Genomic DNA, 56,668 nt, shown 5'->3' with positions numbered 1-56,668 from the left:
GGCCAGTGCCGCACCCAGGCCGCCCTCGGAGAGGTCGTGGGCGGCGTCGATCATGCCGTCACGCGACATGTTGATCAGCAGCTCGCCAAGCAGGCGCTCCTGGGCCAGGTCCACCTGCGGAGGCACCCCGCCGAGGTGGCCGCGCAGGTTGGCGAACTCGGAGCCGTCGAGCTCGTCGCGGGTCACGCCCAGCAGGTACACGGCCTGGCCGTCGGCGTCGCGCTGGAACCCCGAGGGGGTGCGGCGGGCGACGTCGTCGAACTGACCCAGGGTGGCGACCACCGGGGTGGGGTGTATGGCGGTGGCACCGGTCTGGTTGTACAGGGACACGTTGCCGCCGGTCACCGGGATGCTCAGCTCGAGGCAGGCATCGGAGAGCCCGCGCACGGCCTCGGCGAACTGCCACATCACGTCCGGATCCTCCGGCGAGCCGAAGTTCAGGCAGTCGGAGACGGCCTTCGGCACCGCGCCGGCGGTAGCGAGGTTGCGGTAGGACTCCGCCAGCGCCTGCTGCGCGCCCACGTAGGGGTTAAGGTAGGAGTAGCGGTTGTTGCAGTCCGTGGAGACGGCGATGCCCATGCCGGTTTCCTCGTCAACGCGGATCACGCCGGCGTCGTCGGGAGCCGCCAGGGCGGTGTTGCCGCGCACGTAGGAGTCGTACTGGGAGGTGACCCAGGACTTGTCGGCGAGGTTCGGCTGGCTCATCAGCTCCAGCAGGGACTCGCGCAGCTCGCTGCCGGTGCTGGGCAGCGACTGGGCCGCCTCGGAGGAGCGGAACGTGTCGGCTTCCAGGGCGTCCTGGGTGGCAGGACGGGCGTAGGGGCGCTCGTACACGGGGCCGTCGTGGGCCACGGTGCGGGGGTCGACGTCGACGATGGTCTCACCGTTCCAATCGATGATCAGCCGACCGGTGTCGGTGACCTCACCCAGCCAGGAGAACTCGACGTTCCACTTGGCCATCACGGCTTCGAACGCCTCGACGTTCTCGGGGGTGACCACGGCCATCATGCGCTCCTGGGACTCCGACATCAGGATCTCGCCCGGGGTCAGGGTGGGGTCGCGCAGCAGCACATCGGTGAGCTCGACGTGCATGCCGCCCTCGCCGTTGGAGGCCAGCTCGGAGGTGGCGCAGGAGATGCCGGCGGCACCGAGGTCCTGGATGCCCTCCACCAGGGAGCCCTTGAACAGCTCGAGGCAGCACTCGATGAGCACCTTCTCGGAGAAGGGGTCGCCCACCTGCACGGCGGGACGCTTGGAGGGCTTGGTGTCGTCGAAGGACTCCGAGGCCAGCACGGAGGCGCCGCCGATGCCGTCGCCGCCGGTGCGTGCGCCGAAGAGCACCACCTTGTTGCCGACACCCGAGGCGTTGGCCAGGCGCAGGTCCTCGTGGCGCAGCACGCCCACGGCCAGGGCGTTGACCAGCGGGTTGCCCTGGTAAGTGGAGTCGAACACCATCTCGCCGCCGATGTTCGGCAGGCCCAGCGAGTTGCCGTAGCCGCCGATGCCAGCCACCGCGCCGTGCATGACGCGGGCGGTGTCGGGGTGGTCGATGTCGCCAAAGCGCAGCGGGTCCATCACCGCGACGGGGCGGGCGCCCATGGAGATGATGTCACGCACGATGCCGCCGATGCCGGTGGCCGCACCCTGGTAGGGCTCCACGTAGGACGGCGAGTTGTGCGACTCGATCTTGAAGGTCACGGCCCAGCCGTCGCCGAGGTCGGTCACGCCGGCGTTCTCGCCGATGCCGACCATCAGGTCCTTCTTCATCTCCTCGGTGAGCTTGTCGCCGAACTGGCGCAGGTGCACCTTGGAAGACTTGTAGGAGCAGTGCTCCGACCACATCACCGAGTACATGGCCAACTCGGCGGCGGTGGGACGACGGTCGAGGATCCGCTTGATCTCCTCGAACTCGTTCTCCTTCAGGCCCAGCTCGGCCCAGGGCAGCTCGGTCTCAGGGGTCGAGGCTGCGTTGACGACGGTGTCGATGTTGAACTCGGTGGTCACAGGGCTCCTCCGGAAGTCTGGGCGACGGCGGACAGCACCGAGGTAAACACGGTCAGCCCGTCGGTGCCGGTGCGCAGGCCGGCAGCAGAATCGGGGCCGAAACCGGCTTCCACGGCGTGCTCGGGGTGGGGCATGAGGCCGACGATGTTGCCGGCGCCGTTGGTGATGCCGGCGATGTCATTGCGGGAGCCGTTCGGGTTCCAGCCGATGTAGCGGAACACGACGCGGCCTTCGCCTTCTAGCTCATCCAGGGTGTTCGTGTCGGCCACGTACTGGCCATCCTGGTTCTTCAGCACGACGGTGATCTCCTGGTCCTGGGCGAAGCCGGAGGTCCAGGCGGTGTTGATGTTTTCCACGCGCAGCGGCTGATCGCGGGCGATGAAGCGCAGGTGGTCGTTTTTGATCATCGAGCCGGGCAGCAGGTGCGACTCGGTGAGGATCTGGAAGCCGTTGCAAATGCCCAGCACGGGCAGTGCGACCTTGGAACCGTCACCGGTGTCGCCACCGGCGGCATTGATAATCGCTTCCATAATGGGGGCGAAGCGGGCGATTGCTCCGGCGCGCAGGTAGTCGCCGTAGGAGAATCCGCCGGGAATGACGACGGCGTCCACGCCGGCCAGGCTGCGTGCGGCGTCAGTGTCGGCGTGCCACAGGGACACAGGCTCGCCACCGGCCAAGCGCACCGCTCGCGCGGCGTCGCCGTCGTCGAGGGTTCCGGGGAAGGTGACGATGCCGATTTTCGCACCCGACAGCGGTGTTTCAGCCGCAGAGTAGTCGCCGATCAGGGGCAGCTCGTTCGCTGTGGTGGACATCAGGCCTCTCCAGCATCGTCGGAGAGCACCGCTACGTTCACCACGTCTTCGATCACCGGGTTGGAGAGCATCTCCTCGGCGACGGTGCGGGCTTCGGCGAGAACCTGCTCGGTGACCTCACCGGACACGGTGAGCTCGAAGCGCTTGCCCTGGCGAACGGACTCAAACGAGGTGAATCCGAGGCGGGGGAGGTTGGCGGCGATGGCCTTGCCCTGAGGGTCCAGGATCTCTGGCTTGGGCATGACATCAACGACGATGGTGGGCATTCGATGCTCCTGTACACGGTGGTGCTGACGTGATCTGCGCGCGGTGTGCCATCGGTGCCGTCTCACGCTCAGCGAACCCGTTCCAAGATCTGTTCTGGTGTGGTCAGAGCCGAGAATGAGGTGAGCTGCCGAGTGCTCCGCGTGCTTGCGCCACCAGTCTAGCCCGCTTTGGAAGGCGCTGTGACTGCGCGTCACTGTCGGTCGCGATGCCGGTCACTGGTCTTCCGTTTCTTCGTCCGGGAAGAAGAGGTCCTCGATGCGGCAATCGAAGGTCTCGGCCAACCGAAAGGCCAGCGGCAGCGATGGGTCGAAGCGCCCCTTTTCCAGGGAAATCACGGTCTGGCGCGAGACGCCGAGCCGATCCGCCAGGGCCTGCTGCGACCAGCCGGTGCGGGCACGGAACTCGCGGATGTCATTGCGCATCAGGATTCCTTGGCGCGGATGACAAGGTAGCTGCCCGCCGCGGACAGCATCATCAGAGCGCAGACACTGAGTAGCAGCACATCCGAAGGCACGCTCCAGTGCGCCACGGCGATCACTCCGGAGCCGAGGCCCACGACGGCGAAACAAATACCAAAAGCTGCCGCCAGGGATCGTTGCAGCCACAAGCCTTCGACGGACTCCTCCGGGCGAGGGGTCGCTCCGCGCAGGGTGGAGCGGTCGACCAAGGCCACCCACCATCCGACGCTGGCCGGTCCGAGGGTGGCCAGGGTAACCACCGTGAAGAGAAGCAGCGGTGAGCGCGTGCCAGCGGGATCCAGCCAAACAGCGACGACGGCTATGAGCATTGAGGTGACGAGGCCGGCGAGCAGGCTGGTGAGGATCAGTGTTGCCGGGCCGCCGCCGAAGCGGCTGAGCCCGAAGAGATGCCTCGTGGAGGTGTCGGTGTGAGACATGATCTCGTCTCGCTTTCTCTTGGGGAACCGTGGTCACCTCAGCATGACTGTAAAACATGCTTGACGTCAAGTGTCATTTACTTTCGATCTGCCGTGGTCGACGGGCGCTTGAGATTTAGATGTGGCGTCCGTCATCATAGGTGGACTCGTGGGTATTGCCCAAGGTGTCCGCACAACGGAGAGGCCGCTGTCATGAAATTGCGTTGGTACAGCATCGTCATTGACTGCCACGACGTCGCCGCGCAAGCGCGTTGGTGGGCCGACGTTCTGGACTGGCGGTTGATCTTCGAGGCAGGCGACGAGGCGGTCATCATCCCGAAAGACATGCCAGCGGACCTAGATATGGAAGAACCTGTCCCAGTGCACCGCTGGCATCACGTGCCGCCGGGACTAGTATTCGTGCCGGTGCCGGAGGGCAAGACCGTGAAGAATCGGCTGCACATCGACCTGGCGCCGCACCTGCAAGATGATCGAGACGCGCAGATTCAGCGGCTCATCGATGCTGGCGCGCGGCGGGTTGACGTCGGTCAAGATGCGTCCGAGGTGACGTGGACGGTGCTGGCCGACCCGGAGGGCAATGAGTTCTGCGTGCTCTCGTCACGTGACCGGTAGCGATCGTGCTGGAGCGTGGCTTAGAAGTCGTCGATGATCAGCTTCTTCATGCCCAGCATTTTTTCAAAGGCGTTGGGGCGCTCCATCAGCTCGCCCATGTTTTTCGGGTTGATCTGCCAGGAGACGCCGAACCGGTCCTTGCACCACCCGCACGCTTCGGCCTCGGGATGAGCCGACAGTTCCGCCCAAAGGTGGTCGATCTCGGCCTGGTCTTCGCATTCAACGAGGAGCGAGACGCCCTCGGTGAAGGTGAAATCCTGATCAACGCCGGAGTCGGATGCTACGAACCACTGGCCGTCCAGGGTGAAGTCGCTGAACATCAGCGACCGGGCGGTGGCTGGGCCCGTGTCTTCGCCGTAGGGCACCTGGATGCCGACTTCTGAGTTCGGGAAAAGAGCAGTCCAGAAGTCAACGGCATCTTTAGCTCGGTTCTGGTTCTCGCCTCCGAAGAGGAGCGCCGGCATGATGAACGGACGGGGCTCGCCCTCCTGGTCGGAGAGAATGAGCTGCCAGGAGACCCCGTAGCGGTCCTCGACCCAGCCATAGTGGGCGCTGAACGGGTACTCCTGCAATGGCATTAATGCTGTTCCGCCGTCGATGAGACCGGCCCAGATCTGATCCAGGTCGGCGCGTGCGGCGTCCACGTCGCCGTCGTAATCCAGCGGGTCGAAATTGACCATGAAAGACAGCGCCGGATTCGGGCGGAATTCGTCGCCCGCATTCACTGCCATAAAACGGTGCCCGCGCAGGGTGAAATCGTGATTGAGTAACTCTCCTGCCAGGGGCTCCTGAAAATCAAGCAGGCCCTCGGTGGGGTAATGGGTGGTGGTCAGGATGGTGGAATCGGCCCCGAAGAGGTCAATGTAGAGGTGGACTGCTTCGTCGGCGTTGCCGTTGAACCAGAGGTGCGGCGTGATCTTCCCCACATTATTCATGCCCACATTCTTGCATTTACAGGCCTTCAGAGGAATGGTCAAGGCAAAACATTCCCGCCAAAGTGGCGCGGGTGTGATGGGGGCCCTACTGTGAAGTGCGTCATTCAACTCAGGAGGTTTCCATGTCTGGTTCTTCGGGCGCTGCAGACGCGGGTGCGTCTCGGTCATCGAAGGGTGTGCCTGCTGCTGGCACGCACATTCACAACCCCAGCATCGTTGGCTTTACCGATGCTGAAATCAACGAAGCCGCCGTCAAGCCCAAATGGAATTCGCTGGGCCCGGGCATCGTCGCCGCGGCCACGGGTGTTGGTGCCGCCGACCTTGTCGCCACGCTGACCGCCGGTTCCCGCTATGGCTACATGCTGCTGTGGGCTGTCGTCGTTGGCGTCATCATGAAGATCGTGCTGGTCGAAGGTGTGGGACGCTACTACCTCTCCACCGGTAAGACCATCTTCCAGGGCTGGCGCACACTGGGCTCCTGGACCAGCTGGTACTTCGGTCCGTACATCCTGATCTGGGGCTTCGTTTACGGCGCCACCGCGATGAGCTCGACGGCGCTGCCGCTGGCCGCCATGTTCCCAGCGGTGGACGCCAAGATCTTCGCGATCGCCGCCGGACTCATCGGGCTGGGCCTGGTCTGGCTGAACAAGTATCACCTCATCGAGAAGCTGATGACGGTGCTCATCGGCGTCATGTTCGTCACCGTACTGCTGTCTGCCGCACTGACGCTGCCGAACCTTGGCGATCTGGTGACGGGCTTCATTCCGCGCATTCCTACCGAAGATGGCGCGATGTTCTACGTGCTGGCCCTGGCTGGTGGCGTGGGCGGCACTATCACCCTGGGTGCCTACGGCTACTGGCTGCGTGAAAAGGGCTGGAATCAGCCCAAGTGGATGAAGGTGATGCGTTTCGACAACGCCACCAGCTACGTGCTGACCGGCATTTTCGTCATCGCCACCATGATCATGGGCGTGGAACTGCTCCACTCGGCTGGCATTGCGATCTCCGCCGGTGACCGCGGCCTGCTCGACGTCTCCACCGTGTTGGCGGATCGCTATGGCGAGGTCTGGTCCACCGTCTTCCTCATCGGCTTCTTCGCCGCATCATTCTCCTCGCTACTGGGCGTGTGGCACGGCGTGTCCCTGATGTTCGGTGACTTCTGGGCCAACTTCCGCCGTCCCGCCGACGAGCTGGATCAGGACGACGCCCCGTCGCTGAAGTCCAAGCAGTCCCGGTTCTTCCTGCTGTGGCTGACTATCCCGCCGATGGCGCTGCTGTTCCTGGATCGGCCGATCTTCCTGATCCTGCTCTACGGCACGCTGGGCGCGCTGTTCATGCCGTTCCTGGCGGTCACGCTGCTGTTCTTGAACAACCAGAAGAAGTTCGTGCCGAAGCAGTTCCGCAACGGCTGGATCCGCAACATTCTGCTCGCACTCACCGCAGCGATCTTCGTGGCCCTGGGCCTCAACGAACTGATCAACGCGCTGTCGCCGCTCTGGTCCGGGGCATAGCTGGGGCCTCACCCAAGAACGCACCAACGCATCGGGCTCGAACGGAAGAATCCGTTCGAGCCCGATGCGTCTGCGGTGGAACGCCGAGATTACTTCTTCAGCGCCTGCGACCATTTCACGGCGGCACCCATCTTGAGCACGGAGCGCTCGTAGATCAGCGACGCCAGCATGATGGCCAGCACCGCAGTCACCGCAACGATGCCCACCGCCACGATGTTCTCCCACATGGCCGAGCTATCGAGGTAGACGCGCATCGGCACCGCCACCGGGGCGGAGAACGGAATGTAGCTCATCACGGCCAGCACGGTCTCGTTGTTCGAGAAGGCGATGATCAGGAAATAGGGCAACATGATCAGCATCATGATGGGGCTCGACGCAGCCGACAGATCTTCCTGACGGGAGACCAGCGAGGCGGCAGCGCCGTAGAGGGCGGCCAACGAGATGAATGCCAGCGTGAACAGCACCACGAACCAGATGATGGGTGCGGTCAAACCCTCGAGGTTGAGCTGCTGGCCGTTGAGCATCAGCCCAATGATGGCTGCTGCAGCGTAGAGGGTCACCTGAGCAAAGGCCAACACGGAGCAGGCCAGAACCTTGCCGGAGAGGATGGCGCGTGCTGGCACGGTGGCCAGCAGGATCTCCACGATGCGGGACTGCTTCTCCTCGACCACCGACTGGGCGATGGTCATGCCGAAGGTGATGGCCGGGAAGAAGAAGACCAGGCCGAAACCGATGCCGATGAAGTACACGATCATCGGATTCGGGGCGTCCGGATCCAGGATTTCGACCTCGGGGGAGACGGAGAGCATGTTCATGACGCCGCTGGGTGCCTCGCGGTCGGCGATGACCTGTAGCCCGGTGGGGTTGGCTTCATCCGGGACGACGGCGTAGTCGACCTCGCCGTCGGCCACTGCTTCACGCGCTTCGTCCACGCCGGAGAAGGAGACCGTCTCGAAGTCCTCCCCGAGGGCGGTGATGGTGGATTCCGACTCGGCGGTGACGGCGACCTGATCGGTGGAGGAGAACATGTCGCCCAGGCGCGGACCGAGCACGGAGCCCAGCAGGATCACGGCCAGCATGATCAGGGTCGGGGTGACGAACCCCTTGGACTTCAATCGGCTGGTGATCTCGCGCTTGGCAATCACCAGGACCGCGGTCCAGAACGGGGTGCGTCCGCGCACGGGTGCCGAACCGGTACCGTGCGGGGTGGTGGAACGGGGCGTCGACGTCTGCAGGGTGCTCATCGGATCGTCTCCTTGAAGATGTCATGAAGGGTGTGGTTCACGGTGCCGAAATACTCGACCGTGCCGCGTTGCTGCGCCTGGGCGAGCACCTGGTTGGCGTGCTCGAGAGAATCGGCGGAGAAGCGGGCCCAGCCGCCATCGAATTCCAAGACGTCGACGCCGGTTTCGCGGATCCAGCCGGCATCAGCTGCAGACCGGATTTCCCATTCCGGTGTGGCGGAAGCCCGCAGAATTTCCTCGCGGGTTCCGGCGGCGCGCACCTCACCGGCGGCGACGATGACGAGTTCATCGCAGAGCCGCTCGACCAGGTCCAGTTGGTGGGAGGAGAAGAGCACGGGGGCACCCGCATCGGCGGTGTCACGCAGCACCTCCACGGTGGTTTCCACCGCGAGCGGGTCCAGCCCGGAAAAGGGCTCATCCAGCACCAGCGCCACCGGGTCGTGGATGAGGGCTGCCGCGATCTGGGCGCGCTGCTGGTTGCCCAGAGAGAGCTCCTCGAGCTTGTCGTTGGCGCGCAGGTCCAGGTTCAGCCGCTCCAGCAGGGCGGCACCGCGGCGCTTCGCCTCGGCGGCCGGCATGCCGTGCAACTGCGCGAGGTATACCAGCTGCTCCAGGACCTTCATCTTGGGGTAGAGTCCGCGCTCCTCGGGCATGTAGCCGATGGCTGCCCGGTAGTCGGCGGTGATGGGTGCTCCGTTGACCTCGATGGACCCGGAATCGGGGGTGAGCACACCGAGGATGGTGCGCATGGTGGTGGTTTTGCCGGCGCCGTTGCCGCCGACGAATCCCGTCATCAGGCCCGGCTTGATGTCGAAGGTGATGTTCTTCAGGACGTGATGGTCTCCGAAGCTCTTGTGGATCGACCGTAGTGAAATCATGATTTCAGCCTAGGCAGGCCCGGACGATCTGACTTCCACCCTGCGGGGGAGACGGGTGGCGGATATTCTCGCCGATCAGCTCCCGTTGACGACGCCGTGCTCGTAGGCCCAGATCACCGCGTGGAGGCGGTCTTTGACCCCGAGTTTCATCAGGATGTTGGACACGTGGGTCTTCACGGTGGCTGGGGCGACGAAGAGTTCCTCGGCGATCTCGGAGTTGGATTTGCCTTGCGCCACCAGCACCAGGGTGTCGCGCTCGCGCTCCGTGAAGCGAGAGAGATCCGGGGCGGAGTCTGCTGTTGCCGCCGACGCGCCCGGCGTCGGCCGTGAGAAGGAGTCCGCAGCGCCGTCGTCGCGACCCAAGAACCGGGAGAGCACTCGCCCGGTCACTTCAGGAGCGAGAAGCGAGTCTCCGGCGGCGAGCTTCTGCACCGCACTGATCAGCTCCTCGGGGCCCGCGGTTTTGAGCATGAACCCGCTAGCCCCGGCTTCCAGGGTCTGGAACAGAAACTCGTCGTGATCAAAGGTAGTCAGGATCAGGATGGCGGCGCGCGTGTCTTCGGCCGTGAGCCGCCGGGTGGTCTCGATGCCGTCGAGCACCGGCATCTGCACGTCGAGGCAGATCACGTCCGGGTCGAGTCGCTCCACGGCTTCGAGCGCTTCCAGCCCGTTGGAGGCTTCACCGACCACTTCGATGCCGGGCTCGGTGTCGAGAATGGTGGCGAACCCGGTGCGGATCAGCGGCTGGTCATCCACGAGCAGTACCCTGATGTTCTCGGTGTCGGTCACGCGCTCTCCTGTGCCTTGTAGGGAACCCGGGCGCGGACCAGCCAGCCGCCGCGGGATTTCGGTCCGATATGGATGGTGGCGCCGATGGCGTTGATCCGTTCGCGCATGCCCTGCAGCCCGGTGCCGGTGCCGGGGCGCTGCAGCGGCTGAGCGCGCCCGTCGTCCGAAACCTCCAGCTCCACCGCATCGGTGCCGTAACGCAGACGCAAGTGCACGCTCGCCGTGGCGCCGGCGTGTTTGCGGGCGTTGCTCAGTGCTTCCTGGGCGACCCGGTACAGGGTCAGTTCCACGGCCGGTCCCACCGGCACGGCCTCGCCCACTTGGTCATAGGTGACCGTCTGGGTGGTGTCGTCGGCGCGCTCCGTGAGCTCCGCCAGATCTTCGAGCCCGGGCAGCGGTCCCGCGCTGCCGGCGCTGTCACGGAGGGTGTACACCAGGGTGCGCAGGTCGCCGATGGCTTCCTGGGAGGCGTCCTCCACGTGGGTGAGCTGGCTCGCGGCCGCCTCCGAGCGCGGAGGATCGGTGCTGAGCAGCCGCCGGGCGGCGGCAGCATGGACGCCCATGACGGTGACGTGATGGGCGACGACGTCGTGCAGCTCCCGGGCGATGCGCAGCCGCTCGAACTCCACGGCCTGCTCCGCGATCACCGACTGGGCCGACTGCAGCTCCGCGTGGGCCCGCTCCAGCTCGAGCCGGTCCATGGCGGAATCCCACGCCCGGTCGCCGAAGATCCAGGCGGCACCGAAGAACACCAGGTTGATCAGCCACTGCACGAGGATCCCGGACACCAGCGGACCCGACACCGGGGCCTCTCCGGTGAGTGACTCCAGCGTGGCCCAGGCCAACCACACGGCCATCAGGATGATGATGACCAGGCGCATCCAGAACGCGATCCGACGGCGGTGTTCCCAGGCCCCCAGCGCGTAGATCGAGAGGAAGAGCACCACCTGTGCGCTGTTCGCCTCGAACCCGAGAAACGCTCCCGCGCAGAAGTAGATGGTGCAGGTCAGCGGGGCGATCACCAGCGGGTAGCGTCGGTAAAAAATCAGGGGCAGGGCGAGCAGCCCGGCACCGATCATCACATCGATGCTCGTCCATTCCAGCTCCACATAGAACGGCGAGTAAATACTCAAGAACCCGGTGAGAATGCCGAACGCGGCGACGACGAGGGCCACCGTCACATCGGTGCGCAGCCAGTTCTCCGGCAGCGGTCGGATGTTTTCGCTGGCGGCTGCGGCGTCGTCGGCGTCACCCGTATCTGCGCGCTGCGTCTCCGGTGCCTCGGTCACGGGCTGGGGCATCGTGGATCCTTCGCGGTGGTGGGCTGCTGAGTTCATCCTAGGTCAGTCGTGCTCGCGGTCCACCGCGAAGCCCAGGTGCGGCATCTCCACCCCGCGATAGTGCTTCACGAACCGGGTGCGCACCGTCATGCCCAGCCGGATGGCCACATTCATCGACGCCAGATTGGTGTCGCGCACGTGCGCCCACACCGTTTCGACGCCCAGCTGGTTGAACGCGAAGTCCCGGCAGGCCCGTGCGGCCTCGGTGGCGTAGCCGTGATGCCAATGGTCGCGGTGGAAGAGGTAGCCCACCTCGTCCACGGTGGTCTCGGCCTGGGGCTGCCGGGTGATCCCGCACTGGCCGATCATCTCCCCGATGTCCTTGAGCTCCACGGCCCAGAGCGCGTATCCGTCGTCACGGTAACGTTGCAGCATGCGCGTCAACCAGGATTCCACCATGTCCTCGCTGAAGGCGCCCTCATAATGGGTCATCGTGGCCGGGTCCTGGAGAATGCTCCGGAGCGCGGGCAGGTCCTGGCGGGTCATCTCGCGCAGCTCGAGCCGGTCCGTACTCAGAATGCGCCGACCGCGCTCAGTCTCAGCCACCGGAGACTCCATAGGCTTCCACGGTGGCGATCATCCGGTCGCGCAGCATCTGGCTGCGGTCGGAGAACGCCCGCTGTGCCCGCACATACTCCGCCTTGCCCTCGGGCGTCTCGATGCGGATCGGCTCGAATCCCCAGTCGGCCAGATCATAAGGCGACGCTTGCATGTCCATCACGCGGATCTCCCAGGCCAGCTCGAAACAGTCGGCCAAGAGATCGGAATCCATCAGCGGCAGCAATTTGCCACACCATTTATAGAGATCCATGTTGGCGTGCAAGCAGCCGGGCTGTTCCATCTCCACCATCGATGCCCGGGTGGGATGAAGTTGGTTGAACTCGCGGGCCTCGGGTGCGTAGAACCGGAAGGCATCGAAATGCGAGCAGGAGATCTGGTGGTCCTCCACCACCGCGTCGGTCCCGGAGGCGCCCAACCGCAGCGGCACGGTGGAATGTCGGATTCCGTGCACCTCGGACCGGTACGCCATGGCCCACTCGTGGAGCCCGAAGCAACTCAGCCGGGCGGTGCGCTCGCGGGTCGCTGGCAGCAACCGCAGAGCAAAATCGATCATCGAGGCCCGCTCTTCGCGGAACCGCATCACGTCCACGGTCCAGCCACCGTGGGGCAGGCCCGCTGCGGCGTCGGGCTCCACTCGGCGGTAGAACTTCCACTGGGAGTGCGGTGCCTGTTCCTCCTGGGATCGATTGGCGACGACGACGCCGGGTCCCGGGTGCCAGCGTTTCAGTGCGGCGGGGGAGAGCGAGTAGTAGGAGAACAGGAAGTCGTACACCGGATGTTTCATGCCGTCGTCGTGCAGGGCGACCAGCGGATCCGTGAACGCACCGATGCGCTCCGCATGGGCTTCCGCGCGCGGTTGCCACTGCGCGGCCGAGAGCACGGTGGAATGCTCGGCGTGCAACGCGGTGACATCGGTGGGGGCCATGGTCTCCATGGTAGTGAGGTACCGGGGCCATCGCGAAGACAGCGACATTCCAGCGTTGCACCGTGCAAAAGGGCCTTGCTAGGGTCAGCCGTTGTTTGTCCTTGACCTTTAATCGCTCACTGACCTAGGACGTCATGACCTCATTACCCGTCGTCGTGACCATCGCCGCCGATGGACTGCTTGAAGCTATTGTTGCCTTCGACGACCTGGGTCGGGCCGGTGATGCTTTTGGACGCCAGCAGTGCCGACCAGGAGCCCTCCTTGGACACGTGCTGGGTAGGCGAGGCCCTGCCAGTGGCTTAGATCCCCGGTGCGGGTCACGCGCAGCGCGTTGTTCGCGGTGCCGGCCATGGCGATGGCCTGTTCGCTGCCGCCCACATCCCCGAGCAGTTCTCGGATCGCGACGATGGGTTCTGCATCCAGTGCGCCGAATCGGCCTGGGTGACGAATGCTGCCACGTCATGTACTTCTGTCATGAAACCTCCAGAGCTCAAGGGGCCACAGACTCAGCGGGATGAGCTGAATTGAAGGTCTTTAGAAACAGTTAATATCGGAATGAGTTACGGGGGTATTTTCCATGGTGTAGATCACTTACTGAGGCGAGGTGGAGGTCTTAACACAGTCGTCCCCCGGTCTCGGGAACCCGTGGTGGGTGGCCGAGACCGGGGGACGATCGGTGGTGCGGTGCGGTTTTAGCGCCCGGTGCCGCCGTAGACGGTGGCTTCGACGTCGGTGTCGAGACCGAATGCCGTGTGGACGGCGCGCACGGCGTCGTCGAGCATGGACTCGCGGGTGACGACGGAGATGCGGATTTCGGAGGTGGAGATCAGCTCGGAATTCACGCCGGCATCGCGCAGGGCGCCGAAGAATTTGGCGGAGATGCCCGGGTTGGAACGCATGCCCGCGCCCACTAGCGAAATCTTGCCGATTTCCTTGTCCAGCTCCAGGTCCTGGAAGCCGATTTCTTCCTGGTGTGCGCGCAGCGCTTCCAGGGCGGCGGGGCCTTCGCTCAGCGGCACGGTGAAGGTGATATCGGTGACGCCGGACTCCAGGCGGGAGACGTTTTGGACGATCATGTCGATGTTGGCGTTGGAATCGGCGATGACATTAAAGATCGCGGCGGCCTTGCCCGGGATGTCGGGGACTCCGGCGACGGTGACCTTGGCTTCGGAGCGGTCGTGGGCGACTCCGGCGACGATGGGCTGTTCCATGGGCTGGCCTTCCTCGAGATGAATCGTGTCGTTCGGGTCGGGGATGACCCAGGTGCCTTCGTGGTGGGAGAAAGAGGAGCGCACATGGATCGGCACTCCGAAGCGGCGCGCGTATTCGACGCAGCGCAGGTGGAGGATTTTGGAGCCGGAGGCCGCCATTTCCAGCATTTCTTCCGAGCTGATCTCGTCGATCTTGCGGGCGGAGGAGACCACGCGCGGGTCGGCGGAGTAGACGCCGTCGACGTCCGTGTAGATTTCGCAGACGTCAGCTTTCAGGGCGGCGGCCAGGGCGACGGCGGTGGTGTCGGAGCCGCCGCGGCCCATGGTGGTGATGTCTTTGGACTCTGGGCTCATGCCCTGGAAGCCGGCGACGATGGCGATGTGGCCGCGGTCCAATGCGGATTTCACGCGGTTGGGCGAGACGTCGATGATACGGGCCTGGCCATGCAAGGAGTCGGTGAACATGCCGGCCTGGGAACCGGTGAAGGACTGGGCGGAGGCTCCGGCGGCGTCAATGGCCATAGCGAGCAGCGACATGGACATGCGCTCACCGGCGGAGAGGAGGATATCCATCTCACGCGCGGGGGCCTGATCGGTAATTTCGGCGGCCAAGTCGAGCAACTCGTCGGTGGTGTCACCCATGGCGGAGACCACGGCGACCACCTGGTTGCCGGCTTGCTGTGTTTCGACGATGCGTGCGGCGACCCGCTTGATGCCAGCGGCGTCGGCGACGGAGGAACCGCCGTATTTCTGGACGATCAGGCTCATGCCCGGTTTCACCTCGTGGTTGACAGTACGGACGGGTTCCAGTGTACGGTGCGCCTTTGCACAGGCTAGTTAGAGGTCGTTATATGCCGGTGTTTTTGCTCTGCGCGAAAGGAGTTGGTGCGTTAGAGGGCGCGGCGGCCTTCGAAGGCGCGGCCGAGGGTGACTTCGTCGGCGTATTCGAGGTCGCCTCCGACGGGCAGCCCGGAGGCCAGCCGGGTGACGGTGATGCCGGTGGTGGTCAGCATGCGAGAAAGGTAGGTGGCGGTGGCTTCGCCTTCGAGATTGGGGTCGGTGGCGATGATGACTTCGGTGATGGTGGCGTCTTGGAGTCGAGTGAGCAGTTCGCGGATGTGGAGCTGGTCGGGGCCGATGCCGCCGATGGGGTTGATGGCGCCGCCGAGCACGTGGTAGCGACCGCGGTAGGTGCGGGTGCGCTCGATGGCCATGACGTCTTGGGATTCTTCCACGACGCAGAGCAGGGCCTGATCGCGCTTTTCATCGCGGCAGATGCTGCAGGTCTCGTGCTCGGAGACGTTGAAGCAAATGGTGCACAGCGTGACCTTTTCCTTGACGGTGCGGATGGCGTCGGCTAGCCGCAGCATGTCTTCGGATTCGGATTCGAGGATGTGGAAGGCGATGCGCTGGGCCGATTTGGGGCCGATGCCGGGGAGGCGGCCGAGCTCGTCGATGAGGTCTTGAACTGAGCCGTCGTACACCGTGGGCTGCTGCCTTTCGTCTAGATCTTGGGGGAGCCGTCGGGGTTGCGCTCGTCAATGAGTCGCGCGTTGAGGAGGCGCTCGACGACGGCGCGCCCCGCGAGGCCGGATGACTCGATGGTCTCGTCCTCGTCACTGGGAATCTCCTCATCCCAGTGTACGGCGGTGGAGGCTTCGGGCCGGGGCGCGCCACCGTTCGGCGCGGTGGGTGCACCGGGGCTGGAGCCATTCTGTGCCGACGCGGTGTTGCCGGTGCGGTACTGCTCCATCATCTGCTGGAAGCGGCTGGCCTTGCGCTGATGCGGGGTATCCGTGTTCGGGGCTGCTTCGGCAGCGGCGGAGGTGGTGTTGGGGGCGGGTTCCGGTGCAGGGCGCGAGGTGGGCGCCGGGCGGGGCACCACCGGGGAGTGTGGTGCCGGTGCTGCCGGCCCGGTGGCCGCGTCAGCCGCATCGGTGGCCGGGGCGTGGTCCTGCGGTCCTTCGGCCGGAGCCGGCGCGGGCTGAGCCGGGGCGGGGGCCGACGCCACGCGGGACTCGGGGCGGGCCGGAGTGCTGCTGCCGTTGTTGTTGCCGTTCACGGCTGAGGCCGCGGAGGAGGGGATGGTGGACCCGAAGCGTTGCGAGAATTCGGCACGCAGCTCGGCCTCGGATTTGGCGAATACCGGGATGGACGCTTCCGAAGGATCGCTGCGCGGTATGAACCCGGCGAAGCCGTCCTCAGCGACGGGCTCGGGTTCCGGCGAAGGGGTCTCGGCAGGGGTAGGCGATTCCGCCGGGGGCGTGGGATCCGTGGCGCGGGCAGGCTCCGCCGGTGCCGCGTCGGGTGCGCTGGGACCTTGTGGGGCTGAGGCGCGTTGCTGTTCGGCGGCGGTGGATGCGGCGAACTCCTCGGTCTGGGTGAAGTCCGGAATGCCGGGGAACTCGTCGTCCTCGGGCAGCCAGCTCTCATCCTCCGGTGGTTCGAAGGGGTAGGGCTCCTCATCCGGGCGCGGCCCACGCTGGGGCTGGGGCTGGGGTTGCTGTTGCGGCACGTGCTGCTGCGGCGCCGGTGCGGGCTCAGATTGCGGTGCGGGTTCCGGAGCAGACGTGGGCCGAGGTGCCGGAGTGGGCTCGGGCCGAGGCTCCGGCGTCGGCTCGGGTTTCGGCTCCGGCTTGGACTCAGGCTGGGGCGTGGGCGTGGGCTCCGCGGCAGGGCGCGATGTGGTAGCGGGGGTGGCCGGTGCCGCCGCAGGACGGCTAGCGGCTTTTGGGCCCGAACCACCTGCCGGGGCAGACCCTCCGGTGATCAGGTCGAGCTGGGGTCGGATTCCGAGCACTTGGTTCAGTGCCTCGGCGATGATCTGCTCGCCGCCACGGGCGATCACGGTCTTGCGCGGACCATCGTTAGAGAAGCTCAGGGTGAGCAGTTGGCCGTCGAATCCGGCGACGGAGGCGTTGTCCTTGATGGTCATCCAGATCAGCCGGGAGTTCTGCTCCAGGTAACTGATCACCTCGGGCCAGGCACGGCGCACCATGTCCAACTGCGAAGAACCCTGCTGGGAGGAGCCCTGCGGGGCCTCCTGCGTGGGCTCAGCCTGGGGTGCGGGCTGCTGCTGCGGTTCCGGCTGGGCCTGTGGTTCCGATGGAGACTGCGGCTGGGCCGGACGTTGTGGTTCCGGCGTCGGTGCCGGTCGTTCGCGTTGCTGGGGAGCCGGCTGTTCCTGCGGCGACGGCTGTTCGCGTTGCTGAGGAGCCGGGGCGGCCGGCTGCGAAGGCTGCTGGGGTTGCGTCTGCTGCGCTGGCGGCTGCTGAACCGGCTGTGGCTGCGATTGCTGAGGTTGTTGCTGCTGAGCCGGTTCCGGCTGTGCTGGTTCGGGTGTGGGGGCCGGGGCAGCGTCGCGACGCACGGCGGCACGAGCGAGTGCGGCACCGGAGAGTCCTTGCTGGTCGGCTGCCGAGGCGGATGCCGGTGCTTGTCCGGTTGACGCGGCGGGAGCGCTGGTGGGTGCGCCTCCGTAGTCGAGTCGTCGCTCGATACGGTCGAGCCGTGCGGCCAGGCCGCGTTCGGTCTCGTCGGTCGACGGCAACATCAGGCGCGCCATCAGTAGTTCTAGGTGCAGTCGCGGGCTGGTGGCCCCGCTCATCTCGGTGAGGGCGAGTGCGGTGATGTCGGCGGCGCGCGAAATTTCGGCACGCCCCAAGGGGGAGGCCTGGGTGTGGAGTCGGCGCAACTGATCTTCCGGAATGCCGTGCAGTACGGCCTGGGCAGAATCCGGCATCGCCTTGGCAATGATCAGATCGCGGAAGCGTTCCAGCAGGTCCTCAACGAAGCGACGCGGATCCTGTCCGGATTGGACCACACGGTCGACCACGCGGAACACGGTCTCCGAATCGGTGGCAGTGACGGCGTCGACGACGTCGTCGAGCAGGGACTCGGGGGTGAAGCCGAGCAGGTTCACGGCCAGGTCATAGGACACGCCCTGGTTGCCAGCGCCGGCCATCAGCTGGTCCAGTACCGAGAGGGTGTCACGCACGGAGCCACCACCAGCACGGACCACGAGTGAGAGCACGCCCGGCGCCACCTCGACGTTCTCCTGGGCGCAGAGCTGCTCCAGGTAGTTCATCAGCGGCTCGGGCGGCACCAGTCGGAACGGGTAGTGGTGGGTGCGGGAACGGATGGTGCCGATGACCTTGTCGGGCTCCGTCGTCGCGAAGATGAATTTGATGTGCTCCGGCGGTTCCTCCACGATCTTCAGCAGGGCGTTGAAGCCGGCCGAAGTGACCATGTGGGCTTCATCGATGATGAAGATCTTGTAGCGGTCGCGTGCCGGGGCGAAGGTGGCGCGCTCACGCAGATCACGGGCATCATCCACGCCACCGTGCGAGGCCGCGTCGATCTCGATGACGTCGAGGGAGCCGGAACCGCCGGTGGCCAGCTCCACACACGACTCGCAGGTGCCGCAGGGGTGCGGAGTGGGGCCCTGCGCGCAGTTGAGGCAGCGCGCGAGAATGCGGGCGGAGGTGGTCTTCCCACAGCCGCGCGGCCCGGAGAAGAGATAGGCGTGGTTCACGCGGTTCTTCTGCAGCGCCGTCATCAGGGGCTCCGTGACGTGCTCCTGGCCGATGACAGTCTCGAAGGCGTCAGGGCGGTAGCGGCGGTACAGTGCGGTGGTCACCTACAGAACCCTACCGGGTTCCGGGTCTCGGTGCATTGTCGATTCGGCGGCACTGAGGCGGAGATGCGGCGGCACTGCGGTGGTTCCGCGACTGTGATCTTGATCCAATCGCGGCGGGATCGGTGCGGGCTTGGGAATCTTCTGTAGCGCGTTCTCGTTGGCACACGAAGAACGCCCCGAGTGGGGCACCATTTTTGGATCGAGGAGTAGCTCAGCATGACCCAGCAGACCGTGGACCACGCATCGGCAGCGTTGGACGAGCAGGAACTCAACCTGCTCTTCGGCGAGGCCTACACCACCTACGCGTTCAGCGATGAGCCGGTGGACGCCGAGCTCGTGGCCCGAGTGTATGAGGATGCGCGCTGGGCGCCGACGGCGATGAACATCCAGCCGCTGCGCCTGACCGTGGTTCCCGCCGGCGATGCCCGTGAAGCCCTGGTGGAGCAGATGGCCGAGGGCAATAAAGAAAAGACCGCCGCTGCCCCGATGACCGTGGTGGCTGCGTTCGACCCGAACTGGCACGTGCACATGCCGCACTTGGCTCCGCACCGCGAGGGCCTGCGCGAAGACTTCGAGGGCAAGCCCGAAGCACGCGAGGCCATGGGCCGCACCAACGCGCTGTTGCAGATCGGCTACTTCGTGCTGGCGCTGCGTGCCCACGGCCTGCAGGTGGGTCCGATGGCCGGCTTCAACGCCGCCGGTGTCGACGAGGCGTTCCACACCGAGAACGGCTGGAAGACCCTGCTGGCCCTGAACATCGGCCAGGCACCGAACGCAGAGGACGAAAATGCCCAGCGCCCGCGCGCCGGTCGCCTGGCCTTCGACCAGGCCGCCCAGGTGGTCTAAGGAACCTCAAATAGAGGTCACAGTCCCCGGAAGATCCAGGGATCGCGGGGCAGAGCGCTGGGGTCGAAGGCTTCGAGTGCGGCCTCCAGTGAGTCACCGGGCAGGCCGAGAGACTCCAGCAACCTAGCCCGCACGGCGTGGGCGCGCTCGGTGTCGATGGCGTCGTCGTCGATCACGCCAAGATCCTCCAGGGTCACCGAGCCATCGCGTTTGGCCAGTCGCTGTCCCTCTTCGTTGAGCACCAGCGGCACGTGCGCGTACTCGGTGGCCGGTCCCGGCAGCCCCGACAGCCGTGACCACAGCTGGGCCAGCCAGTCCTGGCGGGGCGTGGACGTGAGCAGGTCATCACCGCGGACCACCTGGTGAACGCCCTGATGGAGGTCATCGACGACGACGGCGAGGTTGTAGGCGTAGGTGCCATCGTTGCGACGCACCACAAAGTCGTCCACCGTGGCACTGACCGGCCCATGCAACAGATCGGTCACTTCATGGACGGGGCCGGTTCCGGCGGCGGGTCCGGCCGCCCGGGCGGCGTTGATACGTAGTGCGGCGGGACGCTCGGTGCGACGCTGGGAGCGTTCGGCTTCGGTGAGATTCCGGCAGGTGCCCGGGTAAGCCCCGGGTGGCAGGCTCGGATCGGGGTGCGGTGCGGAAGCAGCCTCGGCGATGTCTTTGCGCGAGCAGTAGCACTCATAGATCAGACCGTGCTCGTCGAGCAGGGCGAGGGCTTGGTCGTAGAGCCCGGTGCGATCTGATTGGCGCACGGGAGGGGCATCCCAGGACAGCCCCATGGCTTGAAGTTCAATCAGTTGCTGGGCTTCGGCGCCGGATCGCACCCGGTCCAGGTCTTCGATGCGTAAGAGCACCTCGCGATCCGTGCTGCGGGCGAAGAGCCAGGCGAGTAGGGCGGTGCGCAGGTTGCCCAGATGCAGCTGGCCGGTGGGGCTCGGTGCGTAGCGTCCAGCGCTCATGTCAGCTCCCAAGGCCGTGGCTGATCGGGGGAGGGGGATAACGAAAGAGCCCCTCACGCACCTGCCAGAGCTCACTTACCCTTGCTGCATTCCTGCCCTGGGGGAGTTCAGTAAGATGACACCACGTGAGGGGCCGCGAATCAGTCTAGCAGTCGCGCTGGGAGAATGCCGCATCGAACCGGGCGTCTGCGGACTCGACGGCGCTGGCGCGTACAAACTCCAGGGCGGCCGGTGCTCCGAGGAGCCGATCCATGCCAGCGTCCTCCCACTCCACGGAGAGCGGACCCTGATAGCCGATGGCGTTGAGCATGCGGAAGGCGTCGTCCCAAGGCACGTCTCCTCGGCCGGTGGTGATGAAATCCCAGCCGCGGCGCGGATCCGCCCAGGGCAAGTGCGAGGCGAGCCGGCCGTTTCGCCCATTGTTCATCCGCACCTTCGTGTCTTTGCAGTGCACGTGGTAGATGCGGTCGCGGAAGTCCCAGAGGAAGCTCACCGGGTCGAGGCCCTGCCACACCATATGCGAGGGGTCCCAGTTCAGCCCGAACGCCTCGCGGTGGCCGATCGCCTCCAGGGTGCGCTGGGTGGTCCAGAAGTCATAGGCGATTTCGGAGGGGTGGGGTTCCAGGGCGAAGCGCACTCCCTCCTGGTCAAAGACGTCCATGATGGGGTTCCAGCGGTCGGCGAAGTCTTGGTATCCGGCGTCGATGAGCGCGTCGCTGACCGGCGGGAACATGGCCACGTATTTCCAGATGGCGGAGCCGGTGAACCCGGTGACGGTGGACACCCCGAGCCGGGCAGCGGCACGGGCCGTGATTTTGAGTTCTTCGGCGGCGCGCTGGCGGACGCCCTCGGCCGCGCCGTCACCCCAAATGTGGTCTGGCAGGATGTCTCGGTGCCGGGCATCGATCGGGTCATCGCACACTGCCTGACCCTTCAGATGGTTGGAGATGGCGTGGACGCGCAACCCGTTGCGCTCCAGAATCTCGAGCCGGTTGCGCACATAGTCGTCATCCTCGGCCGCACGCCAGGGATCGAGATGGTCGCCCCAGCAGGCAATCTCCAGGCCGTCATAGCCCCACTGCCCGGCCAGGCGTGCGACCTCCTCGAAGGGTAAATCAGCCCATTGACCGGTAAACAACGTGACGGGACGTGCCATAGATGCTCACTGCTCCTGAGAAGAGGTGGTGATCGGAGTGTATCGGCTGGCCTCGGCGGCGGAGTGCTGCACGGCGTCCAGCACTCGCTGAACGTGCAGGCCGTCGTCGAAGGACGGGGTGGGCTGGGTGCCTGAGTGAATGGACTCGACAAAGTCCACCACCTGGTGGGTGAAACCGTGCTCGTAGCCCAGCCCGTGGCCGGGAGGCCACCAGGCGTGCAGGTAGGGGTGGGTGGGCTCGGTGACCTGAACCCGGGTGAATCCGGTGATCTCCTCGGTCTGCGCGTTCGGGTCAAAGACTTGCAACACGTTCATGTCCTCAAAATCGAACGCGATGGCGCCGGTGCTGCCGGTGACCTCGATACGCAGCGCGTTCTTGCGGCCCCAGGCGGCACGCGATGCTTCCAGCACCACCGGGGCACCGCCGGTGAGGGTGCCCATCGCCTGGACGGCGTCGTCGACCGTGACCGCACCGAGCGGGCTGCCCGGTGCCGCGGTTACGGGGCGCTGCGGGACGAAAGTCTGCAGCGCTCCCGACACCCCGGCAAACTGTTCCCCGGTGAGGAAACAGGTCATATCAATCAGGTGCGCTCCGATGTCCCCGAGCGCCCCGGAACCGGCCCGGTTCTTGTCCAGCCGCCAGGTGAGCGGGCTCGTCGAGTCGGAGAGCCAATCCTGGAGGTACTGTGCCCGGACTTGTCGAACCGTGCCGATGCGCCCGGTGCGGATCAGCTTCTGCGCCAGCTGCAGCGCGGGGGTGCGCCGGTAGGTGAACCCCACCATGGCACGCACCCCGCGCGCAGCTGCCTCGCGGGCCGCCACCGCCATCCGCTCGGCCTCGGCCACCGTGTTGGCCATCGGCTTCTCCACCAGCACGTGCTTGCCCGCCCGCAGCGCTGCCTCCGCAATATCGGCGTGGCTGTCACCCGGGGTACAAATATCGACGACGTCGATGTCGTCCCGGGCGATGACCTGGCGCCACTCCGTGGCAGATTCCGCCCAACCCAACTGTCGGGCGGCAGCCGCGCTGCGTTCGGCGTCGCGGCCCACCAGCACCGTCAGCTCCGGGGCTACCGGCAGCTCGAAGAACCGCGGGGCGGTGCGCCAAGCGTGGGAATGGACGCGCCCCATGAAGGCGTGCCCGATCAGGGCCACCCTCAGCGGAGACGGGGAAGTGGTCGACATCGCGTGCGCTCCTTAGCTGATCAGGATTCGAAAGCGTGCGGCAGGTAATCCTCGACGTTGTCCGAGGTCACCACCGGCGCGTAGAGCTGAATCTCGCGGGGCACCTCGACCTGCACCAGGTCGTCCATGCCGCGGCCCTGGGCCAGCAGCCGTGCCAGGCGAATACCGTCAGCAGCCTGGGTCGAGGGGTAGATGACGGTGGCCTCCACCACCGAATCCGGATCCTGGATCTCGCGCATCATGTTGGCCGAGCCGGCGCCACCCACCATGAACAGCTCATCGCGGTTAGCGTTCTCAATGGCGGCGAGCACGCCCACGCCCTGATCGTCGTCGTGGTTCCACAGCGCGTCGATTTCCGGGGCAGCCTGCAGCAGGTTCGCGGTGGCGGACTCGCCGCCCTGCACCGTGAAGTCGCCGTCCACACGGTGGGAGACCTCGAGGTCACATTCGGCCAGGGCATCCGAGAAGCCGCGGCTGCGGTCCTGGGTCAGCGGCAGCGAATCAATGCCGGCCACCTCGGCGACCACCGCATCCGGATCATCGCCGAGGCGCTCGCAGATGTAGTTACCGGCGGAAACACCCATGCCGTAGTTGTCGCCGAGGATGGTGGTGCGGGCGGCGAACTCGGAGGAGAACTCGCGGTCCACGTTGACCACCGGGATCCCTGCTTCCATGGCCTCGATAGCGACCTCGGTCAGGGCAGCGCCGTCGAAGGGCAGCACCACGATGGCGTCCACGCCGTCGTTGATGAACTGCTCGACCTGGCTGATCTGCAGGTTCACGTCATCGGTGCCTTCGGAGACGCGCAGCTCGACATCGTCGAACTGGTCGCCCTGCTCCTGGGCGGCCTGGGTGATCGCACCCATCCAGCCGTGCCCGGCGGCCGGACCGGAGAAACCGATCACGACGTCCTCGCCGGGCTCCGAGTTCGCACCCGCGGGTGCGGCGTCTGCCGCGGTGGTGTCGTCGTCGCCCACGGCTTCCGGGTCATTGGAGAGACAGCCGGTGAGCATGAGCGTGGCCGAGGTGAGGGCGGCTGCGGTGAGCCACCACCGTGGGGTGGGGGATGTTGCGCGGGACATGATGCCTCCTGTGGCAGTGGGTGAGGGTGAAGGTAAATAGGGGATGAGGGTGGTGGGCCGGATGAGTTAGGTGCGTTTGGCTTCGCGGGAAAACCGCTGCTGCAGCAGCACCGCGACGATGATGATGGCGCCCTTGGCGAGCGACTGCATGGACTGGTCAAGGTTGTTCTGAATGAAGACGTTGGAGAGCAAGGCGAAGATGATCACACCCAGTACGGTGCCCACGATGGTGCCGCGGCCACCGATCAACAGAGTTCCACCAATCACGACGGCGGCGATGGCGTCCAGCTCGTAGAGGTAGCCGTGGGTGGACGCGCCGGCGGTGGTGCGGGAGAGCATCATCACCGCGCCGATGCCGGCACACAGACCGGCCAGCGCGAAGACGTACATGGTGTGCCGGGCGACTTTGATGCCGGCCAGGCGCGCTGCCTCGGCGTTGCCGCCCACAGCCACGGTCCGGCGTCCGAAGGTGGTGCGGTTCAGCAGGAACCAGCCGGCGATGGCCACCAGAATGAAGATCCAGACGATCACGGGAAGTCCCAGGATGGAGCGCCGGAACGCGCTGGTGAACCCAGGCACGTCCACGATCTGGGTTTGCCGGCCCGAGATCACTTCGGCGAAGCCGCGGGCCGCCACCAACATGGCCAGGGTGGCGATGAATGGCACTACTTTCCCGTAGGCGATGATGATGCCGTTCACGAGTCCGGCGCCGGTGCCGACGGCCAGCGCGGTGAGCACCAGCAACAGCCAGTGCACGTCATTGGCCAGGGCCTGGGTTCCCAGGGTGGTGGCCCACACCGTGGCCAGTCCCATCACGGAGCCCACCGAGAGGTCAATGCCGCCTGCGGTAATGACGAAGGTGACGCCGATGCTGATCACCCCAATGACGGCAGCCTGGCTGAGAATCGTGGTCAGGTTCGACATGCTCAGGAAGCGGTCGCCGCCGGTCACGGCGCCAATCACGATCAGCGCGATCAGCGCCACCACCAAGCCGAGGCTGTGCCCCAGGCTCAACTGGAACCGGCGCGGCCGTTGGTGCTCGGCGCCCGCCGGGCTCAAATCGCGCTCGACGTCGGGTGCGGTGCTCATGAGCGGGCTCCTTCCATCACCAGGTCCAGCACCCGGTGTTCATCCAATTGATCGGCCGGTGCCTGGTGCACCACGGTTCCATCGGCAATCACGAGCACCTGATCGGCCAGGCCGAGCACTTCCTCGATCTCGCTGGACACCAACACCACCGCTGCGCCCTGGGCGGTCAGTCGGCGTATGAGGGTGTATATCTCGGCGCGGGCCCCGACGTCGACGCCGCGCGTGGGCTCGTCCAGCAACAACACACGGCAACCGTGCACCAGCCAACGCGCCAGCATGGCTTTCTGCTGGTTGCCGCCCGACAGGGTCCGGATAGGCCGGTCCACGTTCGGGGGTGAAAGTCGCAGCGATGCCGCTTGCTCTGCCGCAGCGCGCCGCTCCGCCGCCTCACTCAGCCAGCCGCCGCGGGCAAACCGGGCGAACGTCGACAGGGTGATGTTGCGGTACACGGGCTCCTCGAGTAGGAGCCCCTGGCTCTTGCGCTCTTCGGGCGCCAGGCCGATGCCTTCGCGCACCGCGGCAGTAATAGACCCCGGGCGCAGCGCTTTTCCGCGTACCCGCACCGCGCCCTTGCTCGCCTTGCGCGCGCCAAACACCGTCTCCAGAATCTCCGAGCGTCCGGCACCCACCAGCCCAGCCAGGCCCACGACCTCACCGCGGCGTACCTTGAAGCTCACCGACTCGAAAACACCGTCGACGGCGAGCCCGTCCACCTCGAGAATCGGTTCCTCGCCCAGCGCGCCGGTGGGAGCGCCGCCGAAATCGCTGAGCACCTCGTGCCCGGTCATCAGCTCAATCAGTTCGGGCGTGGGGGTCTCTGCTACGTTCAGCCCGGTGGCCACGGTGCGGCCATCCTTGAGCACCGTGATGCGATCCCCGATCCGGCGGATCTCCTCGAGCCGGTGCGAAATATAGACGACGGCCACGCCCTGCTCCTGCAGTGTGTGCACCACGCGGAACAGGTTCTCAACCTCTTCCGGGTCCAGCACCGCCGAGGGCTCATCCATCACGATCAGCCGGGCGTCGTAGGACAGCGCCCGCGCCATCGAGACCACCTGCTTGCCCGCGGCCGGTAGGCGTCCCACGGTGGTGTGCGGCGAAATCTCCGGGTGTCCCAGCCTCGCCATGAGCTCACGCGCTTGGGCGATCGTGCGCCCGCGGTGCAGTACCCCGGCGGAGGCGAGCTCGTGGCCGAGGAAAATGTTCTCCGCCACGGTGAGCCCGTCCACCACATCGAGTTCCTGGTACATCGTGGCGACGCCGAGACGCAGTGCCGCCGTCGGAGTGGGGATGGAGACTAGTTCGCCCTGCCAGCGAACCTCACCGCCGTCGGGCTGATGCATCCCGGCCAGAGTCTTGATCAGCGTGGACTTGCCAGCGCCATTTTGGCCCAGCAGGCAGTGCACCTCGCCGGGGCGTACCTCGAGATCGACCCCATCGAGCGCCTTGGCGCCGGGGAAGTGCTTGATGATGCCGGTCATGCTCAGCAGAGCACGGGCGTCGCTGTCTGTGACCATGCTCACACTGTAAGGGGACTTATGACGGCGGTCAAGCAAAAGTTGAAAACCCGTCGGCGGACTTATGGATTGGTGACAGTTCGAAGCGGCGATGGTTTACTGGCTTTCATGTCTCAGGTCGCGGAAGTTCAGCAAGCGGGGGAGCTGTCGCAGGCTTCAGATTCCGTCATTCCCACGGTGGTGGCGCCCAGCAGTGCAGGCGCACTGTTCCAATTGCTGCGCGACGGGCGCCCGCGCACCCGTGCCGATCTGGCCGCCGCCACCGGGTTCGCCCGCTCCACCATTGCCGCCCGGGTGGAAGAGCTGCTGGGTATTGGTTTAATCGCACCGACGGGCCCGTCCTCGTCCACCGGAGGGCGCCCACCGGCCACCTTCGCGTTCAATCCCGAAACCCGTTCGGTACTCGCGGTCGACGTCGGTGTCACTCATGCCCGGGTCGCCGTGACCGACCTGAACGGACGGATCCTGGTGCAACATGAGCAGGAACTCGACATTACCTCCGGCCCAGAAAACGTGTTGGATGCCGTCGCAGAGACCGCAGAAGGACTCCTCGCCTCGGTCGGTCGGGAGATCGGAGAGCTGCTGGGCGCCGGTGTGGGCGTACCAGGCCCGGTGGAGTTCGATACCGGTCGACCGACATCGCCGCCGATCATGCCCGGCTGGGACGGTTTCGACATTCCTGGCTATCTGCGACAGCGGTTCCCCGTGCCGATTCTGGTCGATAACGACGTCAACGTCATGGCCTTGGGTGAGCACGCGGCGGTACACCCGGACGTGGCGAACATGATGTTCGTCAAAGTCGCCACCGGTGTCGGGTCCGGACTCATCAGCGGCGGACTGTTACAACGTGGAGCCCAAGGTGCCGCAGGTGACCTCGGGCATATCGCGGTTCCTGACGGCGATGCGAGCCTCTGCCGGTGCGGTAATGTCGGCTGTTTGGAAGCGGCCGCCTCCGGGCCGGCAATCGCCCGGAAACTGCGGGATCAGGGATTCGACCAGTTGGGTCATGCCGAGTTGCTGGACCTGGTCGCCGAAGGCGAGCCGAAGGCCCTGCAGGCGGTGCGGCATGCCGGTCGGCAGATCGGGTCCGTGCTGGCCGGGTGTGTGAATCTGCTCAACCCCTCGGTCATTGTGATCGGCGGAAGTATGGCGCTGGCGGGAGATCAGTTGCTCGCCGGAATTCGGGAGAAGGTCTACTCGCGTTCTCTGCCACTGGCCACCCAGCATCTGCGGATCGTCGGGTCGTCCACGCGTGGGCGTGCTGGTGTCTTGGGCGCTTCCGCGCTGGTGACCCAGCAGATGCTGGCCGCTGAGCGGATCAACGCCCTGGTGAGCTGACGCCGGTGAGATGTGCGTCTCTTCCGGCCCGAGGTTCTCGTTGACTCATGTCAAGATGCCCGCGTGGTTCGAGTCGTTGACTCATCCAAAGATGCCCGCTTGTCGAGCTTGGTCCCGGAGACGTAAACACGGTTGCGTTTAGCTCGTTGTTGTACCGGTGCGCGGCGTTTAGCTAGTTCGAAGAGGTTGGCTTGGATGAGCTCGATGTGATCGCCGAGCTCGATGGGATTGACGGTATCGAGGCGGTGTTGCAGGGCGTCGCGTTCTTTGGTGTCTAAGACCTCGGCGTGATCACGTAAGAGCCTGTCGGCTGGGGTCGTCGCGGTGTCGTAGCGTTTGGTGACTTTCGCACCGTGACGTGTCTTGGAGATGAGTTTCTGGCTGGGCATTAACAGGTTGTTTCGGTCATTTTGAGCGGGCCAGAGCTGGTTGAGGAGATCGAGCTCTCGGGCGGTGTCGTAGCGCCAGTAGCCCACCGCTCGGCGCACGATAGACCAGTTTTTCTGTTCTACGTGGCCTTGGTCGTTGGAATGAGAAGGCCGGCCACGGGTGAAGGTCAGTTGCCGGAGTCTGCAGTATTTGGCCAGGTGATGGTTGATGAACTCGGAACCGTTATCGGAGTGGATGCCCATGATCAGAAAGGGGAATCGGTTGATGAGGTTGTCGAGGCCGGTGGCAACGATGCGTTCGCCTTTGGAGCGCACTGTGCAGGTTTCGGTCCATCCGGTGGCGACGTCGGTGGCGTTGAGGCTGTAGTAGAAACATCCGTTGTTATCACCGCCTTCGTGGCCGACGAGATCGATCTCGATGAATCCGGCGGTGGTGTCGTCCCACTCGGCCCAGGTTTTCATCGGGATCGAGGACTTCAATAAGCTGCCGGGTTTCGTGTGAGCGATACCGCGGGTGGCAATGAGTCCCTGTCGGTAGGGCTTCAGGTGTCGGTCCATGGTGGCCGGGGACATGGACAGGAGTTGCTGTTGTGTCTCGGGGCTCATCTCGAGACGATCTAAGCGTTCCAACGCGGTGAGTAACCGTGGCAGGGCTGCGGTGAGGCGTTTAGCCGTGATTCCATCGAGCAGGGCCCAGCAGCGTACGAGTGCTTCGGTGGTTTCTTGGCTATAGCGACGCACGGGCTCTCGTGTTTTACGGGGGCCTGGGGTTTCGCCGGTGGCGGCGCGGCGTAGCATTTTCCGGGCGTGGTCGCGGTGCCAGCCAGTGACGTGGACGACCGCGTCAAGGATCGCTGCTTTTTCGGTCTTAGTTGCTTTGGGCCAGGCTTTGGCTTGAGCTGCTGTGATTGCCTTGCGCTGGGTCATCGTCAACTCCATGCTTGTAGCTTGCCGCTACGCGGGCATTTTGAGATGAGTCAACGACTCGGCCTACGCGGGCATTTAGCATGAGTCAACGCGAGGTTTTGGTGTCGGTCTTCTTCTCGGCTATGCTGGTATCTGCTCTTGATGCGTTTCCTTGATGAGGCGTTGCAAGGGCGCCAAGGAGGATTCGCCTAGCGGCCTATGGCGCACGCCTGGAACGCGTGTTGGGTTCACGCCCTCAGGGGTTCAAATCCCCTATCCTCCGCCCTGTAATGTCCTGGGACATCGTGCAAACGATGTCCCAGGACATTAGTGTTTTTGGGGTCACTTACTCAGGCGTTTGGTGGGTTTCTGATAGTTCTTTGAGACGTTTATTTCGAAGTATCTGAGGATCTCGCCAGTTTTTCGGTGAATGACGGTGATCTCGCGGTCATCGACCATCATTCGTACCGGGATGCCTGAGTAAGTGGCCCCCATTCCTAAGTGACGGAGCTTTCCGTCGTAGCGGATAGTGAGCTTGCCGAACTTGTCCACGGTGTCGTTTCTGATTCGGTAGTCCTCTTGAGGTTGTCGCACCGGTGTTGCTTTCGGCAGAGCCGAATAGACGCTGGCCGGAGTTTTTCGCTTGATCGCTCGATGCGGTCTGTCATGGTTGTAGATCTGCTGAAACTGAGTGAGTTGTTTGTTGAGTGTTTGTACCGATCTGGCCCTGGGTTGAGCTCGTAGCCACTGCTTGAGGGTCCGGTGGAAGCGTTCGATCTTTCCCTGCGTTTGCGGGTGGTTCGGGGACCCATTGATCTGCTGAACGTCCCACCGATGGAGGAGCTTTTCGAATTGGTTCTTTGCGGGGTCTTCGTTGCCAGCGCGTCCTGCGAACCGAGTTGTGAAGACCAAGCCGTTGTCGGTGAGTGATTTCTGAGGGCGTCCGTGTTCTTCGCAAGCAGCGCTGAATTGCTCGACGACGTTGCGCACTGTCACGCGGCGGTAAGCGCGCAGGCTGATGAGGAATCGTGAGTGATCGTCGATGAAGTCCAGTACCTCGGTGTCTGTTCCATCGGCGAGTGTCCAATGGGTGAAATCGGCTTGCCACATCTCGTTGGGTAGAACGGCGACAAACCGATTCAATGAGGAATTAGGACGTTTCTGCGGTTGATCGATCACAGCGTTGGCTTGGCGCAGAATTCGATGCACGGTCGATCGTGACGGCACCAGAATGCCTTCGTTTTCTAAGTAGGCGCGAATGGAATCTGCGCCAGCGTCTAAGCCAGTGCTGACGAGATCGCTCCGTAGCTGCAGGATACGGTCCCGGGTCTCGGGAGGGGTTTGGTTTGGTGATGTCAGCGGTCGCTTTGACCGAGATGCGAAAGCGTTGTCTCCTTCTTGGAGGTAGCGGCGGACCAGAGTTTGTACCCATCGTTCAGTCACATTGAAGTGCGCTGCGGTTGCCTTGGTGGACATGGACCCTTGCGTGACGGCCAGGATGATGGCCTTATTTTTTACTTTCACGCGTTTCAGCCTGAACGATGTCTCAAGACATCTGATGAGGGCCTGGGTGTCGAACGATGTCTGAGGACATTAGGTGAAGGATCTCTGCCTAGTTACGGGTGCCTGGCCCGGTGGTCTTGGAAAGCGAAGGATGTCTCAGGACATGGGTGAACGATGTGTTGAGATCACACACCCTATCCTCCGCCCTTGTGAGGCCCGGAATTCCGCCGATGTGCGGATCCGGGCCTCACGCTTTTCCGCTTGCGAGCGTTGACGTGCCAAGCGACAAAAAGATCCCCTGCGCTCTGCCCTTCATCGGCGACCCATCTTCACGCTGATTCAGTCATCACCGGTGCGAAAATTTGTCACGCAGTGGACGGGCGCCTTGAAACGTGCAGGAATGTTGCGGAGCTCTTCCCTTCTGAAACGGAATCAACTGTACTGGTGTGATGGGCGACACTCGACCGCCCTTGTCGAAAGGCGTAGCCATGAGCCGCACTGTGACCGCCCATCTCTTTCATGCACTCAATGGAGTAGTCGAGAGTCCCCATCTCTGGCAGTTCGATTCCTTCGGTGACGACGAAGGGACGATGATGTCGGAGATGATCTCTCCGGTCACCGATGTGGTGATCGGCCGCCAGCTTTGGCAGGAGTGGGCGAAATACTGGCCCACGGCTGAGGATCCGTTTGGTGCGTGGATCAATCCGGTGCGTAAGCATGTCGTCTCGTCGACGCTTTCCCAAGATCTCCCCTGGAATAGCGTGCTCGTCGACGGTGACCCGGAAGACTATCTGCGCACACTGCGGGCACGGGGAGAAGGTGGGATCTCTGTGATCGGAGGGATCACTACTGTGCGCTCGATGTTTCTTGCCGGCCTGATCGACGAACTGACTCTGACCACGCACCCAGTGGTAGTCCCTGAAGGTCGTCGACTCTTCGATGAATCGGTGCCGCTAACTCGATTGCGTCTGATGAGGGCAACGGCGACAGCGGCTGGCAATGCGGTGCTCACTTACGCCCTGCAGGACTGAGGGCGGAGCAGTCAGGTAGAAAATGATTATCTGGCGGCAGAAATGCAGAGAACAATTCCAGGCAGCATGTTGGCCTCCGCTTGCGATTTCGCTGTGAGTGAACGCTTGCGCGCCATGCGTCGCGAGTCAAGAATCGGGGACTCTGAGCAAATATTCAGGTTTCTAGAAGCTCGTTCGCAGACACGAGCACGTTGCTTGATCCGCGAGAAATTGCGGGATGTGAGCACGGTGTGGTTGAGGGGCGGTGAGGGGTGATACTTAAATTATGCCTTCCTTCTAGAAATCATCGTGAAAAGTTGTTTATTCGGCTTATGTAACAGTGAGGTAAAGATATTCTCACATCAGATCTGAAAAACATGAAATGTCTTGCTAGTGTTGAAAGGTACTTCTCGTTTGGTCTCATCGCACGTGAAGCGACTCGTGGCGGTCGCATCGCCGCACAGAACGAGGTTGGTGCGTCAACGTCTAGTACCGAGTAGAGCCGAAGAGAGGAGCAGAGGATGACTCAACCACAGGCCGAGGGAGCCGCGTCGAGCACCGCTGAACCGGTGGTCCGGGTGCGCAACGTCTTCAAAATTTTCGGCAAGCGTCCCAAAGAAATCTTGCGTAGGATCAAAGCCGGAGAACCACGAGAGAACCTTAAGGATCTAGGGACCGCAGCCGTCATCGATGCGTCGTTCGATGTCATGCCGGGAGAGATCTTCGTCGTCATGGGGTTGTCCGGTTCGGGTAAGTCCACCCTGATTCGAACCTTGAACGCCTTACAGCCCGCCACCGACGGAACCGTCGAAGTCATGGGCAAGGATCTAGGCAAGCTCTCCAAAAAGCAGTTGCGCGAGCTGCGTTCCGCGCACATGTCGATGGTGTTCCAGCACTTCGCACTGCTACCGCACCGCACCGTCCTCGATAACGCAGCTTATGGTCTGGAGATCAAAGGCCAGGGCAAAGCCGAACGGGAAAAAACCGCACGTGACGTCTTGGCTCGTGTTGGTCTCGAAGGCTGGGATAACAACTACCCCGGTGAACTCTCCGGCGGCATGCAACAGCGCGTGGGCCTAGCCCGCGCGCTGGCGTCCGGCAATGACATCCTGTTGATGGACGAGGCCTTCTCTGCTCTAGACCCGCTGATTCGGCGCGAGATGCAGCATGAGCTGGTCACCCTGCAGAAGGAACTGGGACGCACCATCATCTTTATCACCCACGATCTGAATGAGGCGATGTTCCTCGGAGACCGCATCGCGGTGATGAAGGACGGCCGCATCGCTCAGATCGGCACTCCCGAAGATATTCTGGCCCACCCTGCTGACGACTATGTCGCCTCATTCACCGCCGATGTCGATCGTGGGCGCGTGCTCACGGCCGAATCCGTGATGATTCCGGCTCAGGAGCTCTCCGAATCAGAACAGCGTGAGTACTCCTCTGCGCGTATCGCCTCGGTTCTGCCCGGCGCCACCCTGCAGGAGATCGTCCCCATTGCCGTTGAAGCAGACGGTCCGGTTGCGGTCGAGGGTGAGCAAGGCGGCAAGAAAGTACGTATTGGCTATGTCAAGGTGTCACAGCTGCTCGAGGCGATGGCCCCGCATGAGTCAATCACCGCAGCTGAGCACGAGCCAACCCTGCAAACCCGTCCTGAACCTCAGGAGTCTGCACCCGTGTCAGATGTAACCATTGCTGAGGAAGGGGGCCAGCGATGAACGACTTCCGCATTCCTTTCGGTGATTGGGTGGAAGTAGGCCTGTCATGGATGCTGGATGTGTTCTCCGGGGTTTTCTCGGTGATCCGTTCCGGCATGCTCAGCGCCAACGACTCTTTGGTGTGGTTGCTGACCACACCGCCGTGGTGGGTCATTGTGATCGTGCTGGCCGGTTTGGGCTGGTGGATCAAATCCTGGAAGCTCGCGCTCGGTACCGTCATCGGTCTGGTGATCATCCATGGCGTGGACCAATGGGACAACGCCATGCAGACCCTTGGACTCGTCGTAGTGGCGACGCTCATCGCCGCGCTGCTCGCTATCCCGCTCGGTATCCTCGCTGCTAGTTCTCATACTGCTTCCAACATCCTGCGTCCGGTTCTGGACTTCATGCAGACTATGCCACCGATGGTGTACCTCATCCCGGCGCTGGTGATTTTCCGCGTGGGCGTGGTCCCCGGCATGGTGGCCACCATCATCTTCGCCATGGTTCCGGGCGTTCGCTTCACCGAGTTGGGTATCCGCGGCGTGGACCGTGAAGTAGTGGAGGCGGGCGAGGCCTTCGGCGCCAGCCGTGGACGTATTCTGCGCCAGATCCAACTGCCACTGGCTATGCCAACGATCATGGCCGGTATCAACCAGGTCATCATGCTTTCGCTGTCCATGGTGGTCATCGCCGGCATGGTCGGTGCGGGCGCCCTCGGCGGCCAGGTGGTGGCTTCACTGAACCGTATCGACGCTGGCCTCGGATTCGAAGCAGGCATTTCTGTGGTGATTCTGGCCATGTACCTCGACCGGATCACCTCCCCGAAGAAAAAGGCGAACCAACGCTAACCTGTGCCCCGCACCGGCTAGACAACCGAATATTCACTCAACCAAGGGAAGGAAGACATCATGACCAAAAAGTCGACCATCTGGAAATCCATCGCCGCGCTCTCCGTGGCAGGGCTGACCCTGACGGCATGTGGTGACGACGCCGGCAACGGCGACAACGGTGAGGCCTCAGGCGAAGGTGGAGAAATCACCATCGCCGTCTTCAACGGCTGGGAAGAAGGCATCGCCGCATCGGAGCTGTGGAAGTACGTGCTCGAGGAAAACGGGTACACCGTCAACCTTGAGTACGCCGACCCGGCTCCGGTCTTCTCCGGCCTGTCGACCGGCGACTACGACGCCACGCTCGACGTGTGGCTACCCACCACCCACGCGGACTACGTTGACGAGTTCGGCGCAGACCTGGAGGAGCTGGGCACCTGGAACGAGGAAGCCACTCTGCACCTGGCGGTGAACGAAGATGCTCCTATCGATTCCTTGGACGAGCTGGCAGACCACGCTGACGAGTTCGGCAACCAGATTGTGGGTATTGATCCGGGTGCGGGTCTGGTTCAGATCACCGAGTCCGAGGTCATCCCGACCTACGGCTTGGAGGGCATGGACTTCACCACCTCGTCGACGCCAGCGATGCTGCAGGAGCTCTCCACGGCAACGGAGAACGGTGAAAACATCGTCGTCACCCTGTGGCGTCCGCACTGGGCTTACGAGGGCTTCCCGATCAAGGACCTCGAGGACCCGGAGGGTGCCTTCGGTGACGGGGAAACCATCAGCACCTACGGCCGCGAGGGCTTTACCGAGGAGTTCCCTGAGGTGGCCGAATGGTTCCAGAACTTCGAAATGGATGCCGACACCTTGCACACCCTCGAGAACGTGATGTTCAACGAGAATCAGGACGTCTCGGACTACTCTCCGATTATTGAGGAGTGGGTCGCCGAGAACCAGGAGTTCGTGGACGGCATGACCAGCTGACACCTCGAATGCCGGACCTGATTCGGTGATCTGCTGCCCGGGTGCGACACCAGAAATTCTGGGGTTGCACCCGGGCAGCTCTGTTTCTGACGCCGACTATGATGGAACCACCCGATTTACTGGCTCAGGAGCCTCATGACTTCGTCTTCGCGCACGCCCACCATCAAGGACGTCGCGGCCCGTGCCGCCGTGTCCGCCTCCACGGTCTCGCGGGCCTTCTCTCGCCCTGACATGGTGGCGGAAGCCGCGTATCAGCGCGTGATGAAGGCGGCAGAAGAACTCGGATATCAACCCAACCCGCTGGCCCGTTCGCTGGCGCTGCGCCGCACCGGCAACGTCGGACTAATCCTGCCGGATATCGCCAACCCCTACTTCACCCCGCTGGTAAAGCAAGTGCAACGCCGCACCCGTGCCCTAGGGCGCTCGCTGCTGGTGGCCGACACCGACCAGTCGGATGTGGTGGAGAACGAACTAGCTGAAGCCCTGATCCCGCAGGTGGACGGGCTGATTATGGCATCGCCTCGATCACATCCCGAAGCGTTGCGTGGTTTCGCGGCTCGCGTGCCGACGGTCGTCGTCGGTTTTCCCGTGGAGGGGGTGCGCTCGGTGATCCTGCGCACCCGCCCGCAGATGACCGAAACCTTGACCCGGCTGAAGCATCTGAACCACTATCAGGTGGCCTGGCTCCGTGGACCACGAGAAGCAGCCGTGGCCGATGAACGTGACCGTTTCATGCGTTCGGCCGCCGAGGAACTGGGCATCAGCCTGCTCGAATGGGGGCCCATGCCTATCGCCCAGGAGTCCGGTGCTGCTGTGGTGGATGAGTTGCTGGAATCCGGGGCAACTGCGGCGGTGGCTTTCAACGACCAGATCGCCTTCGGCCTCGTTACGGAGCTACGCCATCGGGGGCTGGGAGTACCCGGCGATGTGTCGGTGATCGGTATCGACGACTCGATTCTGTCCCGGCTATGCGTTCCGGCACTGACCACCATCCGGGTTCCGATCGCCAGCGGCGGCCTGGAAGCGCTGGAGGCACTGGACGCGGTGATGAACCTTCCGGAACGTCGTATCGCCTCCCTGCGCCCGGTGCATACGGTGATCTCCTCGGAGATCGTGGACCGGGCCACCGTGGCGGTGCGGAAGGTTCAGCGCTAGTAATTCTTGACCTGCATCAGACGCAACAACGCCCGCAGCAGTGGAGAATCTGCTGCGGGCGTTGTCATCGCGGTGCGGCGATGAAGCGGGTGATTAGCTGACCGCGGCCACCATCTCAGCCCGTGCTCCGGCGGCGTCAGCGGCAGCCGACAGGTACCGGCGGTAGGCCGGAACGGTGAGGAACTCGGGGAACTCCTCGGCCAGGGCGGCCTCGACGAACAGTTCCTTGGCCTCATCGAGCATGTCCGACTCAGTGCGAGGCAGCTCGGCGAAGGCCTCCTCGGTGAGCTGGCTGACCCACTCCCGGGTCACTGTCCGCTCGGATCCTTCCGAGGTGGTGGCGGTGGCACCAGCATGGATCCACTGCCACAGCTGCGACCGTGAAATCTCGGCGGTCGCGGCGTCCTCCATCAGATTATGGATGGCGGCTGCGCCGTTACCCTGCAACCAGGAATCCAAGTAGCGGATGCCGACGTCGATGTTCATCCGGATGCCCGCTTCGGTGATCTCGCCTTCGGTGGCGCCCACATTGAGCAGCGCTGCCGCATCCGGGATCACGTCCTCGCGACGGCGGGTGCGGATCTGGTTGTTGTTCTCACCCAGCACCTTGTCAAACACCTCCATGGCCACGGGCACCAGGTCGGGGTGAGCCACCCACGAACCGTCGAAGCCATCCTGGGCCTCGCGGGTCTTGTCGGCGCGCACCTTCTCCAGTGCTGCGGCGTTGGCTTCCGGATCCCGACGGTTCGGAATCTGAGCGGCCATGCCGCCGATGGCCGAGGCGCCGCGGCGGTGGCACGCGCGCACCAGCTGCTCGGTGTAGGCCCGCATCATCGGCTGGGTCATGGTGACCTGGGCGCGATCAGGGAGCACATAGTCGGCTCCACGCTCACGGAACACCTTGATCAGCGAGAAGATGTAATCCCAGCGGCCGGCATTCAGCCCGGCTGCGTGGTTACGCAGCTGGTAGAGGATCTCCTCCATCTGGAAGGCCGCGGTGATCGTCTCGATCAGCACGGTGGCCCGGATGGTGCCCTGCGGAATGTCGAGGTAATCCTGTGCGGCCACGAACACGCAGTTCCACCAGCGAGCCTCGAGGTTGTGCTCGAGCTTCGGAAGGTAGAAGTACGGGCCGCGTCCGCGACGGATCAGCTCTTCGGCGTTGTGGAACAGGTAGAGCCCGAAATCCATGAGTGATCCCGACATCGGCTCGCCGTCGACCAGGATGTGGTCTTCCTCGAGGTGCAGACCCCGGGGGCGAACGATGATGGTGGGCATATCCTCGAGCCGCTCGGCCTGCAGACGGTAGTCCTTGCCGGCGTCCGAGGTGAAGTCGATCTGCTGACGGATCGCGTCACGCAGGTTGACCTGCCCGGATACGGAATTCTCCCACGACGGCGTCGAGGAATCCTCGAAGTCCGCCAGCCAGCACCGTGCTCCGGAGTTCAGCGCGTTGATCGTCATCTTGCGATCCACCGGGCCGGTGATCTCGACTCGGCGATCCTTCAACCCCGGTGCCAGTGAGGCGACTCGCCAGGAGTCATCCTCACGGATCTTGCGGGTCTCCGGAAGGAAGTCCGGAGTCAGCCCGGCGCTGATGGCCTGGCGCATCTGCTCACGAGCAGCGAGCAGCTCCAGACGACGTGCGTTGAACTTGCGGTGCAGGAAGGCCAGGAACTCCAGGGCCTCCGCGGTGAGGACCTCGTCGCGACCGGGCACATAGTGGCCCTGCATGGTCACGTTGTTGATGGTCACTGACGTGTCGATGGGGTACATGGTTCTCTCCGATCAGGAATTCATGACGTCGGTGTCATGTGCTTAGTGGAACTGACCGGACTCGGTCGATCCCACCAGAGCAAGGGTGGAAGCATTCGGGTTCAGGGTGGTGGAGATGGCATCGAAGTAACCGGTGCCGACCTCGCGCTGGTGCTTGGTAGCGGTGTAGCCGTTGACCTCATCAGCGAACTCGCGCTCCTGCAGCTCGACGTAAGCAGCCATCTGGCGCTCCTTGTAGCCGCGAGCCAGATCGAACATGGAGTGGTTCAGGGCGTGGAAGCCGGCGAGGGTGATGAACTGGAAGGTGTAGCCCATGGCACCCAGTTCGCGCTGGAACTTGGCGATGGTCTCGTCGTCCAGGTTCTTCTTCCAGTTGAACGACGGCGAGCAGTTGTAGGCCAGCATCTGGTCCGGGTGCTCTGCCTTGACGGCCTCGGCGAACTGGCGGGCCAGCTCCAGGTCCGGGGTGCCGGTCTCCATCCAGATCAGATCCGAGTACGGAGCGTAGGCCTTGGCGCGGGCGATGCAGGGCTCGATGCCGTTGCGGACCTTGTAGAAGCCTTCCGCGGTGCGCTCGCCGGTGATGAACTCGGCGTCGCGCTCATCCACATCCGAGGTGATCAGGGTGGCTGCCTCAGCGTCGGTGCGGGCGATGATCACGGAAGGAACATCGGCGACGTCGGCTGCCAGTCGAGCAGCGTTCAGGGTGCGCACGTGCTGACCGGTGGGGATCAGCACCTTGCCGCCCAGGTGGCCGCACTTCTTCTCGGAAGCAAGCTGGTCCTCCCAGTGCACGCCGGAGGCGCCGGAAGCGATCATTGACTTCATCAGTTCGTAAGCGTTCAGGGGGCCACCGAAGCCGGCCTCGGCGTCGGCCACGATCGGGACCAGCCAATCCTCCACGGTCTGGATGCCCTCGGAGAACTCGATCTGGTCGGCGCGCATCAGTGCGTTGTTAATGCGGCGAACGACCTGCGGCACCGAGTTGGCCGGGTAGAGCGACTGGTCGGGGTAGGTGTGACCGGAGAGGTTCGCATCGGCGGCGACCTGCCAGCCGGAGAGGTAGATGGCGCGCAGGCCGGCCTTGACCTGCTGCACGGCCTGGTTGCCGGTCAGAGCGCCGAGAGCGTTGGTGTAGTCACCACGGGAGTTCTCGTCGGTGAGCTGCTCCCAGAGCTTCTCGGAACCGCGCCGGGCCAGGGTGTGCTCTTCCTGAACACGACCACGCAGACGGACGACTTCCTCGGCGGTGTAGTCGCGCTGGGTGTTCTCCCAACGGGAGTTGTTGTCCCAGTCGTGCTGGATCTGTTCGGCCGAAACGGGAGTGTGCTGTTCCATGATCTGCTCCTTCGATTTCTTCCCCGATGGGGCTTGTGCGGTTGCTATGCACACCACTCTGGTGCCTCCACAACCCCGAAGGCAGGGGAATCCGAAGAAAAGATTTGCACCGTCTGACGCAATCGAAAGGAACGCCGACTTTGCGGCGAGAATGTGGGTGGCATCACGAAAAGCAGCATCAGGGGTAAAAAATCTGCAGTTTTTGACTCAGGCGTCCGCGAGGTGCGCCCGTGACGATGGAAGAATGGGCGCATGACGACTTCCGAGTCACGCGATATGTCCCGACCCAGTGGCCGCAGTATCCAGCTCAGCGCCACCGGACAGCAGGCGCGCATCATCCAGGATGAGCACGACGACGGCTGGGTGCTGGAGGTTGGCGGAATGATCCAGTCGCATGTGGATCTTGAGAATCCGCAGCGCATCCGCTACGAATATCTGAGCCGCATTGCTCACGTGCTGGACGCCAGTTGGCCCGCACGCTTGCCCTTATCCTTGCTCCACCTCGGTGCCGGTGCGCTCACCCTGCCGCGGTACCTGCAGGTCACTCGCCCCGGGTCCGCCCAGATCGTGATTGAACTTGAGCGCGAGCTGACTTCGCTGGTGGTCTCGGAGATGCCGCTGCCTGAGGGCACGGATCTCGAGGTGATCGTTGGCGACGCCCGCACGATGTCGCTGGAGCTGGCCGAGCAAGCAAAATGTTTCGACGCGATCATCTTGGATATTTACACCGGGCTGGGGGAGGCCGAGCACCTTTCCGAGGAGTCGTTCTACGCCGAGCTACTCGCAATGCTGAACCCGAGTGGTGTGCTCCTGGTCAATATCGGTGACGACGCCGGGCTTCCGTACTTTGCGCGGCAGGCCCGGCTGCTCGAATCTGCCGCCACAGATGCAGGATTTTCTGGCGCCTGGACACTGGTGGACGCTGGCCTGCTGGAGCGGCGTTCCGCCGGCAACCTCATCTTGGCCGCCGGCGACGGGATGTCGGTAGCGGATCCCGACGAGCTGCGATCGGCACTTTTGGCCCGCGGTCCGCACCCGGCCGCGGTCCTGGATCCTGCGGCCACGGCTGAATGGGGGCGGGCATCAACATAACCGTTACCAGGTGACGGGCATGGATGTAATCCCGCGGAAAACCCATCCGCCCCATTCTTCAGGGCGTCCCGGTACTTGTGTCAGATTCGGGAAGCGATCGTACAGGGCTGGCACGGCAATGCGACCGATCGACTCTTGAGCCGCCCATTTGCCGGCACATTGATGAACACCACGGCCAAACGCGAAGTGGGTTCCTTCGGACCGATGGACGGAAAATCGGTCCGGGTCGCTGAACTGGTTCTCATCCCGATTCGCCGAGGCCAGGATGGCCCCCACCTGGAGGCCAGACGGAATACGGAAACCGTCGAACTCGCCGTCTGCAATCGTCTCTCGGGTGATCATCCCGATCGGCGTGTATTTCCGCGCGCACTCCGTGAAGATCTTGTTCCAGACCGACTCGTCGTGGAGCGCTTCGGCCAGGACCTCCGGATGGTGGGATAGCTCGTGGACGGAGTTGGTGATCATATGCTGCGGCTCGTTGATTCCGCCGGAGATGGTGAGCATGACATTGAGCCGGACCGACTCTTCTGGAAGGCCGCCTTCCAGCATGGCAGACGTGATGGAGGAATCGGGCTGGCGCCGGAGTCGTGAGATCGTCTCATCGAGTGCTTCGTGGCACTCATCGCGGGAGCGATCGCAACGACTCCAGATGTCAGCATCATCCAGGACATTGCCCGACCCTGCGATGAAATCAGCGCTCCACCGTGCCATGTCGTCGGGTTCAACAGGGTGCATTCCCAGCATGGAAATCAGGTTCTTCGCAGCCAGTGGTGCAGCGAAATCGTGATTCAGATCGGCGCCCGGCCCGACCTCGTCCAAGACGTCAAGATAGTGGTTGGTGTTCTCCGCGAACATGTCGGACCAGGCTTCCATGATGTTCTTGGGTCGCAGCGGCCTATTCATGGGGCGGCGCTCAGTCGCATGGTGCGGGTCATCTTTACGGATCAGCGGGCGACCGCCCAGCGCTTTCACCATGGCCGCCCCTTCGACATGGGACGAGAAGATTTCTGGATGGTCTTCAACGTAGCCGCAGCCCGCGTAGGTGGAAAAGATCACTTTATTGATGGCCGGGGCCCAGAAGACCGGCGACTCGGACCTCAACTTCCGATACGTGGGGAAAGGGTCGCGGGCCATTTCCTCGGGGTTGAGCCAATCGACGACGGGCAGGTCTGCGACGGCAGCATCCTCATGAAAGGTAGACATCGGTCCTCCTTCTCGGGCGAGTTCTTTTCTTGAGTATGATCTGACTCACAGTGAAGTTGTTAACTGTTTTCGAATGATGCGAAAAGAGGGGTCGTGGCTCGGAAATCAGCGGGCGTCTCCGCCATTCATCGGATGCGCAGGGTGTTGGAGACTTTTACCCCGAACGATTCAGGGTTGACGCTGACCGAGATTGCTCGAAGGGCATCGATGCCGGTGAGTTCGGTGCATGGCATAGCGCATCAGCTGGCAGACGAGGGATTGCTTGAGCGCGGGCGCGGTACCTTCATGCTCGGCGTCAAGTTGTGGGAGATCGCCATTCGAGCACCGGGAACGTTCGGCCTGCGACAGGCGGCGCTGCGGCCCATGGAAAGGGCGCACGCGTTGATTGGTCATCACGTGCAGCTCGGGATTCTCTCGCAATCCGAGATGCTGTATATCGAACGGCTCTCGTCCGACGATCCGGTGGTGAACTTTACGAAAATTGGTGGACGGCTGCCCTGGTACCGCACCTCGAGCGGGATTTTGCTCGTCGCGCTCGGCGATCCGGACGTCAGAGCGCGGCTGATGGACGAATCCCCGCGTCCCGGGTGGCCCTCGATGCCCATGGATGAGGCCAGCATGCGCCAGTGGCTGCGTCGGGTCGAGCACAATCGATTCGTCGTTTCCGAAGGCTTCGTGCATCCCGACGCCACCTCCATTGCGGTGCCCATCATGTCGCCGTGGAATTCGGCCGTGGCGGCACTCGCCGCGGTCGTCCCGTCTCAGGGCACGGATGTCGAACATGTCGTGGCCACGTTGCGGCGCGCTGCCCGCGAAGCCGGCCAAGGGCTGGCTGACACCTTGACGCGCGATGACGCGTAGCCTCCCCCGACGCCAACTCGACATGTGCTCTTGCCGAGCCCAATAAGTGTCTTCGAATGATTCGAAACTATCCGGCACCCCTGTGTGATCCATCTCATACTCGAATGCACGGTGGTACACGACGTCAGGTCGTCCCGCCACGAGAAATGCACGAGTGTTAGAGGAGGCACGATGCCCGTCATCACGTATCACCTGAACGACGGATCAACCCGAGAGGTCGAGACGCCCGTGGGTGGCCGAGTCATGCAGACGGCGTTGTCGAACAATGTGCCCGGAATTATCGGGGAATGTGGCGGCCAAGCCATGTGCGCCACCTGCCACGTGTACGTTCGAGAAGAATTCCTTGATCGTCTTCCTCCGCTGTCGGACGACGAAGAAGAGATGCTGGACGTGACGGCAGCCCCGCGCGACCCGGTGCGAAGTCGACTCGGGTGCCAGATCGCCCTAGATTCAGAAGACGAGCGCTTGGAAGTTGATGTTCCGGAAGTGCAGGTCTAAGCGATGACGACGGTGATTATCGGTGGCGGCCAAGCGGGCGTGCAGGTCGCTGACTCACTTCGAGCGGGCGGTTACGGCGAAGAAATCACGATGGTGGCAGACGAAGCCCCGTGGCCCTACCAGCGACCGCCTCTCTCGAAAGAGCTCATGAATGCGGCGGGCGCGATCAAACCATTGCCGTTGCGTCCTGAAATGTTCTTTTGCGACAACGACATCAACCTCGTGCGCGGAACGGCTGCGACCGACATCGATCGTCGGCGCCAGACGGTGGGGTTGGCGGATGGTCAACAACTTCCCTATTCGCAGTTGGTGATGGCGACGGGAGCCCGGGTGCGACCGTTGGGAATTGCCGGGGCAGACCTACCGGGCGTCTTCGGGTTGAGGACCCTTGAGGATGCGAAGCGACTGGAAAGCGCGATACGTCCCGGGGCGAAAGTGGTCATCGTCGGTGCTGGGTTCATCGGCTTGGAATGCGCTTCTGGTCTGCGCGCACTCGGGTGCGACATCATCATCCTGGAGTCGGGCAGCCGTGCGATGAAGCGGACCTCCAGCCCGATGATGAGTGAGTGGTTTGCCGAGGCACATCGATCGACCGGTATTGATCTCAAATTCGAAGAACGGATCGCCCGAATTGACACCACTCCGGGTGGGCAACAAATGGTCGCCCTGTCGACGCTGGGGAACCGATACGAAGCCGATGTCGTGGTGTGTGGGAACGGTGTGATGGCCAACGACACCCTGGGGGCGAAAGCCGGACTCGACGTTGACGACGGAATCCTGGTCGATTCCTCGTTGCGGACCTCGGACCCGAAAATTGTGGCCGTCGGCGACTGCGCACGCTTCCCCAGCGTGCATACCGGCACGAGGGCACGATTGGAATCGGTGCAGAATGCAACGGCGCAAGGACGGCACGCTGCCTCGACGATTCTCGGGGGAACGGACGCGTATAGAGCGGTCCCGTGGTTTTGGTCGGTTCAAGGCAAAAACAAGCTTCAGATCGCTGGCATCGTCGGAGGGAACGATCGACGGATCATGGTCGGCCAGCCCGACGAAGGAAAGTTCTCGGTGATGAACTTTCAGCGCAATATCTTGACCTCGGTCGAATCCGTCAACCAGCCGGCGGTGCACATGGCGGCTCGGAGAGCCCTCGAACACGCCATCCTCGTGACCTATGACCAAGCGGTACAGGCAGATTTTTCACTCGTGACCGCCACGAAGGCACAACAAGCATCGGCCGCCTAAAGCTCGGATCAGGCCAGATCCGAACCAGGGGTCTGGCCACCGTAGACATCACTTGCCACATTGTGAGGAGTTATGAAATGAAAAGTATGACACGCCCATTTCTCGCTATGGGATTCGCTGGTTTGCTCGCACTCACCGCCTGCGGAGGCCCAGCTTCCGGGGAATCCGACGACGAAGCCGGGGCAGAGAGCGAATTCATCGACCTGACGCTCGGGATAATCCCCATCGCCCACGCGTCCATCATTCCCTACGGCGTCGAGAAGGGCATCTTTGAGGAACACGGGCTGAACGTCACCATCGAAACCGGACAGGGTGCGGCCGCCATGTTGCCCGCACTGCAGACCGGCCAAATGGATGTGGTGATTGGAAATGCTGCGTCGGTGATGCAGGCGGCCGACCAGGGAATGGACATGCGGATCGTGTCTGGATTCGCCAATTCTCTGGAGGAGGGGTACGACGTCAACGGCGTATTGGTCCGCTCCGGCGAGGGCATTGAATCGTGGTCCGATCTGGAAGGCTTGGATGTGGCGACGAATGCGCTCCGCGGTCAGGGCGACCTGACGATCATGGAGTCGGTCGAAGCGGACGGCGGTGATCCCAGTGCGGTGAATTTTGTCGAGATCAACTTCCCCGACATGCAGTCGCAGCTGGAGGTCGGCAACGTTGACGCGATTTGGGCGCCTGAACCTTTCCAGAGTAACGCTGAGTCGACGGACGGGATCGAGATGCTGGGCCATCCCAACCAGATCATTCCTGGACTGCCTACCGTGGTCGGGTTCAGCACGGGCGACTATGTCGAGAACAACGCTGAAGCCCTCAGTCGGTTTCAGGATGCGATGGCTGCTTTGGTGGATCAATACGTGAATGATCCCACCGGTCCGACGGAAGCGGTCATGGAATTCATGGACGTTCCGGAGGAGGTTGCTGAAGTCACGCTATTCCTCGACGAATATGACAGTGAGATTCGGACAGAGCAACTCGGCGACCTCGCTGATCTGATGGTGAAGTACGGCTTCATCGAGGAAAACCCGATTGATGACGACTTCTTTATCGAGTGAGTAGGGGCTGCCTGCGGTCGAGTGCTGGACCTCGGCTGCAGGCAGACCGGCACCATCTCGGTGGGGCATATCAGTCAAGAAATCGAACTCTTCGCGAAGCTTCGACGCTGAATGAATCATCCTGGTACAAAGAACGCGAAAAATTGTCTACTCTAGAGGTATGACCTCCACCTCATCTGTTACTCGCGCTGACGAGGACATGGGCCTCGACGCCGTACTGTTGGGGCGCCAGCTACGGCATTTGCGCAACGAATCAGGCAAGACCTTGGACCAGCTGGCCGAGATGGTCGACGCGACGCCGTCGTTCCTTTCCCTGGTGGAGAACGGCAAGCGTGAGCCGCGATTGTCCCTGCTGACACGGCTGGCCGGAATCTACAACACCACGGTGGATGAGCTGCTTACCGCCCAGCCGCCATCCAAGCGCGCGGCACTGGAGATCACGGTGGAGAAGATGCAGCGGTCCGCACACTATGCCTCGCTCGGGCTGCCCACCATCAAAATTTCCTCGCGCACCCCCACCGAAGTTCTCGAGGTGATCGCCGGGCTCCAGGGGGAGCTGCGGCGCAAGATGGAAGAACAAGCTGCCACCCCGGAGGAAGCGCGCCGGGCCAATGTGGAATTACGCGAAGAGATGCGCGCCTGCAACAATCACTACCCGGAGATCGAGCGCAAAGCCCAGGACTTGCTGGATGCCGTCGGGCATTCCGGTGGTCCGCTGAGTCACCACGCTGCTGCTGATCTGGCCGAGCACCTGGGGTTTTCGGTGCGGTTCGTGCCGAATCTGCCGCACTCCACCAGGTCGGTTACCGACCTGAAGAACATGCGCATCTACCTCTCCCAATCGCGCAGCCCCGATCACGAGCCACGCTCAGTGCTACTGCAGGCCATCGGCGCCTATGTGCTCAAGCACGGTGAGCCCGAGAGCTATTCGGAATTTCTGCGGCAGCGGGTCTATACCAATTACTTTGCCGCCGCGCTGATGATGCCCGAGAAAGAGACGGTCAAGTTCCTCAAAGCCGCCAAGGAACGCCGAGACCTGGCCATCGAGGACCTGCGCGACGCCTACGGGGTGTCCTACGAATCCGCCGCCCACCGGTTTACCAACCTGGCTACCGTGCACTTAGGGATTCGCTGTCACTTCCAGAAGGTGCACGAATCCGGGATCGTGCACAAGGCTTATGAGAACGACGGTGTGACGTTTCCGGCGGACCACACGGGCGCCATCGAAGGGCAGCAGATCTGCCGGTACTGGACCTCGCGAGAAGTGTTTGGCGTGGTCGACCGTTTCCGAGCCTTCAACCAGTACACGGATACTCCCGCGGGCACCTATTGGTGCACCGCGGTGGTCGAGGGGCACTCGTCTGGTTTCTACTCGTTGTCGATCGGGGTGCCATTCGATGAGGCGAAGTGGTTCCGAGGGAAGGAGACTACCTCGCGCTCGGTATCACGGTGCCCGGAGCGGGGCTGTTGCCGCGAACCCTCTGAGGAGCTCGAAGCCGACTGGGGTGGCCATGCCTGGCCCGCTGCCCGGGCGAACGCCCACCTGTTGGCCGCAATGCCGCCCGGGGCGTTCCCCGGTGTGGACGAGGTCGAGGTCTTCGAGTTCCTGGCGGCGCAGCGGGACTGATGCTCCGGCGCGATGAGTTAGCTCAGTCCTCCGGGTCGTGAAGGGCGCGGCGCAGGTTGCGGCCCTCGGCCACGATCTCGTCGTCGCCCTCCTTGAGCTTCTCCACCTTGGCCACACCGCGCGGAGGCAACTGCAAGTCCTCCTCGGCGGGCAGTCCGGTCTGCAGTTCACGGGCGCGCTCGATCTCGACGTCGAGCTCTGCGCCCATGAGCAGCACAATGTTGAACACCCACAGTACGAACAGTAGCGCCATGATGGTACCGATCATCCCGTAGGCGGAGTAGCCGGCGAAGTAGGTCAGGTAGATGATCATGGCGACCCCGGCCAGGGCGATGCCCACCAAGGCAAAAATCGCGCCGATGGATAGCCAACGGAACCGCGGCCGCTGCACGTTCGGGGTGAAATGGTAGAGCACCGCGATCAGCCCGATGATGATCAGCAGCACCACCGGGTACTTCACCCATTCCCACACCGGCAGGAAGGACTCGGTGAGGGCAGTCAGCGTGGACTGCAGCCCCAGCGGATCCACCAGCGGGGCGAAGAGCGAATCCACCAGCGTCTGATTCAGTGCCAGGGAGACCAACACGACGACGACGCCCACCAGCATGGTTAGGGTGACCGCGAGCATGGTGAGGGTCTGGGCCACGAAACCGCGCCCCTCGGCCACCCCGTAGATGGTGTTCATATTTCGGGAGAACGCCTTGACGTACCCGGAGGCCGACCACAGGGCGGTGGCGATACCGATGATCAGGGCGATGATGCCGCCGGCGGTGGAATCCATCATGGTCTCCACCAGGTTCAGCACCAGCGGCTGGTAGTCCACCGGCACCGCGTCGGTGACGACGTCGTCGATCATGGTGCGCACCGTGTCTGCATTAGAGGCCAACACCAGGGACAGGATCGAGAAGATCGCCAGCAGTGCCGGGGCCAGCGAGAGCACCATGTAGTAGGTGAGGATCGCTGACAGATCGGTACCCGCATCGGTGCTGAACTTCTTGACCGCACGCTTCAGCGCGTACTTCAGACCGGGGCCGGTGAGCTTGCGGGCATCATCGTGCTTGTCGGGGACGGGGAGGTCCTCGTTCTCGAGGGTGCGGTCGATCGCGTCACGGGTGCCCATATGAGGTGTGGCCCTTCCGGTGGTGAGTGTGTTCCCACACAGTGTAGGAAATACGATGGCGGCCGGGCACCCTTCGTGCACGGTGGAGTTCTCCAGGTGCACGGAGGGCGGCCGACCGCCGTCGTGGGGTGAGCGTCAGTGGGTCAGACGTCCACCGACTTCCGCTGGCGCAGACGCCGCCAGGCGGTGAAGATCAGCACCGCCGCCATTAGGCCGTACAGCACCCAGGTGATGGGGCTGGCCACCAGAATGGAGGCGTCGCCGCCGGAGGACAGCAGCGCGTTGCGCAGGCTGGTCTCGGCGAGCGGGCGTGAATCGCTGAACCGGTCGACGCAAAGGATGGCGTCAGCACGGCGGAGCGGTACCATCGATACAGAGTCCCTTATCTGAATCGAACCGCGTTGTGGCACCCGATACCGGGGTGCAGCCGAGGAGTGTTCCGTTGCGAATCGTTGTGCTGGCCAAGCACGTCCCCGACACCTGGTCAGACCGTCATCTCGACCTGTCCACCGGAGTCATCGACCGCCAGGGTGGCGAACAGGTCCCCGATGAGATCTCGGAGCGCGCCCTGGAGGTGGCGCTGCGCTATCGCGACGCTGCGGGTGCCGACGGCGGGGAGCTCACCGAAGGAGCCGAACCCGTGGAGGTCATCGCGTTGGCCATGGGGCCGGCCGAGGCCTCGGCGATGTTGCGCAAACTGCTGGCCATGGGTGCCGATGAAGCGGTGCTCGTGACCGACGCTGAACTGGCCGGAGCCGATGCCATGCGCACCGCCCGGGTGCTGGCTGGAGCCGTGCGACGACTGGGGGCCGACCTGGTGCTGGCCGGGGATCGCTCCACCGACGGCGGCACCGCGGTGGTTCCGGCCATGCTCGCCGAACTGCTGGGTGCGGCCGTATTGCCGGCCGCTGAGAGCGTGGAGATTTCAGGCGAGGGGGTGCACGCCGTGACGGTGACCGATGGCGCCACTGTGCGGTTGAGCTCCGGTTTCCCGTGCGTGGTGTCCGTGACGGACCAGGTGGGGGAGCCACGGCTGGTGAAGTTCACCCAGATTATGACCGCCAAGCGCAAACCGCTGCAGACCTGGTCGCTGGCGGAGCTCACCGAGGGTGCCGACGCCGGGGCGCTCGCCGGAGCGGCGTCGTCGGTGATGGTCTCCGCGCAACGCCGCGAAGCCAAGGAAGCTGGTGTACTGATCAACGCCGCGGACGACGACACGGCCGTGCAACAGCTGGCGGATTTCCTCTCGGCCCGCCGCCCACGCTGAGACCGTTCGAGCCGACGCACCCCCTGAGCAGGAGAGTGACCCGATGACCCAACCGACCCCGACCATCGTGGTGGGCGTGGAAACCGACGCAGCCGGACAGATCCATCCCTCTGCCGCGGAGCTGCTCGGTGCCGCCTCGGCACTGGGCGAGACGACAGCGATTGCGGTCGCGCTGCCGGGCGGCGCCGACGAGATGGCGCGCCAGCTGGGCCGCGCCGGTGCGGCCAGCGTGGTGATCCTGGAGGATGCCACTCTGGCTGAGACCTTCGGCACCCCATTGTTGGAGGCACTGAGTGAGGCGGTGGCCGGGTTCGCTCCCGACGCCGTGCTGCTGGCCGCGACGACCGTCTCGAGCGCGGTGGCCGGGCGCCTGGCCGTGCGCGTGGATGGGGCGGTGTGCGCCGATGCCGTCCACGTGGGCTTGCAGGACGGGGAGATCGTGGCCGGGCACTCCGTGTTCGGCGGCGACTACGAGACCGTCTCCACCGTGGACGGCGGACCCCGGGTGATCACCGTGCGCCTCGGCGCCGTAGAGACCCGCGCTGACGCCGTGGCTGAGCCCAGTGTCCAGGTGCTGGAGGCAGCCGCGCCGCAGAGTGTGTCGGGTGCATGGATCGAGGCCTGGAAGAGTGCCGAATCCCAGGGAGACCGTCCGGAGCTGCGCTCGGCGCGTACCGTGGTGGCCGGCGGGCGCGGACTCGGCTCGCGTGACGGATTCGGCCTGGCCGAGCAACTGGCCGACGAGTTTGAGGGCGCGGTCGGGGCCACCCGCGACGCCGTCGACGATGAGTTCGCACCCGCCTCCGCACAGGTAGGCCAGACCGGCGTCACCGTTTCGCCCGACCTCTACATTGGTCTCGGTGTGTCCGGCGCCATTCAGCACCGCTCCGGAATGCAGACCGCCCGCACGATCGTCGCCATCAACACCGACGAGGACGCGTCGATCTTCGAGATTGCCGACTTTGGCGTGGTGGGCGATGTGTTCACCGTCGTGCCCGCGCTGCTCGACGAGCTCCGTTCCCGGGGCTGAGCCGAGACAGACCTGACTCGAATTCGTTCCCCATGACTGACGCCCCGGACCAGCCTCAGCGACGCCCCTCCCGTATGGGGCGCCCCGCGTCGACCCCGGGGCCGGACGAGACCGAGTCGCCGGGCGCAACCAAAGGGACCGCTGGACCATCGCGAATGGGGCAGACCACACCGTCGCGAATGGGTGAGCAGCGCCCGAGCGAAAAGTCGCCTTCCCGCATGGGCGGCTCTACGCAGCCCACGTCAGATTCATCGTTAACCAGACAAAAAAGTACCCCAGGCACTCCGAATCTGTCTGAAAAGCGAGGAATTCGCGCCGAGGAGACCGCCCGCCCGTCACGCATGGGTGGGCAGAAACCGCCACGCATGGGTGGTTCGTCGCCGTCCCAGCCCGAGGCACCGAATTTCAGGCAGAAGGACGACTCCGAGACCTCGGCTCGGTCCGATCAACGGCGTCTGGGCGCGCCAGAGGACGAAGCGGTCCAGCCTGCACCCCAGCCCACTTCGGACCGTCCGCTTGACATCACGGAGCTGCGCCCGGGGAAGTGGTCCTGGCTCAGACGCGCGGTGAAGGTGGTCGCGCTTGCCGTCGTCGTGGCGCTGATCCTGGTGATCGCCGCCCGATGGCTACGCACCCTCGACCCGGTGGCCGAGTTCATCGCGGCCTACCCGGGCCACCTGGAGCCGAGCGACACGACGGATTCCGGCTTCCCGGCCTGGCTGCGCTGGCAACACTTCCTGAACTTCTTCTTCATGGCGGTCATCGTCCGCACCGGATTCGGGCTGCGCTCCGAGCGCCCTGCCGCCTACTGGCAGGCCCGCCCTCGCGGGTTCTTCGCCGCCGGCCGCGCCCGCCCGCCGAAGATCACTCTCGGCCAGTGGACCCACCAGATGGTCGACGTCGCCTGGGTGCTTAATGGGCTCGTCTTCGTGGTGCTGCTCTTCGCCACCGGTCACTGGGCGCGCATCGTGCCCACCAGCTGGGACGTCATCCCGCACGCCACCTCCGTGATCATCCAGTACCTCTCCCTGGAGTGGCCCCTGGAGAACTCGTGGGTGCACTACAACGCCGCACAGCAGCTGGCTTACACGCTCACCGTGTTCGTGGCCGCCCCGCTCACCGCCCTCACCGGCTGGCGCGTCTCCAGCTGGTGGCCCGACACCCCGGGGCTGAACCGGGCCTTCCCGCTTGGTGCCGCCCGCCTGGCCCACCGGCCCCTGGCCGTGTACTTTGTGGCGTTCGTGATCCTGCACGTCGGTCTGGTGCTACTCACCGGCGCTCAGCGCAACCTCAACCACATCTTCACGGGACGCGACGTCGCCGACGCCTGGGGGATCGCCGTATTCCTGGGCGCCGTGGCCCTGTCGGCGGTGGCCCTGCTGCTCACACGCGCCCTGTTCACCGCACCCGTGGCCGCCCGCACGGGAACCGTCACCCGACGCTAGCCCCACCCATGGCCCCGGTGTCAGAGTGGAGCCCATGACCCACTCGACCGCACCCACCGCCACCGACGAACTCATCGTCACCCGCCGCGGCTCCGCCGCCCGCCTCGGTCACCTCGAACTCAACCGGCCCCGGGCCCTGAACTCACTGAGCTTCGCCATGGTCCAGCAGATTGACGCCACCCTGCGCGACTGGGCCGATGACGACGACGTCGAGGCCGTGCTGATCACCGGAGCCGGCGACCGCGGCCTGTGCGCCGGCGGAGACATCGTCGCCGTCTACCAGCTCCTTACCGGCCAGCGCGCCACCGAGGCCGAGCATTTCTTCTTCGTCGAGTACGGGATGAATCACCGCATCGCGCACTTCCCCAAACCCTACATTGCGCTGATGGACGGCATCGTGCTCGGCGGCGGCCTCGGGGTCTCCGCCCACGGCAGCCACCGCGTGGTCACCGAGCGCACCCGCATCGGCATGCCCGAAGTGGGCATCGGATTCACCCCCGACGTCGGACTGTCTTACCTGCTTTCCCGCGCCCCGGGCCGCACCGGCATGCACCTGGCGCTCACCGGTGCACACGTCTCCGGCGCCGACGCGATTTACCTGGGGCTGACCGATCACTTCGTACCCTCCGAGCGACTCGAGCAGCTGCGGCTCGATCTGGAGACCCTGCCCCCAGACGAGGCCATCGCCCGCCATGCCAGCGCGTCTCCGGCTTCGGAAGTGCAGCAGCAGCGCGACTGGATCGACCGGTGCTACGCTCCCGAGAGCCTGGCCGATATCATCGGCGCACTCGACGCCGAAGCACGTCTCGGCAACGACGGTGCCCGCACTGCCGCCGATACCTTGCGCCGCGTCTCGCCCACCGCCCTGGCGGTCACCCACGCCGCACAGCTCCGCCTGGCCACCATCGGCTCCCTGGCAGAGGCACTGACCCAGGAATACCGCATCGGGGTCCACCTGATGCACGGGGCGGACATGATCGAGGGCATCCGCGCCCAGGTGATCGACAAAGATCGTAGCCCGCGCTGGTCACCGGCCCGCCTCGAGGAGGTGAGCGACGACGACATCGCCGCCCACTTCGACGTCCCCGCCTCCGGCGACTTCGAGTTGCCTCGCAGCTGAATCAAGGACACAACCCTGGGGCTACACCAGCAGTGCCCCGGCCCCGCCCACGGCCAGAATCACCAGGGTCGCCCCCGTACCCAGGACCACCGGGCGCAGCCCCACGGCGGCCAATGACCGCAGATGCACACCGAGCCCCAGGGCGAACATGGCCATCATCAGCAGAGTGGACTGCACCACTGCGACGACGTCGATCACCGGCTCCGGCACCCACCCGGTGGTGCGCAGCAGCATTAGCACGATGAACCCCAGCACGAACCATGGCACCAGGGCCGGGCGTTCGGCCCCGCTCTGGCGCTGTGCGGCGGCCAGCCCCATCAGCAGCGGTGCCAGCAGCACCACGCGGGCCAACTTCACCGTGACCGCCACTCCCAAAGCCGTGGCGCCAACCGTGCCACCGGCCGCCACTACCTGGGCCACTTCGTGGGTCGAGGCGCCCACCCAGATCCCGGAGGCTCGCTCGTCCAGGCCCAGCCAACTGGTCAGAGCAGGAACCAGTGGAATCATCAGCGTTCCGAAGAGCACCACGAGTCCGACGGCAGTCGCTACCTTCTCCTTGGAGGCCTTCAATACACCTTGGGCACCGGCCACCGCGGCCGCACCGCAAATAGAAAAGCCAGCCGCCACCAGCAGCGTCAGCTCCCGGTCGACCCGCAGCCACCGGCCCAACAGCACGGTGGCTCCCGCTGTCACAGCCACCGCAGCCAGCACGACGGCGATCACCCCGAGCCCCAAATCCAGCATCGCGGTCAACGACAGCTGCAGCCCCAACAGCACGATGCCCCAGCGCAGCAGCGTCTTCGCGCTCAGCGCGGTGCCCGGGTCGAAGCGCTGTGGCACCGGGGCCAGATTTCTCCAGAGCACACCCACCAGGATCGCCAGCAACATGGGTGGCACACCCGGAGCCAGCAGGGATACACCCCAGGCCAGGGCAGCGACCGCAGCGCAGAGGAGCACTCCGGGAATCTGTCGGGCTGAAATCGTCACCCGATCGAGTCTGCCCCCGCCCGCGGGTGTTGTAAAGCATTCCACCAACCCGCATTCCACCGCGTGAGCAGGAATCGCCCAGTATCGTTGCGATAGAATGCCACAGTCCCATTTCTCGACACCTCAAGGAAGTCCGACTGCATGGCCACCTACCCTGCCTCGCGGCGCATGTCGCCAGCGGTGCTGATCTCCCTCATCGTGGTTGCGGCCGTGTTGCTGGGTCTGGCCACACTGACCGTGATTCGCCAGCTCACGCGTGAGGAGACTCCCACCACGGTCACCGAGGTGCTGAGCGGCCAGTCGATGGCGGTTGAGCGCGCCACCGGTCCGGACACCATCCGGCTCACCGGCGTTGCCGCCCCGCTGAGCCCGAGCGAAGACGCCGACGACACCCTCGACACCTGCATGAGCTCAGAGTCAACAGCGCACCTGGCCGAGCTCGTTCCGAACGGTTCCGAAATCGAGCTGAAGCATCCCGGTTACGCCGGTGCACCCGGCGGAGAAACCTGGGGCATGGTTACCGTCGACGGCGAAGATCTCTCGGTGGCCATGGTCCGCTCCGGACTGGCTGTCCCCTCGCCGGAGAGCGCGATGGACGAGCAGCAGTCGCGCGCCCTCGAAGAGGCGCACCAGGAAGCCAAGGACGCCGAGGCCGGAATCTACTCCACCGACGCCGAGTGCACTCTGCCCGCGCAAATGGGACCCATTCTGGAGAAGATCCAGGAGATCCCGGAGGGCACCCCGTCCTCGCAGGAAGAGCTCGACGAGATGAACTCGGTCTACACCTCTTTGATGACTGAGGCCCAGAGCGCCCGTGCTTTGCTCGCCAATATTCCGACCACCGGTGAGTCCGTGAGCGCCCTAGCCTGGGGCGAGGAAAAGACCGTCTACGCCGATCAAGTCGACGAGATCACCGCCGACATCGAGTCCTGGGGTGAGGGCCTGCAGGAGTACCGGGACCAGATCCAGGAAGAACAGCGTCAGGCGGAAGAAGAAGCTCGCCGAGCTGAAGAAGCGCGTCAGGCCGAAGAAGAGCGTCAACGTGCCGAGGAAGAGGCTCGCCAGCAGGAAGAAGAAGAGCAGCGCGAACGGGAAGAGCAAGAAGAAGAGGAGAGCGACGAGGAGTCCGACTCCGATTCTGACTCCGGCTCTGATTCTGACTCCGGTGGCGGAGACCGCGGAGACCGCGGCGATCGTGGCAACCGAGGTGGCCGCGGTGGCGACTCCGACGACTGAGTCGTCTGCCTGAATACCTCAGCCGAGAGGTAATGTGATGGCTATGCCATCTTCAGCGGGGCCACAGGGGGCCGTTTCCGCGACTCCGACGCCCGGTGCCCGCGCCTGGATCATCGTTTTAGTCTGCGGCGTGGTGGCTGCCATGCACGTCTGGAAACTGCCCGGGGCGATGGACTTCATTCGTGCCGATCTGGGCATGAGCCTCGTTCAGGCCGGTGCACTGCTCGGGATCGTGCAGGTCGCCTCGATGATTCTTGGGCTGGCGTCATCCCTCTTCTGTGAGCGCATCGGGCTGCGCTCCAGCCTGGCGCTCGGCCTAGGGCTGCTCGGCACGGGCTCGGCTCTGGGCGCGGCTGCGGAACATACTTGGATGCTGATGGCCACCCGCGCCGTCGAAGGCATAGGTTTTCTTCTGGTCACCGTCGTCGCCCCGCCCTTGATCCGGAGGATCACCCCTGCCGAGCGGATCAACACGGCGATGGGTTGGTGGTCGGCGTTCCAGGGAATGGCCGTGTTTGTGGCGGTTCTGGCCTCCACGCTGCTGCTCTCCGGTGCGGAGGTGGTGAGCTGGCATGCCTGGTGGCTGATCATGGCGATGCTCTCGGTGCTCATGATCCCGCTGGCGCTGTGGCGCATCCCCACCGAATCCGGTACGGCAGTGCGGGTGGGGGAGGCGCTGCACCGGATCGGGCGCACCGTGTCCGCCGGCATGCCCTGGGTCTGCGCGGTGATTTTCGCCTGCTACACGCTGCAGTGGGGCGCGATCATCGGGTTCCTGCCCACTATTTTCGGCGACGCCGGGGTGCACGGGGTGTGGGTCGGTGCGGCCACCGCCGTCGTGGGGCTGGTCAATGGTGTCGGCAACGTGATCGGCGGCCGACTGCTGCAGCGCGGTGTGGCCCCGAGGTGGCTGGTGACTACCGGGATGAGCGCGATGATCGTGACCACCGTGCTGATTTTCGCCCCCGATTGGACCCAGGCGCCCGGCGGGCTGTGGGTACAGCTGGTCGCGGCCGCGGTGTTCTCCGGGATTGCGGCGCTGATTCCCTCGTCCATGACGCGCGTCGGCGTGGACGCGGCCCCGGCCGATGGGTCACCGGCCGCCGTAATGGGGCTGATGAACCAGGTGTACAACGGGGCGAACTTTGTGGGCCCGGTGCTGCTGACCTCAATCGCCACCGCTGTGGGCGGCTGGCATCTGTCGTGGACGATGACCGTGACCGCCGCCGTGATCGGCCTGGTGTTGGCGCTGGTGTTCCTTCGCCGGCCGTGGTTGACGGTGAACGTCAGCGGCTGAACGATCGGCTCACTGATTCCGCTGCGGGATCAGTCGCAACCGTTCGGCCCACAGGCCTGGCCCTGTAACGCGGCGTCAGCATCATCGGCAGCATCGGTGACGATAGGCTTCAACGGGCTGCGCTGCGTGTGCTCCTGGTAGGCCTGGGTGAGCGCCTGCAAGAAGGTGGCCGGTGGTTGCGCACCCGAGA

52 protein-coding genes, 1 tRNA gene and 1 other RNA gene (2 of these 54 only partly in view) are annotated in these 56,668 nt (G+C 64.2%); 22 read left to right on the top strand and 32 right to left on the bottom strand.

Annotated features, from left to right (window positions below; all coding sequences use genetic code 11):
* The 5 genes from purL to O1A05_RS01050 form a co-directional block, all read right to left on the bottom strand.
* Positions 1-2,004, bottom strand: the 5' portion of a protein-coding gene (purL, locus tag O1A05_RS01070; RefSeq protein WP_270106261.1) for a phosphoribosylformylglycinamidine synthase subunit PurL. It extends 315 nt beyond the left edge of the window; the window shows 2,004 of its 2,319 coding nt (coding positions 1-2,004); the start codon lies at positions 2,002-2,004; its stop codon lies beyond the left edge, outside the window.
* Positions 2,001-2,816 carry a phosphoribosylformylglycinamidine synthase subunit PurQ gene (gene purQ, locus O1A05_RS01065; RefSeq protein WP_270106260.1) on the bottom strand — a complete coding sequence of 272 codons (816 nt, stop codon included), beginning with the start codon at positions 2,814-2,816 and terminating at the stop codon, positions 2,001-2,003. Before purQ ends, purL begins: the two co-directional genes overlap by 4 nt.
* Positions 2,816-3,082 (bottom strand): phosphoribosylformylglycinamidine synthase subunit PurS, encoded by a 267-nt coding sequence (purS, locus tag O1A05_RS01060; RefSeq protein ID WP_270106259.1) that lies wholly within the window; start codon positions 3,080-3,082, stop codon positions 2,816-2,818. Before purS ends, purQ begins: the two co-directional genes overlap by 1 nt.
* A gap of 213 nt (positions 3,083-3,295) precedes the next feature.
* The gene (locus O1A05_RS01055; protein WP_270106258.1) at positions 3,296-3,505 is read right to left on the bottom strand and encodes a helix-turn-helix transcriptional regulator; all 210 of its coding nucleotides are present in this window, start codon (positions 3,503-3,505) and stop codon (positions 3,296-3,298) included.
* Positions 3,505-3,978, bottom strand: coding sequence for a hypothetical protein (locus O1A05_RS01050; protein WP_270106257.1), 474 nt, complete (start codon positions 3,976-3,978; stop codon positions 3,505-3,507). Before O1A05_RS01050 ends, O1A05_RS01055 begins: the two co-directional genes overlap by 1 nt.
* Positions 3,979-4,170: 192 nt before the next feature.
* Here O1A05_RS01050 and O1A05_RS01045 point away from each other — a divergent pair, with 192 nt between their 5' ends.
* Positions 4,171-4,590: a VOC family protein gene (locus O1A05_RS01045; protein WP_270106256.1), complete on the top strand. Its 420-nt coding sequence runs from the start codon at positions 4,171-4,173 to the stop codon at positions 4,588-4,590.
* A 20-nt stretch (positions 4,591-4,610) separates the two neighbouring features.
* Here O1A05_RS01045 and O1A05_RS01040 read toward each other — a convergent pair whose 3' ends face one another.
* Positions 4,611-5,525: a VOC family protein gene (locus tag O1A05_RS01040; protein ID WP_270106255.1), complete on the bottom strand. Its 915-nt coding sequence runs from the start codon at positions 5,523-5,525 to the stop codon at positions 4,611-4,613.
* Between the two features lie 122 nt (positions 5,526-5,647).
* Here O1A05_RS01040 and O1A05_RS01035 point away from each other — a divergent pair, with 122 nt between their 5' ends.
* Positions 5,648-7,036: an Nramp family divalent metal transporter gene (locus O1A05_RS01035; RefSeq protein WP_270106254.1), complete on the top strand. Its 1,389-nt coding sequence runs from the start codon at positions 5,648-5,650 to the stop codon at positions 7,034-7,036.
* Between the two features lie 89 nt (positions 7,037-7,125).
* Here O1A05_RS01035 and O1A05_RS01030 read toward each other — a convergent pair whose 3' ends face one another.
* The 10 genes from O1A05_RS01030 to O1A05_RS00985 form a co-directional block, all read right to left on the bottom strand.
* Positions 7,126-8,280, bottom strand: a complete 1,155-nt coding sequence (locus O1A05_RS01030; protein ID WP_270106253.1) for an ABC transporter permease — start codon at positions 8,278-8,280, stop codon at positions 7,126-7,128.
* The gene (locus O1A05_RS01025) at positions 8,277-9,158 is read right to left on the bottom strand and encodes an ABC transporter ATP-binding protein (protein WP_270106252.1); all 882 of its coding nucleotides are present in this window, start codon (positions 9,156-9,158) and stop codon (positions 8,277-8,279) included. Before O1A05_RS01025 ends, O1A05_RS01030 begins: the two co-directional genes overlap by 4 nt.
* A 75-nt stretch (positions 9,159-9,233) precedes the next feature.
* Positions 9,234-9,947, bottom strand: coding sequence for a response regulator (locus O1A05_RS01020; protein ID WP_270106251.1), 714 nt, complete (start codon positions 9,945-9,947; stop codon positions 9,234-9,236).
* The gene (locus O1A05_RS01015) at positions 9,944-11,248 is read right to left on the bottom strand and encodes a sensor histidine kinase (RefSeq protein ID WP_270106250.1); all 1,305 of its coding nucleotides are present in this window, start codon (positions 11,246-11,248) and stop codon (positions 9,944-9,946) included. The genes O1A05_RS01020 and O1A05_RS01015 overlap by 4 nt, the downstream gene beginning before the upstream one ends.
* Positions 11,249-11,290: 42 nt before the next feature.
* Positions 11,291-11,833: a GNAT family N-acetyltransferase gene (locus tag O1A05_RS01010; protein WP_333481992.1), complete on the bottom strand. Its 543-nt coding sequence runs from the start codon at positions 11,831-11,833 to the stop codon at positions 11,291-11,293.
* Positions 11,826-12,773 (bottom strand): 3-methyladenine DNA glycosylase, encoded by a 948-nt coding sequence (locus tag O1A05_RS01005; RefSeq protein WP_270106249.1) that lies wholly within the window; start codon positions 12,771-12,773, stop codon positions 11,826-11,828. The genes O1A05_RS01010 and O1A05_RS01005 overlap by 8 nt, the downstream gene beginning before the upstream one ends.
* 143 nt (positions 12,774-12,916) lie before the next feature.
* Complete coding sequence (locus tag O1A05_RS01000) at positions 12,917-13,042, bottom strand: hypothetical protein (protein WP_270106248.1); 126 nt, start codon at positions 13,040-13,042, stop codon at positions 12,917-12,919.
* Between the two features lie 423 nt (positions 13,043-13,465).
* Entirely contained in the window at positions 13,466-14,752 is a 1,287-nt protein-coding gene (locus O1A05_RS00995) for an aspartate kinase (protein WP_270106247.1), read from the bottom strand.
* Between the two features lie 122 nt (positions 14,753-14,874).
* On the bottom strand, positions 14,875-15,468 hold the full coding sequence (recR, locus tag O1A05_RS00990) for a recombination mediator RecR (RefSeq protein ID WP_270106246.1): 594 nt from the start codon (positions 15,466-15,468) through the stop codon (positions 14,875-14,877).
* A gap of 20 nt (positions 15,469-15,488) precedes the next feature.
* On the bottom strand, positions 15,489-18,623 hold the full coding sequence (locus O1A05_RS00985; RefSeq protein ID WP_270106245.1) for a DNA polymerase III subunit gamma and tau: 3,135 nt from the start codon (positions 18,621-18,623) through the stop codon (positions 15,489-15,491).
* 216 nt (positions 18,624-18,839) lie between these two features.
* Here O1A05_RS00985 and O1A05_RS00980 point away from each other — a divergent pair, with 216 nt between their 5' ends.
* Positions 18,840-19,469, top strand: a complete 630-nt coding sequence (locus O1A05_RS00980; protein ID WP_270106244.1) for a malonic semialdehyde reductase — start codon at positions 18,840-18,842, stop codon at positions 19,467-19,469.
* Positions 19,470-19,486: 17 nt separating this feature from the next.
* On the opposite strand, the gene gluQRS is transcribed toward O1A05_RS00980, so the two are convergent.
* The 7 genes from gluQRS to O1A05_RS00945 form a co-directional block, all read right to left on the bottom strand.
* Positions 19,487-20,440: a tRNA glutamyl-Q(34) synthetase GluQRS gene (gluQRS, locus tag O1A05_RS00975; RefSeq protein ID WP_270106243.1), complete on the bottom strand. Its 954-nt coding sequence runs from the start codon at positions 20,438-20,440 to the stop codon at positions 19,487-19,489.
* 41 nt (positions 20,441-20,481) lie between these two features.
* Positions 20,482-20,578: signal recognition particle sRNA small type (gene ffs / locus O1A05_RS00970), an RNA gene on the bottom strand.
* 7 nt (positions 20,579-20,585) lie between these two features.
* Positions 20,586-21,596, bottom strand: coding sequence for a sugar phosphate isomerase/epimerase family protein (locus O1A05_RS00965; protein ID WP_270106242.1), 1,011 nt, complete (start codon positions 21,594-21,596; stop codon positions 20,586-20,588).
* A gap of 6 nt (positions 21,597-21,602) precedes the next feature.
* The gene (locus O1A05_RS00960) at positions 21,603-22,781 is read right to left on the bottom strand and encodes a Gfo/Idh/MocA family protein (protein WP_270106241.1); all 1,179 of its coding nucleotides are present in this window, start codon (positions 22,779-22,781) and stop codon (positions 21,603-21,605) included.
* A 20-nt stretch (positions 22,782-22,801) separates the two neighbouring features.
* Positions 22,802-23,863: a substrate-binding domain-containing protein gene (locus O1A05_RS00955; protein ID WP_270106240.1), complete on the bottom strand. Its 1,062-nt coding sequence runs from the start codon at positions 23,861-23,863 to the stop codon at positions 22,802-22,804.
* A 66-nt stretch (positions 23,864-23,929) separates the two neighbouring features.
* Positions 23,930-24,952 (bottom strand): ABC transporter permease, encoded by a 1,023-nt coding sequence (locus O1A05_RS00950; protein ID WP_270106239.1) that lies wholly within the window; start codon positions 24,950-24,952, stop codon positions 23,930-23,932.
* Positions 24,949-26,469, bottom strand: coding sequence for a sugar ABC transporter ATP-binding protein (locus tag O1A05_RS00945; RefSeq protein ID WP_270106237.1), 1,521 nt, complete (start codon positions 26,467-26,469; stop codon positions 24,949-24,951). The genes O1A05_RS00950 and O1A05_RS00945 overlap by 4 nt, the downstream gene beginning before the upstream one ends.
* Positions 26,470-26,577: 108 nt before the next feature.
* Between O1A05_RS00945 and O1A05_RS00940 the strand changes: the two genes are divergently transcribed.
* On the top strand, positions 26,578-27,807 hold the full coding sequence (locus O1A05_RS00940; RefSeq protein ID WP_270106236.1) for an ROK family protein: 1,230 nt from the start codon (positions 26,578-26,580) through the stop codon (positions 27,805-27,807).
* Positions 27,808-27,857: 50 nt separating this feature from the next.
* Here O1A05_RS00940 and O1A05_RS00935 read toward each other — a convergent pair whose 3' ends face one another.
* Complete coding sequence (locus O1A05_RS00935) at positions 27,858-29,123, bottom strand: DDE-type integrase/transposase/recombinase (protein WP_270106121.1); 1,266 nt, start codon at positions 29,121-29,123, stop codon at positions 27,858-27,860.
* 177 nt (positions 29,124-29,300) lie between these two features.
* On the opposite strand from O1A05_RS00935, the gene O1A05_RS00930 reads away from it, so the two are divergent.
* Positions 29,301-29,385 (top strand) — tRNA-Ser (locus O1A05_RS00930).
* 59 nt (positions 29,386-29,444) lie between these two features.
* Here the strand turns inward: O1A05_RS00930 and O1A05_RS00925 are convergent.
* Positions 29,445-30,626 (bottom strand): IS481 family transposase, encoded by a 1,182-nt coding sequence (locus O1A05_RS00925; RefSeq protein WP_270106111.1) that lies wholly within the window; start codon positions 30,624-30,626, stop codon positions 29,445-29,447.
* Positions 30,627-31,054: 428 nt separating this feature from the next.
* Between O1A05_RS00925 and O1A05_RS00920 the strand changes: the two genes are divergently transcribed.
* The 5 genes from O1A05_RS00920 to O1A05_RS00900 all read left to right on the top strand — a co-directional run bounded on the left by O1A05_RS00920 (position 31,055) and on the right by O1A05_RS00900 (position 36,281).
* Positions 31,055-31,636 (top strand): dihydrofolate reductase family protein, encoded by a 582-nt coding sequence (locus tag O1A05_RS00920; protein WP_270106235.1) that lies wholly within the window; start codon positions 31,055-31,057, stop codon positions 31,634-31,636.
* 500 nt (positions 31,637-32,136) lie between these two features.
* Positions 32,137-33,330 (top strand): quaternary amine ABC transporter ATP-binding protein, encoded by a 1,194-nt coding sequence (locus tag O1A05_RS00915; protein WP_270106234.1) that lies wholly within the window; start codon positions 32,137-32,139, stop codon positions 33,328-33,330.
* Positions 33,327-34,160 carry an ABC transporter permease gene (locus tag O1A05_RS00910; RefSeq protein WP_270106233.1) on the top strand — a complete coding sequence of 278 codons (834 nt, stop codon included), beginning with the start codon at positions 33,327-33,329 and terminating at the stop codon, positions 34,158-34,160. The genes O1A05_RS00915 and O1A05_RS00910 overlap by 4 nt, the downstream gene beginning before the upstream one ends.
* 60 nt (positions 34,161-34,220) lie before the next feature.
* A complete protein-coding gene (locus tag O1A05_RS00905) occupies positions 34,221-35,126 on the top strand; it encodes a glycine betaine ABC transporter substrate-binding protein (RefSeq protein ID WP_270106232.1) in 906 nt (301 codons plus the stop codon).
* A gap of 135 nt (positions 35,127-35,261) precedes the next feature.
* The gene (locus tag O1A05_RS00900; RefSeq protein ID WP_270106231.1) at positions 35,262-36,281 is read left to right on the top strand and encodes a LacI family DNA-binding transcriptional regulator; all 1,020 of its coding nucleotides are present in this window, start codon (positions 35,262-35,264) and stop codon (positions 36,279-36,281) included.
* A gap of 93 nt (positions 36,282-36,374) precedes the next feature.
* Here O1A05_RS00900 and aceB read toward each other — a convergent pair whose 3' ends face one another.
* Positions 36,375-38,057, bottom strand: coding sequence for a malate synthase A (gene aceB / locus O1A05_RS00895; RefSeq protein ID WP_270106230.1), 1,683 nt, complete (start codon positions 38,055-38,057; stop codon positions 36,375-36,377).
* Between the two features lie 42 nt (positions 38,058-38,099).
* Positions 38,100-39,395: an isocitrate lyase gene (gene aceA / locus O1A05_RS00890; protein WP_270106229.1), complete on the bottom strand. Its 1,296-nt coding sequence runs from the start codon at positions 39,393-39,395 to the stop codon at positions 38,100-38,102.
* 252 nt (positions 39,396-39,647) lie between these two features.
* Here aceA and O1A05_RS00885 point away from each other — a divergent pair, with 252 nt between their 5' ends.
* Positions 39,648-40,487: a spermidine synthase gene (locus O1A05_RS00885; protein WP_270106228.1), complete on the top strand. Its 840-nt coding sequence runs from the start codon at positions 39,648-39,650 to the stop codon at positions 40,485-40,487.
* 3 nt (positions 40,488-40,490) lie between these two features.
* Here O1A05_RS00885 and O1A05_RS00880 read toward each other — a convergent pair whose 3' ends face one another.
* The gene (locus O1A05_RS00880) at positions 40,491-41,690 is read right to left on the bottom strand and encodes a cytochrome P450 (RefSeq protein WP_270106227.1); all 1,200 of its coding nucleotides are present in this window, start codon (positions 41,688-41,690) and stop codon (positions 40,491-40,493) included.
* 174 nt (positions 41,691-41,864) lie between these two features.
* On the opposite strand from O1A05_RS00880, the gene O1A05_RS00875 reads away from it, so the two are divergent.
* From O1A05_RS00875 to O1A05_RS00855, 5 genes are all read left to right on the top strand, one after another.
* Positions 41,865-42,551 (top strand): IclR family transcriptional regulator, encoded by a 687-nt coding sequence (locus tag O1A05_RS00875; RefSeq protein ID WP_270106226.1) that lies wholly within the window; start codon positions 41,865-41,867, stop codon positions 42,549-42,551.
* Positions 42,552-42,722: 171 nt separating this feature from the next.
* A complete protein-coding gene (locus O1A05_RS00870) occupies positions 42,723-43,049 on the top strand; it encodes a 2Fe-2S iron-sulfur cluster-binding protein (protein ID WP_270106225.1) in 327 nt (108 codons plus the stop codon).
* 3 nt (positions 43,050-43,052) lie between these two features.
* The gene (locus O1A05_RS00865; RefSeq protein WP_270106224.1) at positions 43,053-44,291 is read left to right on the top strand and encodes an NAD(P)/FAD-dependent oxidoreductase; all 1,239 of its coding nucleotides are present in this window, start codon (positions 43,053-43,055) and stop codon (positions 44,289-44,291) included.
* A gap of 77 nt (positions 44,292-44,368) precedes the next feature.
* A complete protein-coding gene (locus O1A05_RS00860; protein ID WP_270106223.1) occupies positions 44,369-45,349 on the top strand; it encodes an ABC transporter substrate-binding protein in 981 nt (326 codons plus the stop codon).
* Positions 45,350-45,509: 160 nt separating this feature from the next.
* Positions 45,510-46,976, top strand: coding sequence for an XRE family transcriptional regulator (locus O1A05_RS00855; protein ID WP_270106222.1), 1,467 nt, complete (start codon positions 45,510-45,512; stop codon positions 46,974-46,976).
* A 22-nt stretch (positions 46,977-46,998) separates the two neighbouring features.
* Here the strand turns inward: O1A05_RS00855 and O1A05_RS00850 are convergent, their stop codons facing one another.
* Positions 46,999-48,096: a YihY/virulence factor BrkB family protein gene (locus O1A05_RS00850; protein WP_270106221.1), complete on the bottom strand. Its 1,098-nt coding sequence runs from the start codon at positions 48,094-48,096 to the stop codon at positions 46,999-47,001.
* Positions 48,097-48,239: 143 nt separating this feature from the next.
* On the bottom strand, positions 48,240-48,464 hold the full coding sequence (locus O1A05_RS00845) for a hypothetical protein (RefSeq protein WP_442867649.1): 225 nt from the start codon (positions 48,462-48,464) through the stop codon (positions 48,240-48,242).
* Positions 48,465-48,538: 74 nt separating this feature from the next.
* Between O1A05_RS00845 and O1A05_RS00840 the strand changes: the two genes are divergently transcribed.
* The 4 genes from O1A05_RS00840 (at position 48,539) to O1A05_RS00825 (ending at position 52,958) form a co-directional block, all read left to right on the top strand.
* Positions 48,539-49,363, top strand: coding sequence for an electron transfer flavoprotein subunit beta/FixA family protein (locus O1A05_RS00840; RefSeq protein ID WP_270106220.1), 825 nt, complete (start codon positions 48,539-48,541; stop codon positions 49,361-49,363).
* Between the two features lie 43 nt (positions 49,364-49,406).
* Entirely contained in the window at positions 49,407-50,393 is a 987-nt protein-coding gene (locus O1A05_RS00835; protein ID WP_270106219.1) for an electron transfer flavoprotein subunit alpha/FixB family protein, read from the top strand.
* A 365-nt stretch (positions 50,394-50,758) separates the two neighbouring features.
* On the top strand, positions 50,759-51,838 hold the full coding sequence (locus O1A05_RS00830) for a cytochrome b/b6 domain-containing protein (protein ID WP_270106218.1): 1,080 nt from the start codon (positions 50,759-50,761) through the stop codon (positions 51,836-51,838).
* 34 nt (positions 51,839-51,872) lie between these two features.
* Entirely contained in the window at positions 51,873-52,958 is a 1,086-nt protein-coding gene (locus tag O1A05_RS00825) for an enoyl-CoA hydratase/isomerase family protein (protein WP_270106217.1), read from the top strand.
* Between the two features lie 21 nt (positions 52,959-52,979).
* On the opposite strand, the gene O1A05_RS00820 is transcribed toward O1A05_RS00825, so the two are convergent.
* Entirely contained in the window at positions 52,980-53,945 is a 966-nt protein-coding gene (locus O1A05_RS00820) for a YeiH family protein (RefSeq protein WP_270106216.1), read from the bottom strand.
* A gap of 141 nt (positions 53,946-54,086) precedes the next feature.
* Here O1A05_RS00820 and O1A05_RS00815 point away from each other — a divergent pair, with 141 nt between their 5' ends.
* Positions 54,087-55,181: a thermonuclease family protein gene (locus tag O1A05_RS00815; protein WP_270106215.1), complete on the top strand. Its 1,095-nt coding sequence runs from the start codon at positions 54,087-54,089 to the stop codon at positions 55,179-55,181.
* 43 nt (positions 55,182-55,224) lie between these two features.
* Positions 55,225-56,478, top strand: a complete 1,254-nt coding sequence (locus O1A05_RS00810; protein ID WP_270106214.1) for an MFS transporter — start codon at positions 55,225-55,227, stop codon at positions 56,476-56,478.
* Between the two features lie 29 nt (positions 56,479-56,507).
* On the opposite strand, the gene O1A05_RS00805 is transcribed toward O1A05_RS00810, so the two are convergent.
* Positions 56,508-56,668 carry the final stretch of a DsbA family oxidoreductase gene (locus O1A05_RS00805; RefSeq protein ID WP_270106213.1) on the bottom strand. Its footprint extends 577 nt past the window's final position, so the window shows 161 of its 738 coding nt (coding positions 578-738); its start codon lies beyond the right edge, outside the window — the gene reads right to left on this strand; its stop codon occupies positions 56,508-56,510.

It is taken from the genome of Citricoccus sp. NR2, from assembly GCF_027594385.1.
Taxonomy (GTDB): Bacteria; Actinomycetota; Actinomycetes; order Actinomycetales; family Micrococcaceae; genus CmP2.
Note: the sequence above shows the minus strand (reverse complement) of the source record. Positions and strands in the feature narration are given on the sequence as shown.

Bases quoted from the DNA above. Each gene is read 5' to 3' on its own strand.
- O1A05_RS00855 (WP_270106222.1), top strand. From the start codon at position 45,510: ATGACCTCCACCTCATCTGTTACTCGCGCTGACGAGGACATGGGCCTC.
- O1A05_RS00910 (WP_270106233.1), top strand. From the start codon at position 33,327: ATGAACGACTTCCGCATTCCTTTCGGTGATTGGGTGGAAGTAGGCCTG.
- O1A05_RS01040 (WP_270106255.1), bottom strand. From the start codon at position 5,525: ATGAATAATGTGGGGAAGATCACGCCGCACCTCTGGTTCAACGGCAAC.
- O1A05_RS00815 (WP_270106215.1), top strand. From the start codon at position 54,087: ATGGCCACCTACCCTGCCTCGCGGCGCATGTCGCCAGCGGTGCTGATC.
- aceA (WP_270106229.1), bottom strand. From the start codon at position 39,395: ATGGAACAGCACACTCCCGTTTCGGCCGAACAGATCCAGCACGACTGG.
- O1A05_RS00995 (WP_270106247.1), bottom strand. From the start codon at position 14,752: ATGAGCCTGATCGTCCAGAAATACGGCGGTTCCTCCGTCGCCGACGCC.
- O1A05_RS00830 (WP_270106218.1), top strand. From the start codon at position 50,759: ATGGGTGGTTCGTCGCCGTCCCAGCCCGAGGCACCGAATTTCAGGCAG.
- O1A05_RS00915 (WP_270106234.1), top strand. From the start codon at position 32,137: ATGACTCAACCACAGGCCGAGGGAGCCGCGTCGAGCACCGCTGAACCG.
- O1A05_RS00885 (WP_270106228.1), top strand. From the start codon at position 39,648: ATGACGACTTCCGAGTCACGCGATATGTCCCGACCCAGTGGCCGCAGT.
- O1A05_RS01015 (WP_270106250.1), bottom strand. From the start codon at position 11,248: ATGCCCCAGCCCGTGACCGAGGCACCGGAGACGCAGCGCGCAGATACG.
- O1A05_RS00850 (WP_270106221.1), bottom strand. From the start codon at position 48,096: ATGGGCACCCGTGACGCGATCGACCGCACCCTCGAGAACGAGGACCTC.
- aceB (WP_270106230.1), bottom strand. From the start codon at position 38,057: ATGTACCCCATCGACACGTCAGTGACCATCAACAACGTGACCATGCAG.
- O1A05_RS01030 (WP_270106253.1), bottom strand. From the start codon at position 8,280: ATGAGCACCCTGCAGACGTCGACGCCCCGTTCCACCACCCCGCACGGT.
- O1A05_RS00940 (WP_270106236.1), top strand. From the start codon at position 26,578: ATGTCTCAGGTCGCGGAAGTTCAGCAAGCGGGGGAGCTGTCGCAGGCT.
- O1A05_RS00965 (WP_270106242.1), bottom strand. From the start codon at position 21,596: ATGGCACGTCCCGTCACGTTGTTTACCGGTCAATGGGCTGATTTACCC.
- O1A05_RS00810 (WP_270106214.1), top strand. From the start codon at position 55,225: ATGCCATCTTCAGCGGGGCCACAGGGGGCCGTTTCCGCGACTCCGACG.
- O1A05_RS00945 (WP_270106237.1), bottom strand. From the start codon at position 26,469: ATGGTCACAGACAGCGACGCCCGTGCTCTGCTGAGCATGACCGGCATC.
- O1A05_RS01045 (WP_270106256.1), top strand. From the start codon at position 4,171: ATGAAATTGCGTTGGTACAGCATCGTCATTGACTGCCACGACGTCGCC.
- O1A05_RS01025 (WP_270106252.1), bottom strand. From the start codon at position 9,158: ATGATTTCACTACGGTCGATCCACAAGAGCTTCGGAGACCATCACGTC.
- O1A05_RS00845 (WP_442867649.1), bottom strand. From the start codon at position 48,464: ATGGTACCGCTCCGCCGTGCTGACGCCATCCTTTGCGTCGACCGGTTC.
- O1A05_RS01005 (WP_270106249.1), bottom strand. From the start codon at position 12,773: ATGGCCCCCACCGATGTCACCGCGTTGCACGCCGAGCATTCCACCGTG.
- O1A05_RS00870 (WP_270106225.1), top strand. From the start codon at position 42,723: ATGCCCGTCATCACGTATCACCTGAACGACGGATCAACCCGAGAGGTC.
- O1A05_RS00960 (WP_270106241.1), bottom strand. From the start codon at position 22,781: ATGTCGACCACTTCCCCGTCTCCGCTGAGGGTGGCCCTGATCGGGCAC.
- O1A05_RS00920 (WP_270106235.1), top strand. From the start codon at position 31,055: ATGGGCGACACTCGACCGCCCTTGTCGAAAGGCGTAGCCATGAGCCGC.
- O1A05_RS00880 (WP_270106227.1), bottom strand. From the start codon at position 41,690: ATGTCTACCTTTCATGAGGATGCTGCCGTCGCAGACCTGCCCGTCGTC.
- O1A05_RS00950 (WP_270106239.1), bottom strand. From the start codon at position 24,952: ATGAGCACCGCACCCGACGTCGAGCGCGATTTGAGCCCGGCGGGCGCC.
- purS (WP_270106259.1), bottom strand. From the start codon at position 3,082: ATGCCCACCATCGTCGTTGATGTCATGCCCAAGCCAGAGATCCTGGAC.
- O1A05_RS00900 (WP_270106231.1), top strand. From the start codon at position 35,262: ATGACTTCGTCTTCGCGCACGCCCACCATCAAGGACGTCGCGGCCCGT.
- O1A05_RS01050 (WP_270106257.1), bottom strand. From the start codon at position 3,978: ATGTCTCACACCGACACCTCCACGAGGCATCTCTTCGGGCTCAGCCGC.
- O1A05_RS00865 (WP_270106224.1), top strand. From the start codon at position 43,053: ATGACGACGGTGATTATCGGTGGCGGCCAAGCGGGCGTGCAGGTCGCT.
- O1A05_RS01055 (WP_270106258.1), bottom strand. From the start codon at position 3,505: ATGCGCAATGACATCCGCGAGTTCCGTGCCCGCACCGGCTGGTCGCAG.
- O1A05_RS00860 (WP_270106223.1), top strand. From the start codon at position 44,369: ATGAAAAGTATGACACGCCCATTTCTCGCTATGGGATTCGCTGGTTTG.
- O1A05_RS00835 (WP_270106219.1), top strand. From the start codon at position 49,407: ATGACCCAACCGACCCCGACCATCGTGGTGGGCGTGGAAACCGACGCA.
- O1A05_RS00955 (WP_270106240.1), bottom strand. From the start codon at position 23,863: ATGTCCCGCGCAACATCCCCCACCCCACGGTGGTGGCTCACCGCAGCC.
- O1A05_RS00825 (WP_270106217.1), top strand. From the start codon at position 51,873: ATGACCCACTCGACCGCACCCACCGCCACCGACGAACTCATCGTCACC.
- O1A05_RS00980 (WP_270106244.1), top strand. From the start codon at position 18,840: ATGACCCAGCAGACCGTGGACCACGCATCGGCAGCGTTGGACGAGCAG.
- O1A05_RS01035 (WP_270106254.1), top strand. From the start codon at position 5,648: ATGTCTGGTTCTTCGGGCGCTGCAGACGCGGGTGCGTCTCGGTCATCG.
- O1A05_RS00935 (WP_270106121.1), bottom strand. From the start codon at position 29,123: ATGACCCAGCGCAAGGCAATCACAGCAGCTCAAGCCAAAGCCTGGCCC.
- gluQRS (WP_270106243.1), bottom strand. From the start codon at position 20,440: ATGAGCGCTGGACGCTACGCACCGAGCCCCACCGGCCAGCTGCATCTG.
- O1A05_RS00905 (WP_270106232.1), top strand. From the start codon at position 34,221: ATGACCAAAAAGTCGACCATCTGGAAATCCATCGCCGCGCTCTCCGTG.
- purQ (WP_270106260.1), bottom strand. From the start codon at position 2,816: ATGTCCACCACAGCGAACGAGCTGCCCCTGATCGGCGACTACTCTGCG.